This is a genomic window from Pseudomonas sp. NPDC098747 (assembly GCF_044760045.1).
Classification (GTDB): Bacteria; Pseudomonadota; Gammaproteobacteria; order Pseudomonadales; family Pseudomonadaceae; genus Aquipseudomonas.
This window is the reverse complement of record NZ_JBIWAL010000013.1, coordinates 1-56,895: the sequence shown is the minus strand read 5'-3', so window position 1 is coordinate 56,895 and position 56,895 is coordinate 1. Positions and strand designations below refer to the sequence as shown.

The window sequence follows — 56,895 nt, the reverse complement described above, 5'->3', positions numbered from 1 at the left end:
GAGGAACTGGTCAGCGCCGCGCGCAACTTCGAGAACACTGAAGAAGACGAAGACCTGACGCCACTGGCGGCATTCCTCGGCCACGCTTCGCTGGAGGCCGGCGACACTCAGGCCGACGAGCACGAAGACAGCATTCAGTTGATGACGCTGCACAGCGCCAAAGGCCTGGAATTCCCTTACGTGTTCCTCGTGGGCATGGAAGAAGGCCTGTTCCCACACAAGATGAGCCTGGAAGAACCGGGGCGTCTTGAAGAAGAACGTCGTCTGGCTTACGTCGGTATCACTCGTGCGATGCAGAATCTGGTGATGACCTACGCTGAAACCCGACGCCTGTACGGCAGCGAAACCTACAACAAGGTCTCGCGTTTCGTGCGGGAGGTGCCGAAAGGTCTGATTCAGGAAGTCCGTTTGTCGAACAGCGTCAGCCGTCCGTTCGGCGGTAACCAGTCGATGAGCGGCAGCAACCTGTTCAGCGGCAGCGAGATTCCCGAGACTGGCTTCAGCCTGGGTCAGACGGTGCGCCACTCGGTCTTTGGCGACGGCGTGATCCTCAACTTCGAAGGCGCGGGCGCACAGGCGCGGGTGCAGGTGAACTTCGGCGAAGGCAGCAAGTGGTTGATGCTGGGTTACGCGAAGCTGGAAGCGATCTAACGTTCAAGCGCAGAACACACGTGGGAGCGAGCTTGCTCGCGAAGAGGGAGTGTCAGCCGACCAATGAGTTGAATGACACACCGCTTTCGCGAGCAAGCTCGCTCCCACAAGGTTCGATTTCTTTCTGAACCTATCTCCTTTTCCTACAGCCGAAAGTACATGGCCTTATTGCCTGACCGAGCTGAACGTAACCTGTCAGGCAAAAGCCCGAAACACTCTCTCGCTAGCCAGTAACACTTCAGCTGTGCAACATGGCGCGCGTGTCTCCACAAACGGGAATTCCCTTTATGAAACGTTTTCTTAGCATCGCCATGGCGTTGTGCATCGGCCTGACGATGAGCCTCGACGCCAACGCCAAGCGCTTTGGTGGTGGCAAAAGCGCCGGCGCTGCGCCGACGCACCAGACCAGCCAAATGGCTCCTTCTTCCGCAGCTGGCGGCGCTGCGGCGACCGCTGGTGCTGCCGGTGCCGCAGGCGCTGCTGCCAAGGCCGGCGGTGCTTCGAAATGGCTCGGCCCTCTGGCCGGCATCGCCGCCGGTGGCCTGCTCGCTTCCATGTTCATGGGCGGCGGCTTCCAGGGCATGCAGATTTTCGACATCCTGATCATGGCCGTGATCGCGTTCGTGATCTTCCGCTTCATCGCCGCTCGTCGCCGCAAGCAGCAGGAGCAACTGGCTCCGGCTGGCGCGCCGATGCAGCGTGAAGTATTCGAGCAGAAGCCTGCTGGCATGGGTTCGATCTTCGGTGGTTCGGCTGCATCTGCTGCCGCCCGTCCGGTGATCAACGCACCGGCCTGGTTCAACGAGCAGAGCTTCCTTGAAGCTGCACGCAGCCACTTCCAGTCGCTGCAGCAGCACTGGGACGCTAACGAAATGGACAAGATCGCCGAGTTCGTGACCCCGCAAATGCTCGAGTTCCTCAAGCGTGAACGTGCGGATCTGGGCGACGCCTTCCAGTCGACCTACATCGACAACCTCCAGGTTCAACTGGACGGCGTAGATGACCGTGCCGAGAAGACCATCGCCACCCTGACTTTCAGCGGTGTGTCGAAGACCTCGCGTTTCGACCAAGGCGAAGTGTTCAGCGAAAGCTGGAACATGGAACGTCCGCAAGGCGAAAATCAGCCTTGGCTGGTGGCCGGTATCCGCCAGAACGGCTGATCCCTTCCGCGCTAGGCATGCAGTAACGAAAACCCCAGCCTCGGCTGGGGTTTTTCTATTTCGCGGTTGCATCTATAGCAAGCTACTGTATAAACCGGCCCATATAAACCGCGCCATACAAGCAAGAGGATCCCGGACGTGGAAGAAATCATCGAACAACTGCGTGAAGCCAACGAACCGGTACCGGTCCCCTTGGAGCTGCCAGACGAAGATCTGCTGGTCGAAATCGAAGAACAACTGTTCATCGACATCCCGTTTGTCTTCAGAGAGTTTTTGCTGACCGTCAGCGATGTGGTCTACGGCAGTCTGGAACCGGTGACCGTCACCGATCCGCAATCTCACACCTATCTGCCGGATGTTGCAGCCAACGCTTGGGACGCCGGTGTAGATCGCAGCATGATCCCGATTTGCCAGGTCGGCGACGATTACTACCTCGTCGAAGAAGACGGCACTGTGGTGTTGTGGCAAGCCGAAGAAGAGCTGATTGCCGAAGAAACCTGGGAATCGGTCTGGCATTGGGCGCGGGACGTCTGGCTGGAAAGCTGATAGGCCAAGCGCCCCGGGTGGTCAGTGCCCCGACGACTCCTTGTGGTTGTCGAGGGTTTCCAGCAAGGCCACCTGCATCCGCGTGTGCACGCGGATGAACCAGCGCCAGAGCAGCGCCGCCATGGCGGCCGCGACCACGGCGATCAGCACCAGCAACTTGTTGGTCGGCAGAATACTGGCCGACAAGGCTGCCAGCAGCAGGAAAATCACCAGCAGCGAGAGAATCGGGATCACCTCGGAGATCACCCGGCGCACTCGCTGCGTGTGCCTCCCGGCCATCTCTGGCTTCACGCCCATCTCGGCCAACAACATCGACAGCGCCTTGAGCTTGCGATAAGCGGCAATCAGAAACGGCAACGACACCAGCAAGGCCCCGCCCCAGATCAACGCTTTCTGCCAGCTCGGATCGCTGATCCAGTCTTGCAGATACGTCGAGATGCGCTCGGCGAAGAACGCCCCCGAAAAGAAGATCGCGATGACCAGCGCCAGATTGACCCCGACCTGTAAAAGAATTCGCCGGATGATCGACGCCAGCATCGCCCCCTCGCCCTGCGGCTGAATGCTGCGCAGCCATTCGCCGTACATCCCCAGCACCCGCCCCAAGCGCTGCGGCATGACGGCAGCCAGTTTGATCGACAGTGGATCAGCGGCGCGAATCAGGTACGGCGTCAGCAGAGTGGTGATTACCGATACGGCCACAGCCACCGGATAGAGGAAGTTGCTGGTGACCTGCAAGGTCATGCCCAACGCGGCGATGATGAAGGAAAATTCGCCAATCTGTGACAGCCCCATCCCCACTCGCAGTGAGGTGCGTCCGTCATTGCCGGCGATAAACGCACCGAGCCCGCAGGACAGTATCTTGCCGAGCACCACGGCTACCGTGATCACGGCAATCGGCCACGCGTATTGCAGCAGAATCATCGGATCGAGCATCAGGCCGATGGCGACGAAGAAGATTGCGCTGAACAGGTCGCGAACCGGCTCGATCAGACGCTCGATTTTCAGCAATTGCCGCGACTCGGCCATGATCGCGCCGATCAGGAATGCGCCGAGCACCATGCTGTATTCAAGTTTGACCACCAGCAGGCAAAATCCGAAACACAAGCCCAGCACGGTGATCAGCAGCATCTCGTTGCTTTCGAATTTGGCGACGTAAGCCAGCAAACGCGGCACCAGCAGAATGCCGATCACCAGCGCGACGATCATGAATAGCGACAACTTGCCGACTGTGGAAAACACTTCGCCGGAGCTCACCGTGCCGCTGACCGCGATGCTCGACAGCAAGGCAATGATGCCGATACCGAGAATGTCTTCGACGATCAGCACGCCGAAGATCAACTGTGCGAAGCGCTCATTCTTCATCTTCAGGTCATTGAGCGCCTTGACGATGATGGTGGTTGAGGAGATCGCCAGAATCGCGCCGAGGAACAGCGAGTCCATGGTGCTCCAGTCGAACCAGCGGCCGATTTCGAAGCCGATCCAGATCATCAATACGATTTCGAGGAACGCTGCGATGAACGCCGTGGCACCCACCTTGAACAGCTTGCGCAGACTGAATTCCAGCCCGAGGCAGAACATCAGGAAAATCACCCCCAACTCGGCGAGCGTCTTGATGGTTTCTTCATCGTGGATAAGGCTGAACGGTGGGGTGTGCGGGCCAATGATGAAGCCGGCGACGATGTAACCGAGCACCACTGGCTGCTTGAAACGATGGAACAACACGGTCACCACGCCCGCGACCAACATGATCACTGCCAGGTCCTGAATAAAACTGATGGCATGCATGGTGTGGGCTCCTTGAATGACGACGCTCGCAGTCAGGCATCAGAAAGGTCTGAGCGAGCCGGGGTAAAAATCCGCTTTTCGTGTGGGAATTGCCCTTGGGAGGGGCTTTTGCAGGTTAACACCGCGACTTCGCAGTGGAAGGCGGCGCAATATAAGGAAACAGATCGATCCCGGCGTGACGGCAGCCAGTCGTCCGGCGTCCCGATAACGGTGCTTTAGAAAAGTGACCAGGCGCCCGCAGAGGTGCTTCCAGCAAACCAGCCTTGATCCGTGAGAACGTTATGGAACCCGGAAACGCCCAGCTGTCGATGACGGTACTGATGACCCCCGACATGGCCAACTTCTCTGGCAATGTCCACGGCGGCACCCTGCTCAAATACCTCGACGAAGTGGCTTACGCCTGCGCGAGCCGCTACGCCGGCCGCTACGTGGTGACCCTGTCTGTGGATCAGGTGATTTTCCGCGAGCCGATCCATGTCGGCGAACTGGTGACCTTCCTCGCGTCGGTCAACTACACCGGCAACACCTCGATGGAAGTCGGCATCAAAGTCGTCACCGAAAACATCCGCGAGCGCTCGGTGCGCCACACCAACAGCTGCTTCTTCACCATGGTTGCGGTGGATGACCAGCGCAAACCGGCCGCCGTGCCGCCGCTGCAACCGCAGAACAGCGAAGACAAGCGCCGCTACATGCAGGCGCAGCAACGCCGGCAGATTCGCCAGGAACTGGAAAAGCGCTATCAGGAGATCAAGGGCGACGCCTGACATTTGTAGCGATCTGACGACCGCTTTCGCGAGCAAGCTCGCTCCCACAGGGTTCACGCTGTACCTGTGGGAGCGAGCTTGCTCGCGAATGGGACGACGCGGTGTTACAGACTGATCGCAGTGGCCTCGAACTTCACCCGAGGATGCGCAATGCGATCCTGCGCACGCACCAACTGCAGCTCGTAACTGGCGCACGCCTGGGTTTCCAGCAACACCTCATGCACCGCAGCCGCCGTGAACTCGAACGCCGCCACCAGACTGTCGCCCAACAGCACGCGCGCCAGAAACAGGCCGGACGTCAGATCGCCCACGCCCACCGGCTGACGCGGAAACGCCAGCAGCGGACGACGCAGGTGCCAACTGCCCTCGGCGGTCACCAACAGCATCTCGAAACCCTCCGCCGGTTTACCCGGGTAGTCCAGATGCTTGACCAGTACGGCTTTCGGCCCACGCGCCAGTAGCGCTCGTGCCATCGCCAGGCAATCGAACAACGACTGCGGTTTGCGCCCGGAGAAGCTGTCCAGCTCCAACTGGTTCGGACACATGATGTCCGCGACGGCAGCCGCCTCTTCCAGCAGGAAATCGCTGACCTCGGTCGGTACGCTGCAACCCTTCTCAGGGTGGCCCATCACCGGATCACACAGATACAGCGCCTTCGGATTGACCGACTTGATGCGCGCAACGCCGCTAAGAATCGCCCGGCCCTGCGCTGCGTTGCCGAGATAACCGGACAGCACCGCATCGCAGTTGCCCAATTCACCAATGGCGGCGATGCCTTCGACCAGTTCGGGAATCTGTTGCGGTGAGAGCACTTCGCCAGTCCACTGGCCGTACTGGGTGTGATTGGAAAACTGCACCGTGTTGAGCGGCCAGACATTCACCCCGACCCGCTGCATCGGAAATACTGCGGCGCTGTTGCCGGCGTGGCCGAACACCACATGGGACTGAATGGCGAGCAGATGAGGCGTACGTTTCATTCGGGTTTTTCCGTAAAACGATTGAAATTCAAGCCGCGCAGTATGCGACGAAACGCAGCCTGTACGACAGACCGGCGACGCAGTTAAGCTGACGCTAACTTTTGGAGTTCCTTGTTGATGCTGACCCTCGAAAACATCTTCGTGCTGATCCTGTTCGCCGCTGCCGGTGCGTGGCTATGGCACAACCACGGCTTGCGCGAGCGGGCGCTGGAGCGGGTCAAGCAACATTGCATCAACGTCGGCGTCGAGCTGCTGGACGGCAACGTCGCGTTGAAGAAGATTGGATTCATCAAGGATGCCAGCGGTCGCCGGCGGCTGGCGCGGGTGTACAACTTCGAGTTCACCGTGACTGGCGAAAGCCGCCACAACGGCACCATCACCCAGTTCGGCGCGCACAGTGCGCAGATCGAATTGGCGCCCTACCCGGCACCGTTCGACGACACGCCGCCAGTTGTCGAGGTGCACAAGCCACGGGCGGAAGTGATCGAGCTGAGTCAGTGGCGGCAGGAACACACGAAGTGGAAGCCGTAAAAAATCAAAAGATCTTTAACCCACTCGACAACCCGCTAACGCCTTCTGCAACGCACCAATATCCTGCGCCTCACTGAAAATCAGCTCGATCCGCGAATCGCGCCGCCATTCACTGGGCTGCCAATGCAGATCAGCGTTATCCAGCGCATTCGCCGAAACCCAGCCATTCGTGCTGTGGATAACCAGTTTTGCCCTTCTCCAATCAAGGCTTTCTAGCCAGGTTGCGACTCTTTGCGGGTCAAACATCTGGCTCGGATGCCAACGCCAACCAATGCTCCAACCACCCTCCTGCGCCTGGCTCAGGCAAATTGGCACCGCCGGATCGCTCCAGATGGCTGGCATCTGCGCCAATCCTTTGGGCACGATCAGGTTATCCACACCCGCCACTGCTTGCGCGGCTCGCCCTGGCAACTCGCTCAAAAGCAATTGCGCTTGCTGCGTCCAGACGAGCCTGACTGGCGGCAGCTGACTGGCAATCTTCTGCCTGGCAGTTTCATCAAGATTTTCAGCCTTGTTCAACACCAGTAAACCAGCACTGGTCAACGCTTCCTGCTGCGCTGCCGGCAATGCTTTCCCGGCGTTGAGTGCCTGGGCATCCAGAACCAGAACACACGGCTGAACCGCCAGCACACCCAGCCATGGCGCTTCACTCAACTGCTTGAGCAACTGCGCGGGATGGCCCAGTCCGGACGGTTCGATAAACAGCCGATCCGGTTGCGCCTTGCGCAGTAAACGTCCAAGGCCAATCTGAAACGGCGCCCCATTGACGCAACACAAACAGCCCCCGGCCACTTCACCCAGTGCGATACCATCGCCGTCGCGGGTCAGCAGCGCGGCATCTAGGCCGATCTGGCCGAACTCGTTGATCAGCACCGCCCAGCGCTCGCCTTCAGGGCGTTGCGCCATGAGCTGGCGGATCAGGCTGGTCTTGCCGGCGCCGAGCGGGCCTGCGATGACGTGGACAGGAATGTTCTGCAACATGGTCGGGGATTTTCTAAGGAAAGGTTCTGAGGAGATTGAAAGATGCGTTGGATGGGATGGTCGTTGCTGTTGCTGCTGGTGTCCAGCAAGGTGTTGGCCCAAGCCTGCGTGGTGCACAGTCAGGGCGAGCGGGTGGACGTGAAAGTCTGCCAACAGAACCGCAACATCCCGGCAAAACTGTTCAGCGACGGCTTCTGTCAGCCTGCGCTGGCCGGGCAGAACGTTGAGGTGCAGTATGTCGATCAATGCCCCACCGGCGCTTTCGGTGTGTGCAGCAACGCGCAAGTCGCCAATATGCCCTATCGCCAGGACATCCACTATTACGGTGTCGCCACTGACGCTGCCTATCTAAAGCCTTACTGCGAAGGCCAGAGCCAAGGCACATGGCTCAAGCCCTGAGGTGTTAGCCGAGCCAGTCGAGGGTCAGGATCAAACGGCGCTCGCCCGGAGCCGGTTGCGGCGAGCGGTGGATCAGGCCGAAACCTTCATTGCCGTGCCATTTTTCGCCTTTCAGCAGCGCCACTTCGCCGCTCTTGAGTTGCTGAATCGGTGTTGCGTCCTGCGGCTCGGCGTTGGCCTGGCCCAGTTGGCGTCGATCCATTACGCCCTCCTCCAGCCACTCACTGCCAATTCCCGCGTAGGTAGTGATCAAGCGCACCGGCACGTGATCGACGTGGAACCGCGGGCACATGGCTTTATCCAGCACCCGCAGGCGCAAACCAATACGCCGCGCACCGAGCAGGCAAGCGAAGGCACTGACCAGCCATTTCAGATCGGCGATAAAACCTTCGTAACCTTCCACATCGCGGAAGCTTGAGGCCAGTCCGCTGAGATCAGGCTCGGCGTCTTCGTCCGCCAATTCCAGACATAACGATTCCGCCAAGGGCTCGTTGAGTGACAGTAATAACCTTGCGAATTCGGCGATGTGCAGCGGCAGGTGTCGCTGCCAGACGGCGAGGTTGATTTCGTCATCCAGAATTCGGCTCATTGCTTCTGGGGCCGGGCCCTGATGCTGTGAGCGCGTTCGGTCTTGCAGCCGTTTCATCGCGAGCATCAGGCAGCCTCCTCGTGCCAAGGACCGAATGGATCCGGCAGCAATCGCCAGCCTTCTGCACCCAGTGCCATTTCATCGTCGGTCAACAGACACGCATCGAGCTCGGCAGATAGCTGTACGAAATTGATGTTCTGGCCGATAAACACCAGCTCCTGACGGCAATCTCCGACACTCGGCGTCCAGTTTTCCATGATCGCGACAGTACTTTCCTGATCCTGCGGCCATTGGTTTTTTGGCACGAAACGCCACCAGCGCCCGGCAAAACCATGGCGCATCAAGCCACCGGCCTGCGACCAGCTGCCGGCATCGTTGGGCTTGCTCGCCAGCCAGAAGAACCCTTTGGAACGCAGCAGCTTGCCGTTCAGCCACGGACGATCGATGAAGCTGAAAAAGCGTTGCGGATGAAAGGGCCGACGCGCCCGGTAGGCGGTGGAGGCGATTCCGTACTCCTCGGTTTCAGCGACGTGCTCACCGCGCAACTCCTTTAACCAGCCAGGTGCTTGCGCGGCTTTCTCGAAATCGAAGCGGCCGGTGTTGAGAATCTTCTCTAACGGTACTTCGCCCATCACCATCGGGATGATTTCGGCTTGCGCGTTGAGCCGCTTGAGGATGGCAGTCAACTCCTCGCGCTCGTGCTGGCTGATCAGGTCGATTTTGCTGATCAGCAGCACGTCGGCAAACTCGATTTGCTCGATCAGCAAATCGGTGATGGAGCGCTCGTCTTCTTCGCCGAGGGTTTCACCACGAGAAGCAAGGCTTTCGGCGGCTTGGTAGTCGAGCAGGAAATTTACGCCGTCGACTACAGTGACCATGGTGTCCAGGCGGGCGATGTCGGCGAGGCTTTGGCCTTGCTCATCGCGGAAGGTGAAGGTCTCTGCGACGGGCAATGGCTCGGAGATACCAGTGGATTCGATCAGCAAATAATCGAACCGCCCTTCTCGCGCTAGCTTGCTGACTTCTTCGAGCAAGTCCTCGCGTAACGTACAGCAGATACAGCCGTTGCTCATTTCCACGAGTTTTTCTTCGGCGCGGTTTAGGCTGACATCACGCTGAACTTCGCTGCCATCGATGTTGATCTCGCTCATATCATTGACGATGACCGCCACACGCAAACCCTTGCGATTACGTAGTACGTAATTCAAAAGTGTACTTTTTCCAGCGCCAAGAAATCCGGAAAGAACGGTCACGGGGAGTGCGGCTGACATTGGGTAATCCTCTTCAGATAGCAGCCGATCAGCGCTTTTGCGTAGCGCGTGACGTTCTGGGCTTCATACGGAGCTTCGCAGAAGGTAAACGTTTGAAATCGGCCGACTCAGGCTCAGTTCAAATTGATGTTATAGTATAACAATAGAGATTGGCCAGCCCTGCCCTTGCCCTTATCAACAAACAGTCGGAAGCTGCCTTTAAGTTCAGGCTCGGAAAATGTGATGAAAAATGCGCTGAAATGCTCGGTTTTGAGCGTCTTGCTGTTAACTGCAGCCACCGCTTGGGGACAAATCCCCGCGCTGGCCTCCTGCACGCGCAGCGCCACTCTTCTGGCCTGCGTGGATGCCGATGGCAATGCCTACAGCGTCAACACGATCGGCAATACGCTTTATCTGCGCGGTTTTGAGAAGAACGGCAAGCGGTATTGGGCGCAGACCAACAGTCGGTTTGGGCAAATGACGTTCTTCACTGGCATCGCTTCCGACGGTGAAGCCTGGGTCGGCTACACCCGCCGGGTGGGATGGACCACCATCAATCGCTTCTCCAGCTCAGGCGGCAGCAGCACGAAATTCACTTGCAGCCGAATGACCGGCTGCTAGACCCGCGCATTTTGCTGCTCCTGCTGCCATGCGATGTAGCTGTCGATCGGCGGATTCTTTTGAAAGTAGCGCTGTAAACCGTCGAATAAACCGTCAGCAACGGCTTGCTGGTGCCTTGCCGTGACCAGCCTTTGACTGTCGCGAGCATTGGAAATGAAGCCCGTTTCCACCAGGATCGATGGCACATCGGGTGACTTCAGCACGGCGAATCCTGCCTGCTCCACGCGTTTCTGATGCAGGGTGGTGATACCGGCCAGGCTGCCAAGAATCGAACTGCCGAGCTGCAAACTCGCGGCAATGGTGGCGTTCATCGACATGTCGAGAATCACCCCGGCAAGCATCGGATCTTTGTCTTTGAGATTCAAAAGACTGGTAGCGCCTAGCAGATCTGCGCCGTTTTCGCGTTGCGCCATAAACCGTGCTGTTGCCGAAGTCGCTCCGCCCTCAGACAGACAGTAAACCGACGCCCCAGAAGCCGTCAGTCGCGGCGCTGCATCGGCATGCACGGAGATAAACATATCGGCCTTATGCTGACGGGCGATCTCAACACGCTTGCGCAACGGGACAAAAAAGTCGTCGTTACGGACCAACTTCACATCGAATCCTTTTTCTTTTTTTAGGCGTTTTCCGAGGAGTTGGGCGATGGAAAGCACCACATCTTTTTCCCGCTCTCCTTTCGCGCCGACCGCACCGGGATCCTTCCCACCGTGTCCCGGATCAACCACCACGATGATATCTCGCTTGGGATGGGTCGGTTTTGAGAGTGTTTCACGTGGAACCATTGGAGAAACTTGCGGCTGATTTGGGCCGTCCAGATCCAATACCAAGCGGTATCCCTGCCCATCCTGAGGGGCCAAAAGGAAGCTGTTCAACAGCACAGGACTACTCAGATCGAGCACTATCCGCGCATCACTTTGGCCAAAACGGCCGGATCGGATTGATCGAATAACAGTGTTATTTAGCGCCAACTGACTGAAATCGCCACTCACACCGACCTCGCTCAAATCAATAATCAGCCGATCCGGGGCACTGAGCGAGAAGGTTGTATAGCGAACCGGCCCACTTAAATCGAACACCAGTCGCAGCTTGTCATCCGAGCGCCAAAGCCTCGCGTTGCGGATCTGCGTGGCGGAGGCATTGAAAGGCAAAGCCAAGGCCGCACTGGCCAGGATCAGATTGAGCAAATGGCGTCTGTGCATATGAAAACCTGTTCATGAAAAAGGCATCGTGATTCGTATTGTTATAATGTAACATCTAATTCAATCAACACGACGGCCCCGAACATGAATTCGCTGACACTTCCGGATATCGCCGCGCAGGCCACTCGCCAAGCCTTGCCACTCGAATGGGTGGGCATGCATGGCATTGCGTTGCCTGTTTTTTTGGAAGGCCAACGCCTGAGTGCAAGAGCTGACGCAGGTGTGAGTCTTGATGATGGTGAGGCGCGCGGAATCCACATGTCGCGCTTGTATCTGGCACTGGAGGCCCTCGAACAACGCAACATTAGCCCAGCGGTACTGCGCCAGATTCTTGAGCATTTTCTCGAAAGCCACGAAGGTCTTTCCAGCAACGCCTACGTGAAAATCCACACCGATTTGATGCTCAGACGACCTGCGTTGGTCAGCCCTTTGGCCGGATGGAAATCCTATCCAGCAACCATTTCGGCCAGCCTAAAAAACAGAATGTTCCACGTGGAACTCGAAATCGAAGTGCCGTACTCCTCAACTTGCCCGTGTTCGGCAGCGTTGGCGAGACAGCTCATTCAGCAACAATTCATCGACGACTTCGCCAACAAACCCCTGCAGCACACCGATGTTTTGGCTTGGCTTGGCTCGCCCCAAGGCATCGTCGCAACACCACACAGCCAACGCAGCACCGCGCAACTACACGTTCATCTCGACGAATTCATCGATGAGCTGCCACTGAGCGCGATCATCAATGATGCCGAAGCCGCCCTCGGCACCGCGGTACAAACCGCAGTCAAACGAGCGGACGAACAAGCCTTCGCCCTCGCCAATGGCCAGAACCTGATGTTCTGTGAGGACGCCGCACGCCGCCTGAATCTTGCGCTACGTCGCTCACCTGGAGTCAGTGCATTCCACCTGCGAGTAACCCACGCCGAAAGCCTGCATGCCCACGATGCCGTCGCCGAAAGTCATTGGGACCGGGAGCAGGCATGATCCGTTGCCAAGCCCTGAGCTGGGGCGCACCCGGCCAACCGCTGACCTCGCCCCTGAGCCTTGAATTCGAAAGCGGCAGTCTGACGGCAATCATCGGTGCCAATGGCTGTGGTAAAAGCAGCCTGCTGAAAGTCATCGCAGGCCTGCAAAGACCTTTGGCAGGAAAGGTTTCGTTGAGTGTTCCACGGCAAAGCGGAATCTCCTTCCTCCCGCAACAACAGCACCTGGATCGCCAGTTCCCGATCAGCCTCGAAGAGTTGGTGGCCGCCGGTTTCTGGGGCCGCAGATTGTCCACGCAACTGCGCGCACAGCGCCTCGTCGCTGCACTGGAAAACTGGCACCTGAATGGACTCAATCAACGCCCCTTGATGGCCTTGTCCGGCGGTGAATTACAACGCGCTTTGCTCGCTCGATTGAGTCTGACCGACGCACCCGTTTTGCTACTCGACGAACCACATGCTGCGCTCGATGAACTGGGCCAACAGTTGCTGTGGCAACACATCCACGCCTGGCACGCCGAAGGTCGAACACTGATCGTGGTGTGCCACGACCTCGCCGCCGTTCGCCAACACATTCCGAAAACGCTGCTGATCAAAAACAGAGCCTGCGTATTCGGCGCGAGCGAGGAACTCATTCTGCAAACACCTCATACGCAGGTGGCCTGATGCTCACCACCGTCGCGCACCTCTGGCAACCGTTCAACGAGTTCGTCTTCATGCGCCGCGCCCTGCTCGGAGGTCTGGTGTTGGCCTGCAGCACCGCTCCTCTCGGGGTGTTTTTGATTTTGCGACGCATGAGCCTGATCGGTGACGCCGTTGCACACGGCATCCTGCCCGGTGCCGCGTTGGGCTTCTGGTTCGCCGGCCTGAGTCTGCCTGCACTCACCATCGGGGGCCTCGGCGCAGGTCTGAGCATGGCCGGACTCGCCGCATGGATCACTCGCAAAACAGGTCTGCGAGAGGACGCCAGCCTCGCCGCCATCTATCCAATATCGCTGGCCAGCGGTGTGCTGATTCTTGGCATCGCCGGCAAACGCCTCGACCTTTTACACCTGCTCTTCGGGTCGGCATTGGCGGTCGACGGACCGACCCTCAACGGCATGCTGTGGGTATCGACCTTCAGCCTGATCGCCATGGCACTCATTTATAAAGCGTTGCTGCTCGACACCCTCGACCCATTGTTCCTGAGAACCGTCAGCCGACTTGGCCCACTCGCCCATGGCGTGTTCCTGACATTGGTCGTGCTGAATCTGGTCATCGGCTTCCAGGCGATCGGCGCGCTGATGGTCGTCGGACTGATGATGCTGCCCGCAGCCAGCTCGCGATTCTGGAGTCGTCGTCTGCCGATCCTGATTGCAGTCGCCGCCCTCCTCGGCTGCCTCTCGGTGTGGCTCGGTTTGCTGCTGTCGTTCTACTTCTCGCTACCCAGCGGGCCAGCCATCGTGTTGGTCGCCGGGGCCGGGTATCTGCTCTCCGTGGTGTTCGGACCGGTTCACGGTCTATTGCGCCGCCCACCCTTGCTTACATCCCAATGAGGTGTTTCCCGATGCGCGTTCTATTAGTGCTGTTCAGCCTGATGCTGTCGATGTCATTGTCGGCGGCGGAGAAGTTGCCGGTGGTGACCAGCTTCAGCATCCTCGCCGACATGGTTCATCAGGTCGGTGGCGAGCATATCCAGATCACCAATATGGTGGGCCCGGACGCAGATGCACACACCTATGAGCCGACCCCGGACGATGCCAAAGCCCTGCTCAAAGCCAAGCTGATCATCAAGAATGGCTTGGGCTTCGAGCCGTGGCTCGATCGCCTGGTGACCAGCACCGAAACCAAAGCCACTGTGGTCAGCGCCAGTCACGGGGTGATCCCGCGTTCGCTGGATGAGGACGGTGAAACCGTTCCCGATCCGCACGCCTGGCACAATCTGGCCAACGCCGAGTTGTACGTCGCCAACATCACCAAAGCGCTGGTCGCCGCCGACCCTGCAAACAAGGCCGACTACGAACGCAACAGCCAAACCTATCTGAAACAGATCTACGCCCTCCTCGCAGAAGCCAAGGCCAAACTCGGTTCGCTGCCACCGGGCAATCGAAAAATCGTCACCAGCCACGATGCCTTCGGTTACCTCGGTCAGGCGTACCGCATCGACTTCATGGCGCCACAAGGATTGTCCACCGAGCGCGAACCCTCGGCCGCTGAAGTCGCGGCGCTGATTACCCAGATCCGCCAAGCGAAGGTCAAAGCGGTGTTCATGGAAAACATCAAGGACGCACGACTGCTCAAGCAGATTGCTGATGAAAGCGGCGCGCACATCGGCGGCACGCTCTACTCGGATGCGCTCGCCGCCAGCGGCCCGGCCAGCACGTTTACCGGGCTGTTCGAATACAACCTCAACACCCTTTACAACGCGCTGAGCCAACCATGATCCGCAAGAATCCTTCAGGCGATCTGCCGCAAATCGCCGAGTCGGCCTACGTCGATAAAACCGCGATCATCTGCGGCAAAGTAGTGATTGGCGAAAATGTGTTTGTCGGCCCCTACGCCGTCATTCGCGCCGACGAAGTGGATGCCTCCGGCGAGATGGAGCCGATCACCATCGGCGCCAATTCGAACATCCAGGACGGAGTGGTGATCCACTCCAAATCCGGCGCGGCGGTGACCATCGGCGAGTTCACCTCCATCGCCCATCGTTCGATCGTGCATGGCCCGTGCGTGGTCGGCGACCGTGTGTTCATCGGCTTCAACAGCGTGCTGTTCAATTGTGTGGTCGGCGACGGCTGCGTGGTGCGGCACAACTCGGTGGTCGACGGGCGCGATTTGCCAGACGCGTTCTACGTGCCCTCCACCACCCGAATCGGCCCGAACACTGACCTCTCGCAATTCCCGCCGGTGAGTGTCAGCGCCTCGGAGTTTTCCGAAGACGTGGCGCGTACCAACGTCGATTTGGTGCGCGGCTACAAAGCCTTGCAGAACGAGTTTTAGACCATGAGCAGCGTGCTGATTCGCAACGCCAGAATGATCAACGAAGGACGTGAGTTCGATGGGGATCTGCTGACCAGCAACGGTCGTATCGTCAAGATTGCGCGCAGCATCGAAGGTGAAAACGCGACTGTCGAAATCGACGCGGGCGGTCAGTGGTTGTTGCCGGGGATGATCGATGACCAGGTGCATTTCCGCGAACCCGGTGCGCCGGCCAAGGGTAGCATCCACACCGAATCTCGCGCGGCAGTCGCGGGAGGCATTACCAGTTTCATGGACATGCCCAACACCAACCCCGCCACCCTCAACCTCGAAGCGCTGGCTGACAAGAAGCGCCGGGCGGCGATCAGCTCAGTGGCCAATTACGGTTTTCACTTCGGTGTCAGCCAGGACAATCTCGACACCGTCGCCGCGCTCAATCCCAGCGAAGTGGCCGGCGTCAAAGTGTTCATGGGCGCCTCCACCGGCAACATGCTGGTGGATGATCCGAAGATTCTTGAGCGGTTGTTTGCTGACGTGCCGACGATCTTGCTGGCTCACTGCGAACACACGCCAAGCATCAACGCGAACGCGGCCAACCTGGGTGATCTGTTCGGTGATCATCTGCCGCCCGCCGCTCATGCGCTGATTCGTAATGCCGAGACTTGCTATCGCTCATCTTCGTTGGCCGTGGACCTGGCCAAGCGTTACGGCACACGACTGCACGTTTTACACCTCACCACCGCCCGAGAACTGGAGCTGTTCGAAGACAAACCACTGGCACAAAAACGCATCACGGCTGAAGTCTGCCTGCATCATCTGCTGTTTGATGATCGCGACTATTCAACGCTCGGCAACCTGATCAAGTGCAATCCGGCGATCAAGACTCAGGCCGATCGTGATGCTTTGCGCGCAGCGTTGAACTCCAATCGACTGGACGTCATCGGCAGCGATCATGCGCCACATACCTGGGCTGAAAAACAAAGACCTTACGCCGAGGCACCTTCAGGTTTACCGCTGGTGCAGCATGCATTGCCGGCGTTGCTGGAACTGGTCGCGGACGGCGTTCTATCGATCAGCACCCTGGTGGCGAAGACCAGCCATCGCGTGGCGGATCTGTTTGCGATTCCGGATCGAGGCTATTTGCGTGAGGGGTATTGGGCGGATCTGGTGTTGGTTGAGCCGCAGACTTTCGAGGTGTCTCGACAACCGATTCTGTCGCAGTGCGGATGGACGCCATTTGCCGGGAGAAGCTTTCGGCATCGGGTCAGTACGACGCTGGTGTCAGGGCAGATAGCCTGGCAGGACGGTCAGGTGAATGAAGGTTGTCGCGGTTTGCCGTTGCGGTTTATGCGCTGATGTTGATGACGCCATCGCCAGCAGGCTGGCTCCCACATGTAGAACGTATTCCACTGTGGGAGCCAGCCTGCTGGCGATGCTTTTAGGCGCGGGGTTTGACCGCGCCGCAGTCTTGGCCCAGCCACACTGCACGTGTCTCAAGACTGCCCTTCTGGTTGATACCGATGGCGTTGAACGTGCCGTTGGCGACCGTGTTGAATTCCCGATCACTGAGGAATGTCGCAACACCCGTGCCCTGCGCTTTCGGGCAGCTGAAACGGAATTTCCACTGGTTGCCGTTGCGCTCGGTGATCTGCTGTTTGCAGCCCGATTGCGGGTCGGCCAGCGGAATATCATTGGTCGCCACTTGCTCAGGCGTCAGGCACGCGCGAATGCCCTTGCCACCGATATTGATGCCGTTTTTCTCCAGCGCCGCCCGCTGTTGCGGGGTCATCTGGCCTTGTAGCTGGCCGAGGATCGATTGCACGTCCATCGGCTGATCATCGACTTTGACGTTGCTCGACGTCATTTCCCACAGCCCCGGCTGCAGCATCTGCGCCTGAGCAACCACCGGCAATGCCAAACCCAGACCCAGCGCCAAACCCAGCAGACGAACGTTCATCGATAAACTCCTGATCAGTAGTGGCCGTTAGACGTCGGCCGATTGCTTCGGTTCATGCACCAATTAAATAGCGACATTCGCGGCGGAACATGGTCTGTTAAGCATTGAAATCTTGCGGAGCAAGGCTGCCCCATGGATTATTTTGGACCACACATTTTCGGTTATCTGATCGCCCTGATACACACCCTCGGCTTGATCGCCGCCGTTCACGCGGTGCTTACCGTGCGCACGGCTCAAGGCTCGATCGCCTGGGCATTGTCGCTGATCTTCATTCCCTACCTCACGCTTATTCCGTATCTGGTGTTCGGCCGCAGCACCTTCGATGGCTACATCAAGGCCCGGCGTCAGGCTAACGAACAGATGCGCCAGGCCATCTCCGAACTGAATTGGCGTCCGTGGGTAGAAGAAGCCCTGACGGCCCGTGCCTCAAGCGCCTACGCGTCATTGCGCGCCATGCCGAAACTGGGGCGCATGCCGTGTCTGGCGAATAACGAAGTGCAGTTGCTGGTGAATGGCCAAGCGACGTTCGAGGCGATTTTTCAAGCCATCGATCAGGCGAAGGAAGCCGTGCTGATCCAGTTCTTCATCATCCACGATGATCGGCTCGGTCAACGCCTGCGTGATCTGCTGCTGAAGAAAGCCAGTGAAGGCGTGTCGATTCATCTGCTCTACGACCGCATCGGCAGTCACGCTCTGCCCCACAACTATGTCCAGGCATTGCGCGATGGCGGCGTCGAGGTCAAAGCGTTCGCCAACCGCAGCGGCTGGCTCAATCGCTTTCAGGTCAACTTCCGGAATCATCGAAAAATTGTTGTGGTCGACGGCGTGGTCGGATTTGTCGGCGGGCACAACGTCGGTGATGAGTACATGGGAGAAAAACCGCCGCTGGCACCGTGGCGTGACACCCATGTAAAGGTGCGTGGTCCGGTGGTAGCGTGCATGCAGGAATCCTTCGCCGAAGACTGGTTCTGGGTTGCGCGCACGCTACCGCCGCTGATCCTGCCGGACGCCTACCCGGAGGACGGCGTGCTCTGCCAGTTGCTTGCCAGTGGCCCGGCAGATGCCTACGAAACCTGTTCGCTGTTTTTCGTCGAAGCTATCCACGCGGCGACGGAACGGGTGTGGATCACCAGCCCTTACTTCATTCCCGATGAGGCCGTGTTCGCGGCATTGCGTCTGGCGGTGTTGCGCGGTGTCGACGTGCGTTTACTGCTACCTTCGCGTCCCGATCACCGCATCGTCTACGCTGCGTCGAGCCTTTACGCCTTCGAAGCGGTGCGCGCCGGCGTGCGGGTGTTCCGTTACGAACCCGGTTTCCTGCATCAGAAAGTGGTGTTGATCGACAGCGAGATCAGCGCTATTGGCAGCGCCAATCTGGATAACCGTTCGTTCCGCTTGAATTTCGAAGTGATGCTGCTGACCGTCGACAGTGACTTCGCCGCCAACGTGGAACAGATGCTGATCGAGGATTTTGAGCAGTCTTACGAGATCGCCAAAGAAGAAAGCCGGGAAGTCCACCGCCTGCAACAGGTCGGCATGCGGATCGCCCGGCTTATTTCACCGATTCTCTGAGATTCCCAAACCCTCTGCGCAGGGAAAGGGAGACGGGAATCAAGGGTGGTAGATGTCGTCGCGAGTCCATGGCAGTTCATGGCTGCCATCGGCGTGCGCTTTCACCGCGAGGATCTGATGCAGATTGATCCAGCCGCGCGCGAACGCGTAAGCACAGCCGGCCAGGTACAGCCGCCAGATGCGCAGGGCCTGATCCGGCACCAACTTAGCTGCCGCTTCAAGGTTGTCCTCCAACCGCTCGCTCCAGTGATCCAGCGTACGTGCGTAGTGCAGACGCAGACTTTCGACGTCGACAATTTCCAGCCCGGCTTCACTAATCTCGGCCGAGATCATCGACAGATGCGGCAACTCGCCATTGGGGAATACGTATTTCTCGATGAACTCGCCGGCTCCGCGCCCTACCGGGCGGCCGTCAGTGTGCTTGGCGGTGATGCCGTGGTTCATCACCAAGCCGCCCTCCTTCACCGCGCCGAACAGAGTTTTGCAGTACTCGGCCAGGTTGGCGTGGCCGACGTGTTCGAACATGCCGACGCTGACCACTTTGTCGAAGCGACCGTCCTGGGGCAGATCACGGTAGTCCAGCAGTTGCAGTTCGATCTGGCTTTCCAGACCTTCGTCTTTGACACGTTCGCGGGCCAGTTCCAACTGCTCCTTGCTCAGGGTAATGCCGAACACTTTGGCGCCGAATTCCCTCGCGGCGTAACGCGCCAACCCGCCCCAGCCACAGCCGACATCCAGCAGATAATCGCCCGGCTGCAAACGCAGCTTGCGGCACAGATGACGGAATTTGGCTTGTTGCGCCTGCTCCAGCGTTTCGCTGCCGGTTTCGAAATACGCGCAGGAATACGCCATGTCGCTGTCCAGCCACAGCTGGTAGAACGCGTTGGACAGGTCGTAATGGTAGGAAATGGCTTTGGCGTCGGTTTCCTTGTCGTGCGCCGAACGCACGGGATGACTGTCGTCATCTGTACCGAGCAAGGCATTGCTCAATTCATCGCAGAGCCGGATGACCTCGCTGATCGAGCCCTCCAGGTCTAGCTTGCCTTCGACGAACGCCGCCCCCAGCGTGTCCAGACTTGGATGGGTGAACTGGGTAACCATCTGTGGGTCCTTGACCACGATGGTGACGCTGGGCGTAGGGCCCAGATTGAATTCATGGCCGTCCCAGAGTCGCAGGCGAAGCGGTAGCTGCAGATTCTGTAAGGCCGGTGGAAGTTGCGCGAGCATGGAAAATCCCCCTTGTTTCAGACGTCTGATCTGAGGGTAGACCATCCTTGAAAAATAGCAGGCTATCGATTTGATTGGCCGAATCTAACGTTCCAGACGCTCCAACAAGCCATCCTGCACCCACTGTTTCAGCCAGGTGACCGCTTGAAGTGCAGCGCCCTCACCATAGATGACTGCCAACGCCGCGCACAGTTCGGAGAAACTCCAGCCTCTGTTGAGCACCCCGTTCAGGGCCGAGGCTTCGGGAGCTTCCAGACTGCGGTAATTACAGATCAAATCATTACGCCAGATCAGGCAGACCTGAGGGGCCGCAAGCGCAATGCTTTCAGGGAAATCGCACGCTTCCTTCACCGCGCGCCACAGCGAGAGACTATTGAACTGGCACTCCAGCCTTTGCAACGACGGTGTGGGTTTGAACTGCAACCCGGGCCATTCGTCCGGAGCCAGCGACGCCATCGTTTCGAGGGTTAACGGCGAACCTGCTGGCGCATCAAAGGCCAGCGTGAACGCCCATTCCAGCGCAGCCAATTCGGCCAGTGGTGCGCTCTGCTCCGGCACCAGATGCTCACGGATAAAGCCGGCGAACCCCTTGCCCAGCCATCGCAGGCTGTAGTGCGCCGACGGGTATTGGCGGATGTACGCGGTAGCCAGCAGGTCGAATTCTTCGTCGCCCATCCAGTGCCAGATCGTCGGGTAATCCGTGCGCAACACTTCCAGCAAACGCGCCTTGTAGGCGTTGTGATAAATCGCCAGACCGGTGTCGATATCCAGCGTCGGGCCGCCGATCAGGCTCTTTCCCAATGCCAGGTTGGCCGTCGCGGCGTCATCCAGCAGAAACGATTCGAAGGCCAGCTGCCATTCTCTCAGGCGCATTGCTGCCTCCCGGCCAAGACATTGCTACCCAGCTCGCGAGCCTTTTGCAGTTCATCGAGCAACTCTTCAAAGGGCGGAAAATGATCGTCGCGTTCCAGTAATGTCGCCACCGGGCCGAAGTGTTCCAGTGTGCGCTGATACAGCGCCCAGACCGGATCACTCACCGGATGGTCGTGGGTGTCGATCACGTAGTCGCCGTAATCGCTGTGCCCTGCCAAGTGCAACTGGCGCACTTTGTCCTTGGGCAGGCTTTCAATAAAGGTCCACGGATCGAAGCCGTGATTACGCGAACTGACGTAGACATTGTTAACGTCCAGCAGCAACTCGCAGCCGCTCACCCGGCTCAGTGCGGCGAGAAATTCCCACTCGGTGAAATCATCCGAGGCGGCGCGAACATAACTGGAGACGTTCTCCAGCACCAATGGACGCTGCAGCACATCTTGAACCTGGGCCACTCGGCCAGCGATGTATTCGAGGCTCTCTTCGGTGTACGGCAGCGGCAGCAGATCATGCAACTGACGAGCGTTGCCGCGGCTCCAGCACAGATGGTCGGAGATCCACGCCGGTTTGACCCGCGCTGCCAATTGCTTGAGTTGATTGAGATAGTCCGGGTCGAGGGCATGCGGCCCGCCGATGGACAGGGAGACACCATGCATCACCAGCGGATAGCGCTCGGCGATGGCGTCCAGGTAGTACAGAGCCTTGCCGCCCTGCACCAGGAAATTTTCCGAGACCACTTCAAACCAGTCCACGGCGGGCGACTGTTCAAGGATCTGCTGGTAGTAAGCGCTGCGCAATCCCAGGCCGTAGCCGAGGAAAGGAAGAGAAGCAGACATGTGTGGGCTCCTGATAAAAGTGGCCGCAGTGGCGTGAACCACTGCGGCGGCACTTACCGGTCAGTTATTCGCCGACCTTGCCACCTGCTTTTTCGCAAGCCGCCTGAGTCATTGCTTTGAAGCCTTGGCCTTTGCAAGCGCCCATGCCTTTGCAAGCGTGGTCTTTGGTTTTGCAGTCGTTCTGGCCTTTGCAGGAAGTCACGCCGTAACAGTGCACGTTGGCATCGGCGGCGACCACATTGGTGGTTACACCGGCAAACAGGGTAGCGGCGGCCAAAGCGAGAGCGGCACCAGCAGCAGCGGTCTTGATAGTCATTTTTCTTATCCTCGGTAAGCATCAGGGGTGTCGGTTGAAAGGTTGTTCAGTCCCGACATAGCACTAGAGAACGCTGCCCTGATGGCGTTACATCGGGGCGAAAAATAATTTCAAATTTCTTCCTTGAGCTGGAGCAGCGGCTCTTGAAAGCGTAGCAAACGCCCGGCATTGCCCAACACCAGCAATGTGCTGAGGTTGTGCAATAACGCAGCAATCATTGCCCCGGCAGCGCCGAGCCAGCCGAAAGCGGCGAACACGACGATGGCCAGCGTCCAGCCCAGGCCGATGATCACGTTGACCTGCAAGGTTCGCCGGCACTGACGGCTCAGCCGCACGCAGGTACCGAGCCGACGCAGATCGCTGCCGATCAACACGATATCGGCCGAAGCCAAGGCAATGTCTGCCCCGCCCGCGCCCATCGCCACACCGACCACGCCAGCCTTGAGCGCCAGCGAGTCGTTGATGCCGTCGCCCACCACCATCGGCCGGAAACCGTTGTTGATTTCTTTTAGCACACGATTGAGTTTGTCCTCGGGCAATGCCTGAGCTTCGACTTCTTTCAAGCCGACTTCACGGGCCAGTGTGTCGGCCACACTTTGTCGATCGCCGGTCAGCAACAGTTGCCGCCCAAGGCCTAACTCACGCAATTCACTGAGGGCAAATCGGGCTTCCGGTTTGACGCTGTCAGCCAACAGCAGCCAGGCGAGAAACTCACCGTTCAAGGCCAGGCCGGCAATCGGTCCATCGTGTTCAGGGACAGTCGTAGTAGTGATGCCCAGTTGTGCGAACAACTCCGGACGACCCAGCGCTGCTTCGCCCTGCCCGGTCATGGCGACTACACCGAGGCCCTGCCGTTCGTGGATATCGGTGAGTGGCAAACAGTCGTCCTGATTGACCAACCCCGCCAGCGCACGACTGACCGGATGACTGCTCGCCGCGCCCAGACTGGCGGCGAGCGCCATGAGCGTCGACTGATCCGCGTGCGAGCTGTTGATCGACTGCAAGCGCAAGGTGCCGTAAGTCAGGGTGCCGGTCTTGTCGACGACCAGCGAGGTGAGATCGGCCAGCTCTTCAAGGAAGGCCGAGCTGCGGATCAGAATCCCGTGCCGCGCCGCCACCGCCACGCCGGCAATCGCCGTTGCCGGTGCCGACAACACCAACGCGCACGGACACGCGGCGACCAACACCGCGAGCATCGCTTGCGCATCATTTGTGATGAACCAGGTGACTGCCGCCAACAGCAACACCAGCACCATGTAACTGCCGGCATAGCGTTCCAGCAATCGGGTGATCGGCGGCTTCGAACGCTCGGCGTTTTGCATCAGCGCGATAACTTTGCCCAACGTCGACTCGTCGCCGGTGCGGGTCACTTCGATGCGCAGCAAACCGTCGAGGTTGATCGCGCCGCCAAACACCGTCATGCCGACGCTCGCTTCCACCGGTACGGATTCACCGGTAATCGACGCGGTGTCGAGGCTGGCCTGGCCGGACAAAACGCGCCCGTCCGCCGGCACCCGATCACCCGCACGGACCTCGACGGTGTCACCGGACTTGAGCGTGCCGTTGTCGACTTCAATGATCGAGCCGTCAGCTTGAATCTTGCGGGCATGACTGCGGGTCAATTGACCGAGTGCGTGAATCGCTTCCTGCGAGCCAATGACGCTACGCTCCTCCAGCACATGGCCGAAGATCATGATGATCGGCAGTAACGCGGCGGTCAGCAGATCGCCCGTCGCCCATGCCCCAAGCATCGCCAGGGCAATCAGTTGGTCGGTAATGCCGTGCAGGCTCGGATACCGCAGGCTGTACCACGCTGAACGCATCACCGGAACGGCGACTAATAAAGAAGCAACACCCAGCAGCAACTGACTGACACCGGTTTGTTCCGGCACCAGCCAACGCCAAATCAGACCGAGGCCGAGCAGACCGAGCGCGAGCATGGCCAACGTCAGTTGGCGCGCGGCGCGGCGTTGTTCAGCCGAGGACAGCAGGCTCGGTGCAGCGGTGGTCGCAGTCATTTACTGGCTCCCTGAATGATCAGGCGGGAATCGTCTTTCGGATCGACCGTGGTCACTGATCCTGCCTGACCAAGGATTTTCGGCATGCGCTCGCGGTACAGGCGCAGGAGCATTTGCGGGTCGGCTCCCTGAAGTTGGGTCTTGGCCAGACTCAACACCGTGGCAGTGTCGGCAGACGCTTTGGCCAAGCGCTCACCCGCCTGAGCGTGAGCGACTTGCAGCGTGCGATCGGCTTGTTCGTTGGCGGTCTGAGTAAGTTTCTCAGCCTCGGTGCGGGCGTTGGCCACGGCTTTGTCGGCTTGCTGGCTGGCGGTCAGCACCGCGTTGAACGCGCTGACGGCGGGACCGGGCAGACTCGATTGCACATCAACCCGCGCCACCTCGACGCCGATGCCCTGCCCGCTTGCTTTCAGATCAGCCAAGCGTTGGTTGATGCCTTGCACCAGATCACCGCGCAAGCGTTCGCGACGTTCGGCGGCCTGATTATCGGCACCGATCAACTCCGGTCGAGCAACCAGAATGGTGTCCAGATCCCGCGCAGCGGTTAGTGCCACGGCGCTGCGAGTGACCAGCCGATCAAACGCTGGCAGCACATGATCGCCCTGCAGCACGAAGTCATAGGGATCGGTCACTTTGTAAAACACTCGCACATCCAATTGCACGACGCCGGCGTCACCGGTCAATAAATAACCAGATCCGGCCAATGCATCGCTGAGCGGCGTGGCGAACGTGGCAACCCGATCAGCCTTCAACGCCTCATCGTTGCGCAGCAGGTTTTCCACTCGACGCTCGATCACTCGATCTGCCGCTGGCAGCAAAACCACCTGCTCGAATGGCTGCGGCCACGCCAACAGCAAACCGGCATTCTGGATGCGATCGAGCGCACCAAAGTGCAAAACCACGGCGCGATTCTGCGGATCAATCTGCCGGACATTCGAGAATGCCCAAGCCACCGCGGCCAGCACGGTCACGCCGTACAGGGCAAAAAACGCCAAACGCCCGGCCTGAATCCACGGACTGTTCAGCGAATATGTTCCACGTGGAACTTCTTCACTCATGGCTGCGATCCGGATTTGCTGCCGAGATTCGGCGGGCCGTCGACCAGAACACGGAAAGGCGCGGCATCGGTGCGCAGTATCAGCTTGGTGTCTGGCGTGACGATGGTGCCGAGGGTGTCCAGCGAACGCAGCAAGTTATACAACTGCGGCGAACTGGCGTAAGCGCGGCCGTAGATCTGCGCGGCTTCAACGCGAGATTGCGCTTCGATATCAGCGGCTTTCACCGTGGCATCCGCCTGAACAATCCGCGCATCACGCTCGGCCGCGGAACGGATTTGCGCAGCTTCACGCTTGCCGATAGCCGTGCGTTCGGTGGCAATTGTTTCACGCTCGGCGCGCATCCGATCGACCGTGGCGGTGAGCGTCACCGACGGCAAGGTCAGCCGTTCGATACCGACTTGCACCACGCGCACGCCGTAAGTCGAGAGAAGTTGCTGATCTATTTGCCGACGCAACTGCGCCTCGAATTCGGCGATGTGCACTTGATTGGCATCGGTGTTCACCAGATTCGCCAGATCAAAGCTGCTGGCCGTGGTTTCCAGAGCGGAGCCAACAAACGTCCGAATTTGCCGTGCGGCCTCGTCCGGTTGGTTCTGCACGGCGCGCATGAAGCGCTGCACATTGTCCGGATCACCCTGCACCTGCCACGCAACATAAGCCTGGACGATGATGCGTAAACCATCCCGAGTGCCGACATCCTGCAAACCACTGGAGGTTGTACGCAGGCGCAGATCCACCGGGATCGCCGCTTCGAATGGCGCGGGCCAGCGCCAGCTCAAACCCGGATCGAGCAATACCCGCGACGGATTACCGAAACGGGTAATGACTGTGGCTTCACCGGAGCGCACTTGCACCAGGCTCGCCGCGGCGATGGCGAACGCCACCAGCAACGCCGCCCAACCCATGCGTCGCCATGGAAAAGGCCCCGCCTCCTCCGACGCACCGTGGTGATGATGCCCATGATGATGGTGATGTCCGCCGTGGCCGTGATCGTGGCCACCGTGGTCATGATGATCGTGAGTGTGCGACTGGCTCAATGGGCGGCTCCTGGTTGAGCGATAGAACGTGCGGGCGTCGGATCAGCCGGCAGCGTGAACGTACGCAGATCGATAGTCGGCGGATTGCTGCTGCCGCCCAGTCGATGGTCGAGTACCAGCAATTTGGCTTTGCTCAGGCCTTGGCTGAGCTGACTGAGGTATTGCTCAAGAACGAACGCCTGACCCGCGCTGGCGTAGGCTTTTTGTTCGGCACTGAACTTCAGATCTGCTGCCTGCGCGGCGGCGCTGATTTCACGCGCGTTGGCGCTGGCCTGATCGCGAGCAAGGCTTGCTTGCATTTGCGCCTGATTACTCGCTTCAGCTGCGGCGCCGCGTTCACGGGAGATCAACGCCTGGGCACCGATTTGCGCCGCTTGCACGCCGTGATAGGCATTGGCGGCACCGGCGGGTGGGTGAATGGCCTCGACGACCGTGGCGAGAATTTCCACGCCGCTGTCGAGTTGTTGCAGATCGCTTTGCACCGCGAGGCCGATTTCTTCAGCGAGCCCTACCCTGTCCGCACCGAGCAAACCGTCGAGGGTGCGCGAGGCAAAATCGTGGACCAGAATCCGGCTGGCGGTGCTGCGGATAAGCATCGGCACATCGGCGCTGTTGTAAGTAGCCGCCAGCGCTGCTTGATCGGTGAGGCCGATGCGATAGACGAAACGCACATCCATATTGACGATTTGAAAGCTCTGCTGCTCGCCACGGCTGCTGGCGATCACTTGAGATTTATCATTCACATGGCTGGCGTCCCACAAGCGGTTGGCCGTCGTCGGCGCCGGGCCTTCAGCAGGTACGGGTTGAACCGGCGCCGGATTTTCGCCAACGCTGGTCGCCAGCTCATGCACCACGCCGTTTTCCACGCTCAACACCCGGCCCAGTGGCCACGGCAATCCTGCGTGCAAACCAGGGCCGAACACTTGCACCGGCTTGCCGAAACGCTCGTAGATGCCTCGACCTTGCAATGGGATTTCATGGAGACCGGTCAGCAACCAGCCGACCGCTACAACCAACGCCAACACCGGCAGAAACGCTCGACGCATGTAGCTGAACGCCCATATCTGGCGTAGATCGATGCCGAAGCGATTGTGCAATTCGTGCTGTAGCGCCAGCAGTGGTTGTGGCGGCCAGCGCAGCATGTCGGCGACGAAACTGCGCGCCAGCAGCGTCGGTTCAAGCTGTTCGCGTTGAGGGCTGAACAGCGATAGAACGGCGCGCAATAGCAGCTCGATTGCCACCAATCCCGGCAAGATTCCGATCAGCACCGAGAGGCGTACCGGCCAAACGGCGGTTTCGCTGGCGAACAACAGACACAAAGCGCCGAGCACCAGACTGATGATCGCGACACGCGTCAGTTGGGCTAGCGAACTCGCTTCAGGCCATTGCGCCGGGTTTTCCTGAGCCAGTTGCCGCTCTAGCACCAATAAACCGAACGCCAATAACAACGCCAACGCCGCACCGACTGTGGCAGACACGCCAACAATTGCGGGCGGCAATGTCAGGTCCCACACCTGCTCGATGCTGAGCACCACCAACAACGCCCAACCACCCAGCCACAACGTCGCAGCACCAATCAGGCGCAACAGATGCACGCTACGCTGGCTCAGACGATCGAGCAGGCGTTCATACCAGCCATCCGGCGCCGGCTGCTCATCGACGGCCAATGGCGTGGATGCCAGTGGATTCATCACCCGTGCACGCCACTGCGCGAGCCACCCAGCTGATTGCAGCCCGGCAACCACCACCAGCAACGCCGCGCTCTGGTTGACCAGCAGCGGCAGCCACAACGACTGAGGCGCAAACAGCCCGACAAAAAACGCCAGCACCCACCCCGCCCCGGCCAAACTGCCGAGGCCGATCGCCAAACGGCGTAACCGTCGGCCCTGTGTGGCCGCCTGCTGAAAGCGCGGCAGTCCGGCCACTTGCGTACCTTCAACCTCCAGATCGACTTGCATATCACCCCAAAGCCATCGGCTCACTGCTCATATCGTTACGATATAACGAAAGTCGTGAAATATTCGTGCACAAATTGCGCTATCTAAGACGATCAACCCGGAAGATGCCCCAAAGGCAACGCTCCCGGGGTCTTCACCGTATGAATCGCAAAGTTGCTGCGGATATCACTCACCCCCGGCAGTTTCAGCAGACAACCGCTGAGAAAGCGGTCGTACGCACGCAAGTCCGGCACCACCACTTGCAGCAAGAAATCCGACTCCCCCGACACCAGAAACGCTGAAATCACTTCCGGCAACGCAGTGACCGCTTTGTAAAAAGCTTCAGCCTGTTCATCGTTGTGCCGCTCGACCTTGACCCCGACAAACACCGTCAGCCCCAGCCCCACTTCATCGCGATCCAGATTGGCTTGATAACCGCGAATCACCCCGGCCTCCTCCAGCATCCGTACGCGCCGCAAGCACGGCGAAGCCGACAGGCCGATCTCATCCGCCAGCTCGACATTGCTCAGGCGTCCGTCCCGTTGCAGCGCGGCGAGAATCTTGCGATCAAAGGCGTCGAGTTTCATGGTTGGCAGATCCCGATTGTATAAGCAGAAAAAAGAAGCAGGTTATGCCAATCACGATGGATTTTGAAGCGGACTACGCACGCACCTGCCCCGCCCTTCGGCCCTAGACTTACCTCACCAAATCGACAACGAAAGGGGTGTGGCATGGCGAGTCTCTGGCTGTTTTTCCTGGCATTGGCGGTGGTTTTTCTGTTGCCTGGGCCGGACATGATCCTGTTGCTGCAAACCGGCGCCCGTCAGGGTCGCGGCGCGGCGCTGGCCACCGCCATCGGTCTTGGGATTGCTCGGGGTTGTCATGTGGCGTTGGCGGCGCTGGGGCTGGCGGCATTGTTCAAGGCTGCGCCGTGGACGTTCGAAGTAGTGAGGCTGGCCGGGGCGGCGTATCTGCTGTGGATCGGCATTCAATGCCTGCGCAGCACGCTACTGCCGAACCTCAATACCGGGGAGGTCGCCCAGACTCATGGGCAATGGCGTGAAGCAGTGCGGCGCGGCTTGCTGACTAATCTGCTCAATCCCAAGGCGCTGCTGTTCTGCTCGGTGCTGTTACCGCAATTCATCGTCGCCGATGGTGCGCCCGTGCTGAACCAGTTCGCCATGCTCGGCATGCTGCTGGTCGGCGTCGGCTTGCTGTTCGACAGCGCCTACGCCTTGACCGGCGCCGCCCTGGGTCGTTGGCTGCAACACAGTCCAACGGCCCAACGTGTTCAACAATGGCTGTTCGGCAGCCTGTTGATCGGCTTTGCGCTGCGCCTGACGTTCATCCAGCAGGCTTAGCTTTTGCGCACCTTGCGTCGGCGGCTGAACACCAGCAACGCGGCGGCGCTGAGCAGCACAACAGCGCCGATCACCGGCCACTTGTACGGCCGCAGGCTTGTGCGAACAGCATCAGTGACTTGAGTGACGTAGCGCTTGTCAGCGTTTGCGAAGTCCGGTTTCTCGCACTGACGGCCGAAATTCTCCGCCCAAGGCACGTACGGACCTTCCTTGACGTAGCGCTGATACAGCGCTTTTTGCTCTTCCACGCTGCTATTGAAACCGGCGGCCTTGCACAGCACGGCGGCAAACGCCTGACTGGTGTGCGGCAGGTTGTCGGCAGCACGATTAGCCAACTCGGTTGCGACGGAACGGTAGTGGAAACGCTGCTTCGTCAGCGCTTCGCTGGCCGTCTGGCGTTGCACTTCGTCTTCGCTGACCAGCGGCCAGACTTGCAACTCCTTATTGCCGATGTAGTAGAAGCCACCAAACGAGACATAGTCCGGCGCCATCTCATAACCGAGAATCTGGAAGCCGGTTTCACGCGCTGCCACAGCGGCATTGAACAGCGCCGTGGCGCGTTTCGTTGGCCACCATGCGTTGTCTGCCGCCAGACGCTGTTCGCCGTAGTACTTCGCCTGGTCTTTCATAGTGCTGCTATCGAAATAGTCGACCGCCTGAGCGTAATGCCCTTCGCGCAGCAAACGTCGGGCGAGTAGATAGCGCAGGTTCTCGGCCATTTGCAGTTGTTCGTTACGCTCTTGCCCCTCCTGCTCTGCCGGAGCAGGGACGTTGTCATCGACATACTGCTTGAGCTCTTCGACCGTCAGCACCCGCTCAGCGACTGTCGCCGCATCGAACCAATAGATGCTGTTGCTGCGATACAACTGCACAAAGGCTTGCAGGTATTCACCCCGTTGCAACGCCAGAATCGCGCTTTCGCCCTCGACCCGGCATTTCGGTTTTACCGTTTCAAATGCCGAATCCGTGGTGAGCTGATATCCCCAGTCTTCGCTCTGCGGGAAGGCCTGCGCAGCTTTGGCGTACGCTGCGGCGGCGGCAGTTTTATCACCATCGCGCACCGCCAGTTTCGCCCGCAACCACCAGGCCAGTCCGCCATCGCCGGCGTTTTCGAGAAAAGCCTTGGCGCTGGCGTAATCACCTTGTTGATAATTCATCGCCGCCAGTCGATCGGCGTTTTCGAGACTGCCGCGCGTGCTGTTCTGCAGCAGTCTGGTGAGTTTTTTCTCATTCGGCGGCTCTTCGCCATACGACCAGCCGAGACGGCTGACCAACGACGCGGTGACCAGTTGCTGCACCGTTTTGTGTTGCAGCAGTTTCGCCAGATCAACCTCGGGCATCTCGGCCAGTGCGTTCATCAGTTGCTTCAACGACGTATAACCCACGGCCGAACCGTGCAGGTTTTGCGCCTCATAGAGTTCGATGGCGCCACCCCAGTCGCCGACGGTGCGCAACACCCGCGCCTCTTCACCGAGACTCGCAACGCCCAGTTCCAGTGGATCACTGAAGCCATCGATGCTCATTTGGCGAGTCTGGCGGAAGGCATCGCGCGATTGCTCCAGCGCCTCGATGGCGTCGGTCTCGCGGCTCACGGCAAACCAGGTGCGCCCCAGGGAATAGGCGGCCCAAGTGCTGCGCAACGGACGCTGGTCGGCCGGCAGCGCCAGCAACTTATTGAAATACTCGACCGCCAGTTGATGTTCGCCCGTGGCAAACGCTACTGCGCCCGCCACGTACAGACGGATCTCAGCCGGCAGACTGGCGCCCTGCTCTTCAACCTGACGCGCATCGGTCAGGCCACGCAGTTGCATGACCAGTGCTGCCTGCTCGCTGCTTAAACCGGCCTGTTCGGCTTGCTCGCGCACCTTGGCCGATGCGTTTTCCTCGCCGTACATATCGTCGGGATCGTGCGTGGCAGCGGTGACGTTCTTCAGCCCGGCGATGGTCTTGCCGAGACGACTGATCTCGAATTTAAAGTTGCCCGCAGGCAAGTCGGCCAAGGTCTGCCCACGATCGTCGAGTAGACGGTTGGGGAAGTCCGGCCCACAGGCCAGCGCCGAACCCAGCGGCAGGCTGAGGCTCAGGCAGAGCAGATGGCGGGGCCAGTTACGGGTCAACATGCGAACCTCCTTGATCAATATGTGCGCAACGCGCCCAACCAATGGCGCGCTGCCCGTTCGCCGGCAATCGGCCGTCGCGAAGGCGGGTGAAGGTAAGCAGATCCGGGCTTTGTTGCAACGAGTAACCGGCGAGCGCGTCAGCGCCTTCGCAATCACGGGCCTTCAAGGTGATCTCCGCGGGCCAGGCGCTGTCGAGGTTGCCGTTGTTGTTGAGCTTGATGTCGTAGAGTCCGTTCTGCTCGCTGAACGTCACACCGAGTTGGCTGTGCAACGCCTCGCCCCGCGCAACGGCACGCAGCGTGGTCAAACTCCAGGCGCGACGGTCGTTGGCCAGCGGCAGGCGAAACCAGATCAGCCCGGCCAGATGTTTTGGCGGATCGTCACGCAGCGCTTTTCCGAGCAGGCTCAGTTGCTGCGGATCGGCCATCAATTCGCGGCGCTCACCGCCACGTTCAAGCTGTACTTCGCTTTCCACAACAGGTGCGCCGCCGACATCCGGCAACAGCGCCACGCCATAAGCGGGTAGCGCCAGATAGAACGGTTTGTCGCTGACGTTCCCCCAGGCCTCGGCCCAGCGCCGTGCCTGCTCGGCATCGAACAGACCTCGCCTAGGGTCGCTGACCGCATGCACTTGCAGCACGCTGCTGTCGACCGCGCCCAGCAGCGCAGGCAGCTGCGAACTGTCGAGCCACGCTGGCAGCGCAGTGATGCTCAGCGACAACGTCGTCGGCAACGCGTAGTGCAGATGAGTGAGGAATTGTGCGTAGGCCGGCAGCCGCGCATTGCCGGCGTCGTGGTCGATCTCCACGCCGCTCAGGGTCAGCCCCTGCGCCTGCCAATCTGCAATGACCTGAAGAATCTGCGCCGTGACCTGTTGCTGATCCAGTGCCTTGAGTTGGCCGTCGAGACGGATCACCGCAATCAACGGCCGGCCATCACTTTTCAGCAGTGACGCATCAATGCGCGCCCGACTCCATCCTTCATGGGGAGAGGCCTGCAATGCCAACACACGCAGGGTTGAGAACTCACTTCGGCTGTCGCGCAACGCCGCCTCATGGGCTGGCGTCCATTGGCGTTGCCAAACGTAGAGTTGCTGATCCAGTGGCGGTGCGGTCTGCTGCTCGCAAGCAGACAGCATGATCAAAGCCAACAGACCCAGAAGAAACCGCATACCTTCCAATCCCTGAAAACCACAAGGCTGCAAGGTTACACAAAACCTGTAGGAGTGAGCCTGCTCGCGATAGCGCAGGGTCAATCAGTTAAAGGCTTTATGGCTTGCGGGCGATGATCACCTGACTTTTTGCAACCACCGTTTCCAGCGCATCTTTGATCTGTGCACCACGGGGTGACGAGAGCAAGGCTTGCCAGGTATTGGCCCAGTGGTTGAGCAACGGATGATCGGGGTTGCTCAGGTCGACCTTCGCCTCCCAGAACAGCAGCATCCACATCGACCAGTAAAAGCCGTACTGGCTGTGGCTGATCACTTCAAGGCCGGCGTCACTGACCATGGTCTTGAACTGTTCTTCGCTGATGACGCGGATGTGATTGGGTTTCTCGTAATACGCCGGCGCAGCAATGTCTTTTTGCAGGTCTTCGGAGCTCGGATGCGGCACGCTCAACAGATACAGCGCTCCCGACTGGCCGACGCGCACCAGTTCGGCGAGGAACTGCGCCGGATCGTCGACATGTTCGAGGACTTCGGTGGAGACCACGCGGGTGGCGGTGGCATCGGCAATCGGCAGTGGATTGCCGTCGGTGACATGGCACTCGACACTGCGCGCCGGAGTCTCGCTCAAACGCTGGCGGGCCTGTTCGATCTTGTCGCCGTCAATGTCTGCGACAATGAGCCGGGCCCCACGCCGGCCGCAAAACTGCATGTTGCCGCCGTCACCACAGCCGACATCGATCACGATGTCATCCGCCGACACCGGGAAACCCTTATAGAGCTCGCCCGTCTCTTCGTTGAACCAGCCGCTGAGCTGGGCATCGTGCAGACCGAGCATGAACGGATCGACCTTCTCGGCGACTGGCGTGACCGCAGCGACTGGCGCATCAATCGGTGCGGGGGTCGTCGCTGTGAGTTTCTTCAAAAAGCTCAGCATGAGGTGGCTCCAAAATTGATATTCATGATCCGTTCGTCGCTCATGGCGTCTCTCCCGCGTCCAGCGGTTTGCGGGCGATGATCACCTGGCTTTTGGGCATGAAACGGTCGAGCGTTTGCTTGATGGCGAGCCCTTCGGGTTGATCGAGCAAGTCCTGCCAGGTTCTGGCCCAGCTCTCCATCAACGGCATGAACGGCTCCTGGATTCGATCGCGTACCGCACCGGCGGGGTCCCGACCGGCCGCACGTTCGCCGGCCCAGAAAAAGATCATGCCCATCACCCAGAAAAAGCCGTTGGCCTGACGATGCTCGATCACCAGACCTGCGTCCTCGACCAACGCGGCGAAGCGCTCCGGGGTATAAATCTGCACATGATTGGGTGACTGGTAGTAACTGGCCGGAGCAATGCCTTTTTGCAGGTGTTCGCCAATCGGCGCCGGCACGCTGAGCAGGTATTGCGCGCCGGGACGGCCCATGCGCACCAGTTCGGCCATGAACGGCTCAGGCTGGTCGATATGCTCCAGCACTTCCATGCACACCACTTTGCTGGCGCAACCATCGGCCAGCGGCAACGGCAAACTGTTGCTGACCAGTCCGAGATTCGACTGGCGGCTTTGCGCTTCGACCTGACGGGCGAGGTCGCGCACCTTGTCCAGCTCACTGTCGGTGAAGATTACCGAGGCGCCTTGGCGAACCGCAAACAGTGTCGCTACACCTTCGCCGCAACCGACATCGAGCAACGTATCGTCAGCCGTGATTGCAAAGCCTTTGAGCAGCTCACCGCTGTCACCCAGGAACCAACCGTCGAGGACGGCGTCACGCAAACCGACGTCGCGCGGCGACACCGTATCGCGCGGCGCAGGCGTCGGCTCCGGTAAGGAGGCCGGTACAGGCGCCGGGCGAAAGCAGGCGAGCAAACGACGGATCATGTGCCCGATGCTTCCACGGATACGGCCTCGGCGGTGGCTGAGTGCTGGGCAAAAAACGCCCGCAAACGCTGTTCGGCGGTGGCCTGGCTACAAAACCGTTGCAGGCTGCGCACGGCTTCGGCCGACATCGCGGCGTAACGCGGCTGATCGGTTTTCGCCACGTCATAACTGGCGCGATAGGCCGCACACAGCGAATCCCAATTGGTCATGTAACGCATCGTGCGGTAGGCGGCGCGTGGATCATGCGGCCAGGCCGTCAGTTCTTCGGTGAAGTCGACGATGAACGCGTTGTCGCTGTTCACATAGTCGGCCATCGCCGTGTTCAACGGCGCAATGGCCGGTTTGCCGCATGACATGAATTCCATCAGCGGCAGGCACTGGCCTTCACCATATGAACTGTTGACCACGTAGCTGGTGGCTTGCACCAGCCGCTCGTAATCACCGTCCGCCAGATAGCCGTGAATCAGGACGATCCGGCATTGGTAGGACTGGTTTTTGTACAAGTGGTGGAGCATGTCGGTGAGCGCATTGGCGATATCGTGGTGCGTGAGTTTCAGTACCAACGTCACATCGGGGGTGTCGCGGAATGTCGTGCAGAACGCGCTGATCATGTCCTGCCAGTTCTTGCGCCCGTCGTAAGGATTGAACACCGAGGTGTAGACCACGCCGTCGAGCTGCAACGGACAATCCTGCGCCGGCGCGGCAAAGGATATTGGCGTGCCTTCGCAGCGTCCGGGTGGCCCGTAAGGCCGCAAGTCGACAGTGCGACTGTCGATCAGCAGCCCACGCAGGTTCAGCGTGACCGGCTCGACCACAGGGCGTCGCTCCAGATGCTCACCGCGTGCGGCGAAGCGATCCCACACCGGCGCAGGGATCGCGCACACCGGATAGTCTTCGCCCATCACATCGCGCACGGTGTTGACCGTGAAGGTCGAATGGGTAATCGCCCGGCCACACGCCTCAAGCACCACACGCCAGTCGTGGCGCGGTTCGCCCTGCCAGCTCTCGGTGGGGATGGTGCTGAACTCCCAGGCAAACACCGGGATGGTTGGGCAGGCGTAATGAATCGGCGTGCGGTGCGGCGGCGAAAACGACAGGTAGACGCACTCCTCACCCCGGCTCAGACAGTCGAAATACAGCCGGTCCACCAGTTCGTCGGGGTTGCTGACTTCGATGACCTGACCGATGCGCTCCAGCACCGGGCGGAATTCCTTGAGCACAAAGTAATAGCTGTACTCGGGCCGTCCAAGGTTCTGCTGGATGTTGCTCTTGTTGGTTTCCGAATGAATGATGATCAACATGAGGCAGTCCTCGACTCGACCGTCAGCGGCGTGGTTTCGCCCTGCGCCTTGAGCTCGAAAAACTGCATCACGCGCTGCTGAACCGGGGCGAAGCCGCAGTAATCGCGCATGCGTTCATTGGCTGCCGCGGCCATCGCCTGATACGCCTCCGGATGGTTTTTGGCCATGGCGTAACTGTCCTCATAGGCGGCTTTCAACGAGCCCCAGTCCGGGCGATGGCGCAGGGTGCGATAGAGGATGCGCACATCCTCCGGCCAGATCGTTGGCTCATGACTGGACTTGACGACGAATCCGACCTGCTCATCGATATAGTCGTGCATCGCCGTGTGGTTCGGGGCAATCACCGGTTTGGCGCAGGCCATGAATTCCATCAACGGCAGGCACAAACCTTCGCAGCGAGAGGCGTTGACGTAGAAACTCGCGGCACCGTAAAGCCTGGCGAACTCCTCGTCGTCCAGATAGCCGTGCATGACCACCACCCGACAGGCAAACGGCGAGAGTTGCGAGAGCAAGGTGATCAAGTGAACGTAGTAGCTCGACAAGTCGTTCTGGGTGATTTTCAGCACCAGCGTGGCGTCTTCGTTGTCACGCATCGCCCAGCAGAACGCGGTAATCAGGTGATGCCAGTTCTTGCGACCGTCCGCGGGATTGAACACGCTGACGTAGACCACACCACTGACATCTATCTGCACCTGCTCGTTGGTATCGGGCAACGCCGCTGGCGGATGCGCGTCAGGTTTCATCGCCTCGCTCACAGTGGTGGGCACCGGCAAGGACGGCGGCGGTGGGGGCGGCGTGCGCAATTTCGTCAGTTGCTGGCGGATGGCGTCCGGCACCAGATCGCACACGGCTTCGCGATACCACAGGAGCAGGTTGTGCTTGAGTAAAAACAGCGGCGGGTGTTCGGCAGGCGCCGTCAGCGCCCGGTAGCTTTCGCGCAAGTAGTGTTTGGAAATGAATACACGTCGGCGCAGGGTCAGCGGCACAGGTGCTTCGGGTTCCGGCTCCGGTTCGGCCTCGGGTTCCGCCAGGCCGCGAGTTTCCAGCTCCTGCTCACTGAATATCGGCGCAATCAAGCCATCGGCGGACAGCCCCAGCGCGCGACTGTCGATGATGCAGCCCTTGATCTGCAGCGTGGTGCCCTGGTTTACCGGGACACTTGGATAGTCTCGCCGCACGTGCGCAAAGCGTTCCCACAACGGCGTGGGCAGCACCAGCACGGGGAAGTCTTCACCCAGTGTCCGGCGGATCGCCTGCGCGGTGTGGGTGGACAAGGTAATCACCCGGCCATGACGTGCCAGGGTCTGGCTCCAGTCCTGGCGAGGATCGTCGTCGCAGCACTCGGACGGGATCGAGTCATACTCCCAGGCAATCACGCAGACCATCGGGCACTGCAGATCGATTGGGGTTTTGTGCGGTGGCGAAAACGAAAGGAACAGGCATTCCTGACCGGCTTCACTTAACTGCCGGTACAGCGGATCGACCTCGTCGACCGACGCCACCACATGCACGCGGCCAAGGCTTTCAAGCACCGGCCGATAAGCCTTGAGCACGAAGTAGTAACTGTATTCGGGACGCCCGAGACTCTGGCTGATGGAGCTGTCGTTGACGTCCGAGTAAAGAATGAAATTCATGGCATCCCACGATGAAGCAGCCATCCCGACCGCTTCATGCTATGACGGCCCGACGTCGGATCAAGTCGGCATCGCCGGGGCTTGACCTTCATCTACAGGCACGTCTTCGTTCTTGTTTTAGTGGTTGGTTTCACCCTGTTGCGCAACGCCCACGGTGAACTTTGGGGAATCGCGACGAAGGGCATTCTAAACACATCCGTCGAGGATTCGTGAACCGCACGACGAGAAAAATCTGACTACGCTAACGAGAACTGACCAGTCACAGTTTGCCTGTTGAAATTGCCGCGCAATTGGCACAGATTGGCACCAAACAACTACAACAACTGACTTCGCCCGTCGTCCCGCCGGTTTTTTCTATCGGTCTGACAGACTTCTCCTTAAAGCCTGTGGGAAAGTGGCGCAAGTTCAAGACCAAGGGGTCGCGGTTTGAAAAAGCGTCTGTTCATCACGGGGCTCAGTGGCTTCGTGGGACAACATATTCAGTCACGATTGGCGCTACCCGATTCGTCGTGGGAGCTTCTGTCTGCCGCAACGCCCTACGACCTTACGGACGCGGGCAGTCTCGTAGATCTCTGGCCTCAACTGCCCGACGCGGTCATCCATCTGGCCGGGCAGACGTTCGTCCCCGAGGCCTTTCGCGATCCAGCGCGCACACTCGACATCAATCTCTTCGGCACCCTCAACCTGTTGCAGGCCCTCAAGGCGCGCGGCTTTGCTGGCACCTTCCTGTACGTCAGCTCCGGCGACGTCTACGGCCAGGTCGGCGAAAGCGCTCTGCCGATCACCGAACTGCAACCGCCCTGCCCGCGCAACCCCTATGCGGTGAGCAAACTCTCGGCGGAGTTCCTCAGTCTGCAATGGGGCATGAGCGAACAGTGGCCGGTGCTGGTCGCGCGGCCGTTCAATCACATCGGCACCGGGCAGAAGGACAGCTTCGTCATCGCCAGTGCCGCCCGCCAGATCAATCGCATCAAACAAGGCCTGCAAGCGCCACAACTGGAAGTCGGCGACATCGACGTGACCCGCGACTTCCTTGATGTCGGCGACGTGATTTCGGCCTACTTCGCGCTGCTTGAAAAAGGCCAACCGGGGCAGGTCTACAACATCTGCTCGGGGCGCGAGCAGAGCATCCGCAGCCTGATCGAACAACTGGCCGATCTGGCCGAAGTCGAGATGCAACTGGTTCAGGATCCGGCACGCATGCGTCGCGCTGATCAGCGCCGCGTTTGCGGCAGCCACGCAAAACTGGCCACAGCCACCGGATGGTCGCCAGCCAACACCACACAACAATCCCTGCGGGCGATCCTGTCCGACTGGGAGAAGCGAGTACGACAAGAATGACAAAAAGTGCATTGATCACAGGGATCACCGGCCAGGACGGCGCGTATCTGGCCAAACTGTTGCTCGACAAGGGCTACAAGGTTTACGGCTTCGTGGCACGGCGCAGCAGCGATTCGCGCTGGCGCCTGCGCGAAATGGGCGTCGAAGCCGACATCGTCTATCTGGACGGTGACATGGCCGACGCCTGCTCGGTACAGCGCGCCGTGATCAAGTCGGCGCCGGACGAGGTGTACAACCTCGCAGCGCAAAGTTTTGTCGCCGCCTCCTGGGACCAACCGGTGACCACCGGCATCGTCGATGGCCTGGGCGTCACTCACTTGCTCGAAGCGATCCGCCAGTTCAGCCCGCACACCCGGTTCTATCAGGCATCGACCAGTGAAATGTTCGGTCTGATCCAGGCCGAACAACAGGATGAAAACACACCGTTCTACCCGCGCAGCCCGTACGGCGTGGCCAAGTTGTACGGTCACTGGATCACCGTCAACTACCGCGAAAGCTTCAACCTGCACGCCAGCAGCGGCATTCTGTTCAACCATGAATCGCCGCTGCGCGGGATCGAGTTCGTTACTCGCAAGGTCACCGATGCCGCCGCCCGCATCAAGCAAGGCAAACAGCACGAACTGAGCTTGGGCAACATTGACGCCAAGCGTGACTGGGGTTTCGCCGGTGATTACGTCGAAGCCATGTGGCTGATGCTGCAACAGGACAAGCCCGACGATTTTGTGGTCGCCACCGGCATAACCACCACGGTGCGCGAAATGTGCCGCATCGCCTTCGATCACGTTGGCCTCAACTACCGCGACTACGTGAAGATCGACCCGGCGTTTTTCCGCCCGGCTGAAGTCGAAGTGCTGCTCGGCAATCCGGCCAAGGCTCAGCGTGTACTGGGCTGGAAGCCGAAAACCGACCTGGATACCTTGATCCGCATGATGATGGATGCGGACATGAAACGCGTCGCCAAGGAGTAGGCCATGCTGATCCCCGTGATTCTGTCCGGCGGTGCCGGCACCCGTTTGTGGCCGGTGTCCCGCGAGGGCCATCCCAAGCCGTTCATGACCCTGCCCGACGGCGAGTCGCTGCTGGGCAAGACTTACCAGCGTGCGGCAGCGTTGCTCGACGGTTGGGGCGACATTGTCACGGTGACCAACCGCGAGTATTACTTCCAGAGCAAGGATCACTACTGCGCCACCCAGCTGTCGCGTCATCGCGGGCACTTCCTGCTGGAGCCGACCGGACGCAACACGGCTCCGGCGATCGCGGCAGCAGCCCTGTCTCTGCAAGCCTTGCATGGCGATGACGCGATCATGGTGGTGATGCCGGCCGACCACTTGATCGTCAATCAGGACGCACTGAAAAGTGCAGTCGAGCACGCGGTGAATCTGGCCAAAGACGGTTATCTGGTGACCTTCGGCGTGATCCCGACAGCTCCGGAAACCGGCTTCGGCTACATCGAAACCGGTGCGCCACTGGACGCCAAAGGTGCGGCCAAGGTGCAGCGCTTCGTGGAAAAACCCGACCTGCAAACCGCCACGCATTATCTGGAGAGCGGTAACTTCCTGTGGAACTCGGGCATGTTCTGCTTCACCACCGCGACGGTGATTGCCGAACTGCAACTGCACGCTCCCGAGCTGCTGGCGCAGACACGTGCCTGCATGGCTGCCAGTGCCCCGGTGGAAACCGTTGGCTGCCTGCAACAGGAATTGTCGCCGGAGCTATTCGCTGAAATTACCGACATCTCCATCGACTACGCGCTGATGGAGTGCTCGGACAAAGTCGTGGTGGTGCCCGCCGGTTTTGACTGGAGTGATATCGGTTCGTGGAACGCCGTGGCTGCACTGGTGCCGGCCGATGCCGACAACAACCGCGCCAGCGGCGAAGCGATTTTCATCGACAGCCACAACAACTTCGTCCAGAGCGAAGGTCGGCTGGTGGCCACTGTGGGTGTGGATAACCTGATCGTGGTCGACACCGCCGACGCCGTGCTGATAGCCCACGCTGACCGCACGCAGGATGTACGGCGTGTCGCCAAACAGCTCAAGGACAAATCCCACGAAGCCTATCGCCTGCATCGTACGGTCAGCCGACCGTGGGGCACCTACACCGTGCTCGAGGAAGGCCCGCGCTTCAAGATCAAACGCATCGTGGTCAAACCCGGCGCCAAGCTGTCCCTGCAAATGCACCATCACCGCAACGAACACTGGGTGGTGGTCGAAGGCATGGCCAAGGTCACCAACAACGGCGACGGCACGCATCTTGTGGCCAAGAATGAATCGACGTTCATTGCCGCAGGCCACAAACATCGTCTGGAAAACCCCGGCGTGATCGACCTGGTGATCATCGAAGTGCAAAGCGGCGAATACCTGGGAGAGGACGACATCGTCCGCTTCGAAGACCAATACGGCAGGACGGTTTGAATGCTGCTTTCCCTGTACCGCTCGCTGCGCAGCTATCGTGGATTCATCCTCGGTAGCGTCAAGCGAGAGTTTCAAGCGCGGTATCGCAACTCGCTGTTTGGTGCGCTGTGGACCGTACTCAATCCGCTGTCGATGATCATCGTCTACACGGTAATCTTTTCCCAGATCATGCGCGCCCGCCTGCCGGGGGTGGACGATGGCCTGGCCTACAGCGTCTACCTGTGCGCCGGCCTGCTGACCTGGGGGCTGTTCGCCGAAATCACTACGCGCAGCCAGAGCATGTTTCTGGAAAACGCCAACCTGCTGAAGAAAATCAGCTTCCCGCGCATTTGCCTGCCCGTGATTGCGCTACTCAATGCCGGCATTAACTTCGCGATTATTCTGGGGCTGTTTTTCGGCTTTCTGCTGATCAGCGGACGCCTGCCCGGCATGGCCTTGCTGGCGCTGATACCGCTGTTGATTCTGCAAGTGGTCTTCGCCGCCGGACTCGGCATGCTGCTGGGCATTCTCAATGTGTTCTTTCGCGATGTCGGACAAATGTTCGGTATCTGCCTGCAATTCTGGTTCTGGCTGACACCGATCGTGTATCCGCTGTCGATCCTGCCTCCGGGCATCCAGCACGTGATCAGCCTCAACCCGATGACTGCGTTGATGACCAGTTACCAGAATGTATTCCTCTATAACCAATGGCCGGACTGGTCATCCCTGACGCCGATGCTGATCATCGGACTCGTGCTTTGCGCCATGGCGTTGCACCTGTTCCGTCAACGGGTTGGTGAAATGGTGGATGAACTCTGATGGGACACATACGCGTCAGTGGCCTGGCCAAGGCTTACAAACAGTACCCCAATCGCTGGAGCCGGTTGCTTGAATGGCTGGTGCCGTTTTCCCGGCCTCGGCATCACTTGCACTGGGTCTTGCAGGACGTTGATTTCGAGATTCAGCCCGGCGAAGCCGTGGGCATTGTTGGCGTCAACGGCGCGGGCAAAAGCACCCTGCTGAAGATGATCACCGGCACCACCCAACCGACGTGCGGACAGATCCAGTTGCAAGGTCGGGTCGCCGCGCTGCTGGAACTGGGTATGGGTTTCCACCCCGACTTTACCGGTCGTCAGAACGCTTTCATGGCCGGTCAGTTGCTGGGGATGCAGGTTGAAGAGATCAACGCATTGATGCCACAGATCGAAAGTTTTGCCGAAATCGGCGAGGCCATCGATCAGCCGGTGCGCACCTACTCCAGCGGCATGCAGATGCGCCTGGCGTTCAGTGTCGCCACTGCGCGGCGCCCGGATATCTTGATCGTCGACGAAGCGCTGTCGGTCGGCGATGCCTATTTCCAGCACAAAAGCTTCGAGCGCATCCGCAGCTTCCGCAAGGCCGGCACCACGCTGCTGATTGTTTCCCATGACCGCTCGGCCATCCAGTCGATCTGCGATACCGCGATCCTTCTGGAAAACGGGCGTCTGGCCATGCGCGGCAAGCCAGAAGAGGTCATGGACTACTACAACGCCATGCTCGCCCAGCGCGAAGGCCAGATCGTCCGTCAGGAGATGCTCGCCAACGGCCAGGTACAAACCATTTCCGGTACCGGCGAAGCGGGGATCGTCAGCGTGCGCCTGCTCGATGCGCAGGGGCGTAGCCTCGAAGTGGCGGAAGTCGGCCAGCCCGTGGTGCTGGAAGTTCAGACAGAAGTCCGCGAGGACATCGAACGGCTGATTCTCGGTTTCATGATCAAGGATCGCCTGGGCCAGGCGATTTACGGGATCAATACGCATCGCCTCGACAAACCGGTCGTCGAGCTGAGTGCAGGTGATCGCGTAACGTTCCGCTTCGCCTTTGACATGCGCCTGGGCAAGGGCAGTTATTCAGTGGCGTTGAGCCTGTCGCGGCTGGATTCGCACCTGGACCGCAACTTCGAGTGGCGCGACTACGGCTTGATCTTCCATGTGATCAACAACCGTCAGGAAGACTTCGTCGGCTGCGCCTGGCTGCAAGCGCACACCGAAATCACTCGCTCCAGTGGCAACCTCACGCCAACGCCTGATAAGGAGATCTCGCGATGACGCGATTGTTGGTGGAATGCACTTACGTCTTCGAGCACCCAAGCGCCAACTCGGGTATTCAGCGCGTGGTCCGCAACGTCATCCAGCAATTGCCGGCCGCCGACGAGAACGTTGAATGCATTCCGGTCGTGATGATCGACGGTGGTCTGTATCAAGTTAAGAGCCTGGCGCCGCTGAAATCGGCAAAGCTGGATCTGATCGGCCTGCGGGTGAAACTCGAGCAATGGGCCAATGCGTTCTGGTTGCGCCACCGTGCATTGGAGCGCCGCCGTCCGTTCAGCCAGTCGCATTTCGCTCGCCGCGTGTTGTACGTCGGTTGCCGGCTGAGCGCTTTCGCCTGTTTCAGCCTGCCGATGCGCCTGCTGGAGCGAGCCCTCAAGGGCAAGCAAATTCCTGAGCGCTGCGTGCCGCTTCAGCATCGGGCCGGCGATCAACTGGTACTGCTCGACTCGTCCTGGCACGCCAATTTTTTCCCTCTGGCCGAGCAACTCAAGCGTGACGGGGTCGGTATCGTTTCGGTGATCTATGATCTGATCCCGCTGACCCATCCGCAGTTCTGCGATGCCGGGCTGGTCAAAGTGTTCAACGACTGGTTCGACTGGATCGCCCGCACAGCGGACGGCTACGTGGCAATTTCGACGACCATCCGCGATCAGGTACGCGAGGAAATGCTGCGGCGCATCGGTTCGCAACAGGTCGCACAGCGCTGGTTCGATTATTTCCACCTCGGCTCTGAACTGGACTTGAGCGACGCCGATGCCAAGGTCGATCAGGGCTTGTTGCAGATGTTCAAAACGGCGGAGCCGGTGTTCCTCATGGTCAGCACCATCGAGCCGCGCAAGAACCACGCCTACCTGCTCGATGCATTCGAGCACGCCTGGGCCACGGGTTCCAAAGCGCGGTTATGCATCGTCGGCAAGATCGGCTGGAAATGCGAAGCGTTGATCGAACGCATCCGCCAGCATCCCGAGTTGAACCGCCGTTTGTTCATGTACAACACGCTCTCGGACAAAAGCCTCGAACACGCCTACTCCCATGCGACGGCGCTGGTGTTCCCGTCCTACGTCGAAGGGTTTGGTCTACCACTGGTGGAAGCGATGCAACGCGGGTTACCGGCGATGGCCAGTGATATCCCGGTGTTCCGCGAGATCGGCGGCGATTACATGGCGTATTTCGACTTGGCCAACCCGCAGAGCCTGACCCACCTGATCACCGACATGGAGCGCAGCCAGGTCTTCCCCGCACCGCTGAGCCTGGAACAGTGGCGCTGGCTGAGCTGGCGCGAAGCGAGTGCGCAACTGGTTGAACGCATCGAGCGCAATTTGCATCCTTCGCCGGCAACCCCGGAGAGCCAGCATGCGCATTGCTCTTAACGCTCGGATTCTGCAGGCACCGCGCACCGGCATCGGCCACTACGTCGCCGAACTGGTCAACGCCTTGCGCAGCGAACCCGACGTCGAAGTGACGCTGTTTCATGGCTGGGGCTGGAGTTCGGCGCTACCGGAAGCAGCAATGCCCGGCTATTCGCGTTTGACGCCACTGCTGCGACAGATTCCCGGGGCCTATCAGGCACGGCGCTGGCTGGAGCAAAAGCGCTTCGATCAGGGTCGCGCACAAGACATTGACCTGTATCACGAGCCAAGCCTGTGGCCGCTGGCTTTCGACGGGCCGACGGTCATCACCCTGCACGATCTGACCCACCTGCATTTCCCCGAGACTCAGCCGTCGGCACGGCTCAAGGAAATCGAACGACGGTTGGCCATCGGCGTACAGCAAGCGCAGCTGATTCTGACTGACTCACAGGCAATTGCCGACGAGGCGCAAGACTATTTCGGACTGCCCGCCGAGCGTTTTGTGGTGGCTCCACTGGGGGTCGCCGAGCGGTTTCATCCACGCGAAGCCAACGCGATCAGCGCGGTACTCAAGGCTCATGCCGTGCAGGCACGCGAGTATTTTCTGTGTGTCGGCACGCTGGAGCCACGCAAGAACCTGAGCCTGGCGTTGCGTGCCCATGCCCTGCTGCCGGAAGCAGTCCGCGAACGCTTTCCGCTGTTGATCGTCGGCATGGCCGGTTGGCAGCGTGAGCAGTTCAGTGACGAGCTGCGCCAGGCGTTGGCCAGTGGGCATGTTTGCCTGCTCGGCTACCTGCCTGATGAACAAGTGGCACAACTGTTGGCCGGCGCCCGGGCGCTGATTTTTCCTTCGCTGTATGAAGGCTTCGGCCTGCCGGTGCTGGAGGCGATGGCCAGCGGCACGCCGGTGGTGATTACTCGCTCTTCGGCAATGCCGGAAGTGGCGGGTGCTGCCGGCAACTATATCGACGCCGACGATGCAAACGGCTTGCGCGATGCAATGAGCCGACTGATCGACGATCAAACACATTGGCAGGCATGCCGAGAAGCCGGCTTGCAGCAGGCACGGCTTTTTTCCTGGCAGCGTTGCGCACAGGCCACGGCCGGTGCCTACCGCCAGGCCATGGGAGGTTGAATGCGCGTTCTTCATTTCTTCAAGACGTACCTGCCTGATTCGGTCGGCGGCATCGAACAAGTGATCTTCCAACTGTGCGAAAGCGGCGCCCAGCATGGCATTGATGGGCATGTGCTGACCCTCAGTGCTGACCCAAGTCCGCCCGTGGTTAAGCTGGGTCAACACGAAGTGCACCGGGCCAAACTCGATATTCAGTTCGCCTCCACGGGATTTTCCTGGAGCGTGTTCAAACAGTTTCGCGAGATGGCGGCCGAGGCCGACGTGGTCAACTACCACTTTCCGTGGCCCTTCATGGACCTGGTGCATTTTGCCAGCGCGATGAAAAAACCGAGCGTGGTCACCTACCACTCGGACATCATCCGGCAGAAACACCTGCTCAAACTCTATCGGCCGCTGATGAACCGCTTTCTTGCCAGCGCCGACCGGATTGTCGCGGCCTCGCCGAATTACCTGCACACCAGTGATGTGTTGCAGCAATTTCAGGACAAGACCCGGGTGATTCCCTATGGCTTGAACAAGGCAGGTTATCCACAGGCTGATAGCGAGCGTATGAACCGTTGGCGCCAGCAGCTTGGGGATAAGTTTTTCCTCTTCGTCGGGGTCATGCGCTATTACAAAGGCCTGCACATCCTGCTCGACGCCATGAAGGACGTGGATTATCCGGTGGTCATCGTCGGCGCCGGTCCGCTGGAGCAAGCGTTGCACGCCCAAGCCGCCGCGTTGGGCCTGCGCAACATTCACTTCCTTGGGCGCTTGGGGGATGAAGACAAAGTCGCATTGCTGCAATTGAGCTACGCCATTGTTTTCCCATCGCACCTGCGCTCGGAAGCGTTCGGCATCTCGCTGCTTGAGGGCGCGATGTACGGCAAACCAATGATCTCCAGCGAGATCGGTACCGGCACCAGCTACATCAATATCCACAACGAGACAGGGCTGGTGGTACCGCCGAGTAATCCACAGGCGTTTCGTGAGGCAATGCGCAACTTGTGGGAAAACCCCGATCGCGCAGCAGCCATGGGCGTCAAGGCCGAAGCCCGTTATCGACAGTTATTCACAGCCGATGAGATGGGCCGTAAATGGACCGAGTTGTACCAAGAGCTGCTGGAAGAAAAATCCCTGTCCTACGCCTGAACAGGCACAGCGCAATTCTCCTGTGGGAGCGAGCTTGCTCGCGAAGAGGCCGGGTCAGTCGACATCACTGCCGAATGACCAACCGCCTTCGCGAGCAAGCTCGCTCCCACAGCAATGGCAATACTTTGAAGATTTCGATTACAAATCCAACACCAGCGGCTGTTCGCTTTGCGCCGGCACCGCACAACAAATCAGCACATGCCCAGCCTCCGGTACTTCGGCCGGTGGCTGTGGATAATTCACTGCACCACTGACCAGCCGCGTCTTGCAGGTGCCGCACGACCCACCGCGACAACTGAACTCGGGGCGCAATCCGCGACTTTCCGCCAGCTCCAGCAAACTGCTGCCATCCGGCTGCCAACGAGCTTCCTTGGCCGAACGTTCGAACACCACCGGCACGGATGTGGTGGCTGCGGGCGGTTGTTCAATCACAATCGCATCCGGATCGGCGCGGCGCTTGAGCGTTGAAGGGCCGAATGTTTCGGCGTGAATCTGCGCATCGCGCACATCCAGTTCACGCAAGCCGTCGTACAGCCCTTGGGTAAACCCGCCGGGCCCACAGACCACAAAATCGATTTGATCGTAATCCTCGACCTCCAGCAGATCCCTCAACACCGCGCCGTCGATGCGCCCGCGCAAGTCGAAATCCTCGCCCTCGCGCGCATCTGCTTCCGGCTGGCTGAGCAAGCGCAGGACCCGCACCGCATCGCCAGCGCTTTCCAACAAACGATCCAGTTCCTTACGAAAGGGTTGATCGGCCAGGCTGCGTGAACTTTGCAGCAACCACGTCGAACGAATCCGGCGCGTGCGCAGGCCTTGGTAAACCACCTCGCGCAGCATCGACAGCAGCGGCGTGATGCCGACCCCGGCGGCCAACAACACCAATGGCCGTCGTTCCAGTGGCGCCACGGTGAAATGCCCCTGCGGCGCCCGCGCCTCCAGTACGTCACCCACCTGGATCTGCTCGTGCAGATGAGTCGACACGCGTCCCTCACGCTTCACACTGATCCGGTAGAAACCATCCGATGGCGCACTCGACAGGCTGTACGTGCGGATGTGCATCTCGCCGTCGAGGGTAAATCTCACAGGCAAATGCTGGCCAGCGAGAAACACCGGCAAACCGGCGCCATCGTCTGGCTCCAGATAAATCGAGCGGATGCTGTGGCTCTCCATTTCGATCTTCGCCACGCGCAGCGGCCGCCACTGGTTACCCAGCGCTTGCGCCTGCAAACGCGCATCGGCTTCCGCCCAGTTTCCGGTCAACAGACTGGTGGGCGACATACCGTCGAAGCGCCAGCGCAAGGCCAGCGCCGCCGGACGGCGAACCAGTTTCTCCACCTCGAATGTCCACAGCCGTTCGGCGCCTTGAAACGCCTCGATCTGCGGCCCCTCCAGGATGATTTCGGTACGCCCGCTGAGTTGCAGCAGATCGCCTGTGGAAAAGTCGATGAACAGCAAGCCGGCCTTGGGGTTGAGCAGCAGATTGCCGAGGGTGTTGAAGTGCAGGTTGCCGGCAAAATCCGGGATGGTCAGACGATTGCCTTCCACCCGGACGAACCCGGGCTGACCGCCGCGATGGGAAGCGTCCACCGAGCGTTCGCCGTCGGTATCGACATAACTGGCGACAAAGAACGTATCAGCACCTTCGATCAGGGCTGTGGCTGCGTCATCAAGGGTGTCGAGATGCTGAGGTGGGCGTGTCTGCGGATCACTCAACGGCACGCGCTGAAACTGGCGCAGTTGAATGTATTGCGGACAGTTGCCGAAGGCTTGATCGACGCTCACATCGAAACCGTTAATGCCGAGAGCACCTACATGACCGTTGAGGCGATTGCGCCGCCGCGTATGCAGCTCAATCCCGAGCAAACCGATGGGCTCGCCAGTGCGTAACTGTGCCGGGTCATCACTGGCGGGCAACGTTGTAAAACGCAGATGTTCAGGATCGGACGATTGGGCAAACCCCGGCGCGCCTTCCAGCACGCTGGCCCAAGGGCGCCCGTCGGCATCGACCGCGCCGTACAGCATGAAGGGAAGTTGCTGATAGAACTCACGGTGCTGGTCCGGCATCCAGGTGCGAATCACCTTACGCCCGAATGCCTCCATGCGTTCGGCAACGCCTACATGGGCCTGTAACTGTTGCTCGCCAGCGTGCCACGGTGAACGTTCCATCACGACCTCTCCCCTGCGCCCTCGGCACAGCGTGGATTGCGGGAATCAGACTGCGGTTTGCAGACCGGCGACGGTGCGCGGCATGCCGACGAAACCGGGCAAGGCTTCGACCCGCGCCAACCAGGCACGCACGTTGGCGTAGTCGTCCAGCGAGACGTTGCCTTCGGGTGCATGGGCGATATAGCTGTAGGCCGAAATGTCGGCGATGGTCGGTTCATCACCTGCCAGATACGCGGTTTTCCCCAGCTCAACGTCCATCACCGTGAGCAGATTGTGGGCGCGAGTGATCAGTTCTTCAGCGTTCAGTTTGGCGCCGAATACCGTGATCAACCGAGCGGCCGCCGGGCCAAATGCAATCGGCCCCGCTGCGACCGACAACCAGCGCTGAACCCGCGCGGCGCCGACCGGATCGCTTGGCAACCAACGACCGTTGCCGTACTTCTGCGCCAGATACACCAGAATCGCATTGGAATCAGCCAGTACCACGCCGTTGTCATCAATGGCCGGGACCTGACCGAAACTGTTGATTGCCAGATACGCAGGCTGCTTGTGCTCGCCCTTCGCCAGATCGACCAGGATGGTCTCGGTCGGCAATTGCAGCAGCGACAGCATCAGTTCCACCCGATGGGCGTGGCCGGAACGCGGGAAGTTATAAAACTTGATCGGTTGCATGGTCGACTCCACTGAATTATCGCGCCACCCGGGGGTTGGCAGCGCTGATGGGAGTCATATTCCACCTATCTGCAAAGCAACAGAATCACCAGTATTCGCAATCGATTATTTCATCTCATGCAATAACGCTGCGTTCTTCAGCGATGGATGCTCACGCAGAGCGTTCACCGTGAAATCAACAAAGCTGCGCACCCGCGTCGGGGCCTTGCGTCCACCTTGATACACCACATGAATGGGCAGCGGCGGCAGCTCGAAGTCGGCAAGGACGATTTCCAGTTCACCTGCGGCCACTTTGCTCGCCACCTGATAGGAAAGTACCCGCGTCAGTCCCAGGCCGAGACACGCGGCACTGATCGCCGCCTGATTGGCGGTGACCACCAACCGCGGCTCCGGGCGCACGATCAGCGGTTCGCCGTCGTCAAGGAACGGCCAGTTGCGCATCTGGCCGGTGGCCGCAGTGGCGACTACGGACAATCCAACCAAGGCTTGAGGATGCTGCGGCCGACCGTGTTCAGCCAGATATTGCGGCGAACCACAGACCACGCGTCTGACCTCACCCACCCGAATCGCATGTTGATTACTGTCCGGCAACTCGCCGATGCGCACCGCCACATCGACACCCTCCTCGACCATGCTCACCACACGATCTACCAGCAAAGCGTTGATCGAAACGTCTGGATACTGCGTGAGATACCCGGTCATCACCGGCGTTACAAACAACTCGCCGAACAACACCGGCGCCGTTACCGTCAGTTGCCCACGAGGCTCGGCGTGACTGCCCGCAGCGGAATCCTCGGCTTCCTGCACCTCGGCAAGAATTCTCCGACAGTCCTCAAGATATCGCTGACCTGCCTCGCTAAGGTGAACGCTGCGCGTGGTACGGATCAGTAGCTGCGTGCCGATTCGCTGCTCCAATGCAGCAACGGCGCGGGTGACGCTGGCCGCCGACAAACCGAGGCGCCGCGCGGCGGCGGAGAAGCCTTGGTCTTGTGCGACAGCGGCGAAGACTTGCATTTCCTGGAAGCGATCCATGACTCAACTCCTATACCGCTGCAGTCATCCGCTGATGCAAATCCGGGAACAAGAGCTGGGCAAACCAGATCGGTAACCCGGGATACAGATCGCGCGCCTTTGGTGTTGCACTCTCGACCAACCCGAGCTGTACCAGACTTTTCAACTGGTCAGTTGCCACCCGATCGGACAGTCCGGTGAAAATCTTGAAGTCCGCGCGGCTCAGTGTCCCCTGAGTCAGCAGAACATGCAGTGCACGGGCAACTTGCGGCTTAATCCCCGCTTTCTTGATCCGCTCTTCCCAGACGAAAATGGTATGCAGCCTTTCGCGCATGTTCGAAGTGTTCAGTGCGCGCTCGGTGTATTTCATCTGGTCCAGACAGGTTTCCAGCATGAATCCAACAAACTCGAACAAACCTGCCTGAGTCAGTTGCCCACGGCCATCCAGATCCCCTCGTCGCGGTTTGTCAGCATTGGCCAATCGTGCGTAATAGGTCTCCTGCTCGCGAGCCAGTCCACGAGATAAAGACCATAGCGGCGAAACCAACCCCAGCTTTTGCATCTGCAGGTGCGTGAGCAGCCTGACGGTGCGTCCGTTTCCATCGACGAAAGGATGCACCCATGCCAAGCGGTGATGATAAGCCATGACGGAAAGTAACCGGCTCCGCGCATCCGGTAGTCGACCGTAAACCTGCTGCATCCGAGTCAACATGGGGCCGACAGACTGGTTGGGAGGCGCTGCATGATTACCGACCAGAACCTCTCGACCCGCAATATCACGCAATTGCCCTGGCACCAATCGAGTACCGTCGCTCAGGCCCAACTGTTCATCACTGGCACAGTGGAAAAGACGTCTGTGCAGGCGCGCAACAAATGCAGGGCTGAACATCGTTTCCCAGGTTAGATCCTTATACACAGCCAACAGTCTTTCGAAGGCCTGCTGCGTACCGATGTGGGTCATTGCAAGCTCTGTCAGCTCCTTGCGATGGCGTTTGGGGGCAGTCGGAGCGAGTGTCACCGGCTCGGTGAATTGGCCTTCGATCAAGTTGCTGTAGAAGCTGCTGGTCACGCGCAGCAAACCGCCTACCCGTTGCAACATTGGTGGAGTGACCATTGCACTGAGCTTTCCTGCCTGGAACGGCACCTGCTCAGCCAACTGCAATATTTCACTTGGAAATACCGGCATCAGCGGCTCAAGCCAGTGGGTCCCTATAGTCGACTCAGTGCTCATTGCATCTCCAGAATCGCGGATTTTATTGCGGATTCAAGAGTACGCCCAAAGCCACTGATTACATAGCCTAGCGTTGAGTAGGAAGGTTCTGAAATTGGGATATAACGCGGATTTTATTGCGGATTTTTTGCAGGAAAAATATGCATTACTGGGGATAGGGATCCAGCCTCCTACACAAGAGTGCGAAAGCTCGCACTCTTGTGTAAAAACTATTATTCCACCGTCACCGACTTCGCCAGATTCCGTGGCTGGTCAACGTCGGTGCCCTTAAGTACAGCGACGTAGTACGACAGCAACTGCAGCGGAATGGTGTAGAGGATCGGCGAGAGAATGTCGTGGATGTGCGGCATCTGTACCACGTGGGTGCCTTCGCCGTTGGTCATCCCCGCTTTTTCGTCGGCGAACACGATCAGTTCGCCGCCGCGCGCGCGGACTTCCTGCAAGTTGGACTTGAGCTTTTCCAGCAGTTCGTTGTTCGGCGCTACGGTGACCACTGGCATGTCGTTATCCACAAGCGCTAGCGGGCCGTGTTTCAGTTCGCCGGCCGGGTACGCTTCAGCGTGGATGTAGGAGATTTCCTTGAGCTTCAAGGCACCTTCCATCGCTACCGGGAATTGCGCGCCGCGCCCGAGGAACAAAGTGTGGTTTTTCTCGGCGAACAGTTCGGCGACTTTTTCCACGGTGCTGTCCATCGCCAGCGCTTCGCCCAAGCGAGCCGGCAGGCGACGCAATTCTTCCACCAGCGTGGCTTCAACACCCGGCGCCAGACTGCCGCGCACTTGGCCCAGGGACAGGGTCAGCAGCAACAGGCCAACTAGTTGCGTGGTGAATGCTTTGGTCGACGCTACGCCGATTTCGCGACCGGCCTGGGTCAGCAGGGTCAGGTCTGATTCACGCACCAGCGAGCTGATACCGACGTTGCAGATCGCCAGGCTGGCGAGGTAGCCCCCTTCTTTTGTAGAGAGCAATTTGGCGTTGCGCAACGCGGCCAAGGTGTCGGCGGTTTCGCCGGACTGCGAGATGGTGACGAACAACGTGTTCGGCTGCACCACCACTTTGCGGTAGCGGAATTCGCTGGCAACTTCGACCTGGCACGGGATCCCGGCCAGTTCTTCGAGCCAGTAACGGGCAACCATACCGGCGTGATAGCTGGTGCCGCAGGCAACAATTTGTACGTTACGCACTTTAGCGAACAGCTCGGCCGCTTGTGGGCCGAAGGCTTGCACCAGCACTTGATTGTTGCTCAGGCGACCTTCCAGCGTGCGCTGCACAACGGTCGGTTGCTCGTGGATTTCCTTGAGCATGTAGTGGCGGAACTCGCCCTTGTCGGCGGCTTCGGCACCGTCGGTGTACTGCACGGTCTGGCGCTCGACAGCAGTGCCGTTCACATCCCAGATCTTCACCGTATCGCGCTGAATTTCGGCGATATCGCCTTCTTCCAAATACATGAACCGGTCAGTGACCTGACGCAGAGCCAGTTGATCGGAAGCGAGGAAGTTCTCGCCCAGACCTAAACCGATCACCAATGGGCTGCCACTGCGCGCGGCAACCAGACGATCCGGTTGTTTGGCATTGATCACGGCCAGACCGTAAGCACCGTGCAGTTCTTTGACCGTAGCTTTAAGGGCGGCGCTCAGATCAGGCTGATCCTTGAGTTTGTGATTCAGCAGGTGAGCAATGACTTCGGTGTCGGTTTCCGAAGTAAACACGTAGCCCAACACTTTCAGTTGTTCACGCAGGGCTTCATGGTTTTCGATGATGCCGTTGTGCACCACCGCGATGTCACCGGAGAAATGCGGGTGAGCATTACGCTCACACGGGGCGCCGTGGGTGGCCCAACGGGTGTGCGCAATCCCGAGACGGCCAACCAGCGGGTGTTCGGCCAGCGCGACTTCCAGTTCGCTGACTTTGCCCGGACGGCGCATGCGCTCGAGGGTCTGTTCATTGGTGTAGACCGCCACACCGGCGCTGTCATAGCCGCGGTATTCGAGGCGCTTGAGGCCTTCGAGCAGGATGGCGGTGATATTACGTTCAGCAACTGCGCCGACAATTCCACACATGCTTATTTCTCCTGACTGACAGCCGCGCAAATCAAGGTGATACCGCGGGCCTGAATCTGATCGCGTGCATCAACAGGCAGACGATCATCGGTAATGAGGGTATGGACGCTGCTCCAAGGCAGCTCCAGGTTGGGAATCTTGCGACCGATCTTGTCGGCCTCGACCATCACGATCACTTCACGCGTCACTTCAGCCATGACCCGGCTCAGGCCGAGCAGTTCGTTGAACGTGGTAGTACCGCGCGCCAAATCGATGCCATCGGCGCCGATAAATAATTGGTCAAAGTCGTAAGAGCGTAGTACTTGCTCGGCCACCTGGCCCTGAAAGGACTCCGAGTGCGGATCCCAGGTGCCGCCGGTCATCAACAACACCGGTTCATGCTCGAGTTCACTCAAAGCATTGGCGACGTGCAGGGAGTTGGTCATCACCACCAGACCCGGTTGCTGACCAAGTTCAGGGATCATCGCCGCCGTAGTGCTGCCACTATCGATGATGATGCGCGCATGCTCGCGGATGCGTTTCACCGCCGCGCGGGCGATTGCCTGTTTGTATTTGGAAACACTCTGCGCGGTTTCCGCGACGAGCTCCTGGGGCATGGTGATCGCTCCGCCGTATCGACGCAGCAACAAACCGTGGCTCTCCAGCGCAGCCAAGTCCTTACGAATCGTAACTTCGGAGGTTTCGAAGCGTTTGGCCAATTCGTCCACACTGACTTCACCCTGCTCATTGAGCAAGGCGAGAATGTTATGGCGGCGCTGGGGTGTGTTGCGTTTTGACATGGCGGCGGCTTAAGTTTCGATTCGAAAGATAACGGAACCAATCAAAACCTATCGGCTAACAATCGTCAACCCGGCAAACCAAAAAAAATCGCAGCCCTCTGTCGAAGGCTGCGATTTCTTGACCTAAAAACCGACTGTGGATAACTCAGTCCTTTTTGATCTTCTCCGGCCGCTTCCAGCCATCAATGTTCTTCTGCCGCGCTCGGCCTACTGCCAACTGCGCGTTTTCCACATTCTGCGTAATCGTAGAACCCGCCGCAGTGGTCGCACCGTTGGAGATATCCACAGGCGCCACCAACGAGTTGTTGGAGCCGATGAACACGTCCGCGCCCAACACGGTTTTCCACTTGTTGGCGCCGTCATAGTTGCAGGTGATGGTGCCAGCACCGATGTTGGTGCGTGCGCCAATCTCGGCATCGCCCAGATAAGTCAAATGACCTGCCTTGGCGCCCTCGCCCATGTGGGCGTTTTTCAATTCGACAAAGTTACCCACATGTGCCCGCGCTTCGAGCACTGTGCCCGGTCGCAGACGGGCGAACGGGCCAGCATCGCTGCCTTCACCCAGGATCGCGCCTTCGATGTGGCTGTTGGCCTTGATTACCACGCCTTTGCGCAGGGTACTGTCTTTGATCACACAGTTCGGACCGATGACCACGTCGTCTTCGATAACAACGTTGCCCTCAAGGATCACGTTGATGTCGATTAGCACATCGCGACCGACCGTGACTTCTCCGCGTACGTCGAACCGGGCCGGATCACGCAGAGTCACGCCCTGAGCCATCAGACGACGACCGGCGCGCAGTTGGTAATGACGCTCCAGTTCGGCGAGTTGCTTGCGATCGTTGGCACCCTGCACTTCCATCGGGTCGTGCGGCTGTTCGGTGGCGACAACCAGACCATCGCTGACGGCCATTTCGATCACGTCGGTCAGGTAATACTCGCCCTGTGAGTTGTTGTTCGACAGCCGGCTCATCCAGTCAGCCAGCCGATTGGCCGGCACTGCGAGAATGCCAGTGTTGCCTTCGGTGATCGCGCGTTGCGCTTCGCTGGCATCTTTGTGCTCGACGATGACGGAAACTTTGCCGTCAGCGTTGCGAACAATGCGGCCGTAGCCCGTTGGGTCGTCGAGCTCGACGGTCAGCAAACCCATCTGCCCGGGAACGACATGCTTGAGCAGGCGTTGCAGGGTTTCGACTTCGATCAGCGGCACGTCACCGTAAAGAATCAGCACAGTGTCGGCATTAATGAATGGCACAGCTTGGGCAGTCGCGTGACCGGTACCCAGCTGCTTGTCCTGCAACACGAAGTTCAGATCGTCGGCCGCCAGACGCTCGCGCACCACGTCGGCACCGTGGCCGATCACCACGTGGATGCGCTGCGGGTCGAGTTGCCTGGCGCTGTGGATAACATGGCCCAACATGGAATTGCCGGCAATCGGGTGCAGCACTTTCGGCAGCGCCGAACGCATACGAGTGCCTTGACCGGCCGCGAGGATGACGATTTCGAGAGACATGACTGGCTACCAATCCTGGGTGGTCAGCAACTGCGACCGGGGTTCTGGAATTCGGAAAAGAAAAAAGGGTAGCCGAGGCTACCCTTTTTAATCAATCGCACACTAAGCGGATGACGGATTAACCGCCAAACTTCTTGCGGATCTGCTGAACGGTGCGCAGCTGAGCTGCAGCCTCGGCCAGACGTACGGACGCAGCGCCGTAATCGAACTCTGCGCCACGCTCATGCAAGGCAGCCTCGGCAGCCTTGAGAGCTGCTTGAGCCTGAGCTTCATCCAGGTCGGCGGCACGTTGCACGGTATCGGCAAGCACCTTGACCATGTTCGGCTGAACCTCGAGGAAACCACCGGAGATGTAG

The 56,895-nt window shown here is 59.5% G+C and carries 53 protein-coding genes (1 of these 53 only partly in view); 23 read left to right on the top strand and 30 right to left on the bottom strand.

The window, feature by feature from the left end; translation table 11 throughout:
- From uvrD to ACIQVE_RS11090, 3 genes are all read left to right on the top strand, one after another.
- Positions 1-651: the 3' portion of a DNA helicase II gene (gene uvrD / locus ACIQVE_RS11100; RefSeq protein WP_402807849.1), read on the top strand. Its footprint begins 1,533 nt before the window's first position; the window shows 651 of its 2,184 coding nt (coding positions 1,534-2,184); the start codon falls outside the window, past its left edge; its stop codon occupies positions 649-651.
- Between the two features lie 287 nt (positions 652-938).
- Positions 939-1,811 (top strand): Tim44 domain-containing protein, encoded by an 873-nt coding sequence (locus tag ACIQVE_RS11095; protein WP_402807847.1) that lies wholly within the window; start codon positions 939-941, stop codon positions 1,809-1,811.
- Positions 1,812-1,949: 138 nt separating this feature from the next.
- Positions 1,950-2,357 carry an SMI1/KNR4 family protein gene (locus tag ACIQVE_RS11090; protein ID WP_057396553.1) on the top strand — a complete coding sequence of 136 codons (408 nt, stop codon included), beginning with the start codon at positions 1,950-1,952 and terminating at the stop codon, positions 2,355-2,357.
- Between the two features lie 21 nt (positions 2,358-2,378).
- Here the strand turns inward: ACIQVE_RS11090 and ACIQVE_RS11085 are convergent, their stop codons facing one another.
- Positions 2,379-4,142, bottom strand: a complete 1,764-nt coding sequence (locus ACIQVE_RS11085; RefSeq protein ID WP_402807844.1) for a cation:proton antiporter — start codon at positions 4,140-4,142, stop codon at positions 2,379-2,381.
- A 281-nt stretch (positions 4,143-4,423) separates the two neighbouring features.
- Between ACIQVE_RS11085 and ACIQVE_RS11080 the strand changes: the two genes are divergently transcribed.
- Entirely contained in the window at positions 4,424-4,906 is a 483-nt protein-coding gene (locus ACIQVE_RS11080; RefSeq protein WP_003229693.1) for an acyl-CoA thioesterase, read from the top strand.
- A 104-nt stretch (positions 4,907-5,010) separates the two neighbouring features.
- Here ACIQVE_RS11080 and pdxY read toward each other — a convergent pair whose 3' ends face one another.
- Positions 5,011-5,883, bottom strand: a complete 873-nt coding sequence (pdxY, locus tag ACIQVE_RS11075) for a pyridoxal kinase PdxY (protein WP_402807841.1) — start codon at positions 5,881-5,883, stop codon at positions 5,011-5,013.
- 117 nt (positions 5,884-6,000) lie between these two features.
- Here pdxY and ACIQVE_RS11070 point away from each other — a divergent pair, with 117 nt between their 5' ends.
- Positions 6,001-6,414: a DUF3301 domain-containing protein gene (locus ACIQVE_RS11070; RefSeq protein ID WP_042561850.1), complete on the top strand. Its 414-nt coding sequence runs from the start codon at positions 6,001-6,003 to the stop codon at positions 6,412-6,414.
- A 15-nt stretch (positions 6,415-6,429) separates the two neighbouring features.
- Here ACIQVE_RS11070 and ACIQVE_RS11065 read toward each other — a convergent pair whose 3' ends face one another.
- The gene (locus ACIQVE_RS11065) at positions 6,430-7,395 is read right to left on the bottom strand and encodes a CobW family GTP-binding protein (RefSeq protein ID WP_402807838.1); all 966 of its coding nucleotides are present in this window, start codon (positions 7,393-7,395) and stop codon (positions 6,430-6,432) included.
- A 42-nt stretch (positions 7,396-7,437) separates the two neighbouring features.
- Between ACIQVE_RS11065 and ACIQVE_RS11060 the strand changes: the two genes are divergently transcribed.
- Positions 7,438-7,794, top strand: coding sequence for an NADH:ubiquinone oxidoreductase (locus ACIQVE_RS11060; protein ID WP_402807835.1), 357 nt, complete (start codon positions 7,438-7,440; stop codon positions 7,792-7,794).
- A gap of 4 nt (positions 7,795-7,798) precedes the next feature.
- On the opposite strand, the gene ACIQVE_RS11055 is transcribed toward ACIQVE_RS11060, so the two are convergent.
- A complete protein-coding gene (locus ACIQVE_RS11055) occupies positions 7,799-8,449 on the bottom strand; it encodes a DUF1826 domain-containing protein (RefSeq protein ID WP_402807833.1) in 651 nt (216 codons plus the stop codon).
- On the bottom strand, positions 8,449-9,654 hold the full coding sequence (gene zigA / locus ACIQVE_RS11050) for a zinc metallochaperone GTPase ZigA (protein ID WP_402807830.1): 1,206 nt from the start codon (positions 9,652-9,654) through the stop codon (positions 8,449-8,451). The genes ACIQVE_RS11055 and zigA overlap by 1 nt, the downstream gene beginning before the upstream one ends.
- 222 nt (positions 9,655-9,876) lie before the next feature.
- Between zigA and ACIQVE_RS11045 the strand changes: the two genes are divergently transcribed.
- Positions 9,877-10,254 carry a glutamine synthetase gene (locus tag ACIQVE_RS11045; protein ID WP_402807827.1) on the top strand — a complete coding sequence of 126 codons (378 nt, stop codon included), beginning with the start codon at positions 9,877-9,879 and terminating at the stop codon, positions 10,252-10,254.
- Here ACIQVE_RS11045 and ACIQVE_RS11040 read toward each other — a convergent pair.
- A complete protein-coding gene (locus ACIQVE_RS11040; RefSeq protein WP_402807824.1) occupies positions 10,251-11,453 on the bottom strand; it encodes an N-acetylmuramoyl-L-alanine amidase in 1,203 nt (400 codons plus the stop codon). The two genes, ACIQVE_RS11045 and ACIQVE_RS11040, sit on opposite strands and share 4 nt — an antisense overlap.
- 84 nt (positions 11,454-11,537) lie before the next feature.
- On the opposite strand from ACIQVE_RS11040, the gene folE2 reads away from it, so the two are divergent.
- The 6 genes from folE2 to ACIQVE_RS11010 are packed head-to-tail and all read left to right on the top strand — an operon-like array spanning position 11,538 to position 16,747.
- Positions 11,538-12,434 (top strand): GTP cyclohydrolase FolE2, encoded by an 897-nt coding sequence (gene folE2 / locus ACIQVE_RS11035; protein WP_402807823.1) that lies wholly within the window; start codon positions 11,538-11,540, stop codon positions 12,432-12,434.
- Positions 12,431-13,099: a metal ABC transporter ATP-binding protein gene (locus ACIQVE_RS11030; RefSeq protein WP_402807820.1), complete on the top strand. Its 669-nt coding sequence runs from the start codon at positions 12,431-12,433 to the stop codon at positions 13,097-13,099. The genes folE2 and ACIQVE_RS11030 overlap by 4 nt, the downstream gene beginning before the upstream one ends.
- Positions 13,099-13,968, top strand: a complete 870-nt coding sequence (locus ACIQVE_RS11025; RefSeq protein ID WP_402807818.1) for a metal ABC transporter permease — start codon at positions 13,099-13,101, stop codon at positions 13,966-13,968. Before ACIQVE_RS11030 ends, ACIQVE_RS11025 begins: the two co-directional genes overlap by 1 nt.
- Positions 13,969-13,979: 11 nt before the next feature.
- Complete coding sequence (locus tag ACIQVE_RS11020; RefSeq protein WP_402807816.1) at positions 13,980-14,855, top strand: metal ABC transporter substrate-binding protein; 876 nt, start codon at positions 13,980-13,982, stop codon at positions 14,853-14,855.
- Entirely contained in the window at positions 14,852-15,412 is a 561-nt protein-coding gene (locus ACIQVE_RS11015; RefSeq protein ID WP_150616936.1) for a DapH/DapD/GlmU-related protein, read from the top strand. The genes ACIQVE_RS11020 and ACIQVE_RS11015 overlap by 4 nt, the downstream gene beginning before the upstream one ends.
- Positions 15,413-15,415: 3 nt before the next feature.
- Complete coding sequence (locus ACIQVE_RS11010; protein ID WP_402807813.1) at positions 15,416-16,747, top strand: dihydroorotase; 1,332 nt, start codon at positions 15,416-15,418, stop codon at positions 16,745-16,747.
- A gap of 82 nt (positions 16,748-16,829) precedes the next feature.
- Here the strand turns inward: ACIQVE_RS11010 and ACIQVE_RS11005 are convergent, their stop codons facing one another.
- A complete protein-coding gene (locus ACIQVE_RS11005; RefSeq protein ID WP_402807810.1) occupies positions 16,830-17,348 on the bottom strand; it encodes a DUF3617 domain-containing protein in 519 nt (172 codons plus the stop codon).
- Between the two features lie 132 nt (positions 17,349-17,480).
- Between ACIQVE_RS11005 and cls the strand changes: the two genes are divergently transcribed.
- Positions 17,481-18,920: a cardiolipin synthase gene (gene cls, locus ACIQVE_RS11000; RefSeq protein WP_402807807.1), complete on the top strand. Its 1,440-nt coding sequence runs from the start codon at positions 17,481-17,483 to the stop codon at positions 18,918-18,920.
- 39 nt (positions 18,921-18,959) lie between these two features.
- On the opposite strand, the gene cfaB is transcribed toward cls, so the two are convergent.
- The 9 genes from cfaB to ACIQVE_RS10955 form a co-directional block, all read right to left on the bottom strand.
- A complete protein-coding gene (gene cfaB / locus ACIQVE_RS10995) occupies positions 18,960-20,147 on the bottom strand; it encodes a C17 cyclopropane fatty acid synthase CfaB (RefSeq protein ID WP_402807805.1) in 1,188 nt (395 codons plus the stop codon).
- A gap of 84 nt (positions 20,148-20,231) precedes the next feature.
- Entirely contained in the window at positions 20,232-21,020 is a 789-nt protein-coding gene (locus tag ACIQVE_RS10990) for a putative DNA-binding domain-containing protein (RefSeq protein WP_402807804.1), read from the bottom strand.
- Complete coding sequence (locus ACIQVE_RS10985; RefSeq protein WP_402807802.1) at positions 21,011-21,856, bottom strand: DUF692 domain-containing protein; 846 nt, start codon at positions 21,854-21,856, stop codon at positions 21,011-21,013. Before ACIQVE_RS10985 ends, ACIQVE_RS10990 begins: the two co-directional genes overlap by 10 nt.
- 64 nt (positions 21,857-21,920) lie before the next feature.
- A complete protein-coding gene (locus tag ACIQVE_RS10980; protein WP_402807800.1) occupies positions 21,921-22,172 on the bottom strand; it encodes a hypothetical protein in 252 nt (83 codons plus the stop codon).
- 110 nt (positions 22,173-22,282) lie between these two features.
- Positions 22,283-24,190: a heavy metal translocating P-type ATPase gene (locus ACIQVE_RS10975; protein WP_402807799.1), complete on the bottom strand. Its 1,908-nt coding sequence runs from the start codon at positions 24,188-24,190 to the stop codon at positions 22,283-22,285.
- Positions 24,187-25,248, bottom strand: a complete 1,062-nt coding sequence (gene hflK, locus ACIQVE_RS10970) for a protease modulator HflK (protein WP_402807797.1) — start codon at positions 25,246-25,248, stop codon at positions 24,187-24,189. Before hflK (ACIQVE_RS10970) ends, ACIQVE_RS10975 begins: the two co-directional genes overlap by 4 nt.
- Positions 25,245-26,285, bottom strand: a complete 1,041-nt coding sequence (gene hflC, locus ACIQVE_RS10965; RefSeq protein WP_402807795.1) for a protease modulator HflC — start codon at positions 26,283-26,285, stop codon at positions 25,245-25,247. Before hflC ends, hflK (ACIQVE_RS10970) begins: the two co-directional genes overlap by 4 nt.
- Positions 26,282-28,243, bottom strand: a complete 1,962-nt coding sequence (gene hflK, locus ACIQVE_RS10960; RefSeq protein ID WP_402807960.1) for a protease modulator HflK — start codon at positions 28,241-28,243, stop codon at positions 26,282-26,284. The genes hflC and hflK (ACIQVE_RS10960) overlap by 4 nt, the downstream gene beginning before the upstream one ends.
- Positions 28,244-28,335: 92 nt before the next feature.
- Entirely contained in the window at positions 28,336-28,809 is a 474-nt protein-coding gene (locus ACIQVE_RS10955) for an Lrp/AsnC family transcriptional regulator (protein WP_402807793.1), read from the bottom strand.
- A 144-nt stretch (positions 28,810-28,953) separates the two neighbouring features.
- Between ACIQVE_RS10955 and ACIQVE_RS10950 the strand changes: the two genes are divergently transcribed.
- Positions 28,954-29,583 (top strand): LysE family translocator, encoded by a 630-nt coding sequence (locus ACIQVE_RS10950; protein WP_402807791.1) that lies wholly within the window; start codon positions 28,954-28,956, stop codon positions 29,581-29,583.
- On the opposite strand, the gene ACIQVE_RS10945 is transcribed toward ACIQVE_RS10950, so the two are convergent.
- From ACIQVE_RS10945 to ACIQVE_RS10920, 6 genes are all read right to left on the bottom strand, one after another.
- On the bottom strand, positions 29,580-31,703 hold the full coding sequence (locus ACIQVE_RS10945; RefSeq protein WP_402807789.1) for a hypothetical protein: 2,124 nt from the start codon (positions 31,701-31,703) through the stop codon (positions 29,580-29,582). The two genes, ACIQVE_RS10950 and ACIQVE_RS10945, sit on opposite strands and share 4 nt — an antisense overlap.
- Entirely contained in the window at positions 31,690-32,874 is a 1,185-nt protein-coding gene (locus ACIQVE_RS10940; RefSeq protein WP_402807787.1) for a DUF3142 domain-containing protein, read from the bottom strand. The genes ACIQVE_RS10945 and ACIQVE_RS10940 overlap by 14 nt, the downstream gene beginning before the upstream one ends.
- Before the next feature lie 97 nt (positions 32,875-32,971).
- Complete coding sequence (locus tag ACIQVE_RS10935; protein WP_402807785.1) at positions 32,972-33,805, bottom strand: class I SAM-dependent methyltransferase; 834 nt, start codon at positions 33,803-33,805, stop codon at positions 32,972-32,974.
- A 40-nt stretch (positions 33,806-33,845) separates the two neighbouring features.
- The gene (locus tag ACIQVE_RS10930; RefSeq protein ID WP_402807783.1) at positions 33,846-34,733 is read right to left on the bottom strand and encodes a class I SAM-dependent methyltransferase; all 888 of its coding nucleotides are present in this window, start codon (positions 34,731-34,733) and stop codon (positions 33,846-33,848) included.
- The gene (locus ACIQVE_RS10925) at positions 34,730-36,034 is read right to left on the bottom strand and encodes a glycosyltransferase (protein ID WP_402807781.1); all 1,305 of its coding nucleotides are present in this window, start codon (positions 36,032-36,034) and stop codon (positions 34,730-34,732) included. The genes ACIQVE_RS10930 and ACIQVE_RS10925 overlap by 4 nt, the downstream gene beginning before the upstream one ends.
- Complete coding sequence (locus tag ACIQVE_RS10920; RefSeq protein WP_402807780.1) at positions 36,028-37,668, bottom strand: glycosyltransferase; 1,641 nt, start codon at positions 37,666-37,668, stop codon at positions 36,028-36,030. Before ACIQVE_RS10920 ends, ACIQVE_RS10925 begins: the two co-directional genes overlap by 7 nt.
- 426 nt (positions 37,669-38,094) lie before the next feature.
- On the opposite strand from ACIQVE_RS10920, the gene ACIQVE_RS10915 reads away from it, so the two are divergent.
- From ACIQVE_RS10915 to ACIQVE_RS10880, 8 genes are read left to right on the top strand one after another with little or no spacing between them, the layout of a single operon-like run.
- Positions 38,095-39,009, top strand: a complete 915-nt coding sequence (locus ACIQVE_RS10915) for a GDP-mannose 4,6-dehydratase (RefSeq protein WP_402807777.1) — start codon at positions 38,095-38,097, stop codon at positions 39,007-39,009.
- Positions 39,006-39,977 (top strand): GDP-mannose 4,6-dehydratase, encoded by a 972-nt coding sequence (gene gmd, locus ACIQVE_RS10910; RefSeq protein ID WP_402807776.1) that lies wholly within the window; start codon positions 39,006-39,008, stop codon positions 39,975-39,977. Before ACIQVE_RS10915 ends, gmd begins: the two co-directional genes overlap by 4 nt.
- A gap of 3 nt (positions 39,978-39,980) precedes the next feature.
- A complete protein-coding gene (locus ACIQVE_RS10905; protein WP_402807773.1) occupies positions 39,981-41,423 on the top strand; it encodes a mannose-1-phosphate guanylyltransferase/mannose-6-phosphate isomerase in 1,443 nt (480 codons plus the stop codon).
- Positions 41,424-42,221 carry an ABC transporter permease gene (locus tag ACIQVE_RS10900; RefSeq protein WP_402807770.1) on the top strand — a complete coding sequence of 266 codons (798 nt, stop codon included), beginning with the start codon at positions 41,424-41,426 and terminating at the stop codon, positions 42,219-42,221.
- Positions 42,221-43,486, top strand: a complete 1,266-nt coding sequence (locus tag ACIQVE_RS10895) for an ABC transporter ATP-binding protein (RefSeq protein ID WP_402807768.1) — start codon at positions 42,221-42,223, stop codon at positions 43,484-43,486. The genes ACIQVE_RS10900 and ACIQVE_RS10895 overlap by 1 nt, the downstream gene beginning before the upstream one ends.
- Positions 43,483-44,859: a glycosyltransferase family 4 protein gene (locus ACIQVE_RS10890; RefSeq protein WP_402807765.1), complete on the top strand. Its 1,377-nt coding sequence runs from the start codon at positions 43,483-43,485 to the stop codon at positions 44,857-44,859. The genes ACIQVE_RS10895 and ACIQVE_RS10890 overlap by 4 nt, the downstream gene beginning before the upstream one ends.
- Entirely contained in the window at positions 44,843-45,973 is a 1,131-nt protein-coding gene (locus ACIQVE_RS10885) for a glycosyltransferase family 4 protein (protein ID WP_402807762.1), read from the top strand. Before ACIQVE_RS10890 ends, ACIQVE_RS10885 begins: the two co-directional genes overlap by 17 nt.
- On the top strand, positions 45,974-47,104 hold the full coding sequence (locus ACIQVE_RS10880) for a glycosyltransferase family 4 protein (RefSeq protein ID WP_402807759.1): 1,131 nt from the start codon (positions 45,974-45,976) through the stop codon (positions 47,102-47,104).
- A gap of 138 nt (positions 47,105-47,242) precedes the next feature.
- Here the strand turns inward: ACIQVE_RS10880 and ACIQVE_RS10875 are convergent, their stop codons facing one another.
- The 8 genes from ACIQVE_RS10875 to ACIQVE_RS10840 all read right to left on the bottom strand — a co-directional run.
- Positions 47,243-49,273 (bottom strand): pyridoxamine 5'-phosphate oxidase family protein, encoded by a 2,031-nt coding sequence (locus ACIQVE_RS10875; protein ID WP_402807757.1) that lies wholly within the window; start codon positions 49,271-49,273, stop codon positions 47,243-47,245.
- A gap of 45 nt (positions 49,274-49,318) precedes the next feature.
- Positions 49,319-49,945 carry a glutathione S-transferase family protein gene (locus ACIQVE_RS10870; RefSeq protein ID WP_402807754.1) on the bottom strand — a complete coding sequence of 209 codons (627 nt, stop codon included), beginning with the start codon at positions 49,943-49,945 and terminating at the stop codon, positions 49,319-49,321.
- 105 nt (positions 49,946-50,050) lie between these two features.
- Entirely contained in the window at positions 50,051-50,977 is a 927-nt protein-coding gene (locus tag ACIQVE_RS10865; RefSeq protein WP_402807752.1) for a LysR family transcriptional regulator, read from the bottom strand.
- Between the two features lie 10 nt (positions 50,978-50,987).
- Positions 50,988-52,187 carry a Fic family protein gene (locus ACIQVE_RS10860; protein WP_402807750.1) on the bottom strand — a complete coding sequence of 400 codons (1,200 nt, stop codon included), beginning with the start codon at positions 52,185-52,187 and terminating at the stop codon, positions 50,988-50,990.
- A 212-nt stretch (positions 52,188-52,399) separates the two neighbouring features.
- Complete coding sequence (glmS, locus tag ACIQVE_RS10855) at positions 52,400-54,247, bottom strand: glutamine--fructose-6-phosphate transaminase (isomerizing) (protein WP_402807747.1); 1,848 nt, start codon at positions 54,245-54,247, stop codon at positions 52,400-52,402.
- Between the two features lie 2 nt (positions 54,248-54,249).
- On the bottom strand, positions 54,250-55,026 hold the full coding sequence (locus ACIQVE_RS10850; protein ID WP_273877428.1) for a DeoR/GlpR family DNA-binding transcription regulator: 777 nt from the start codon (positions 55,024-55,026) through the stop codon (positions 54,250-54,252).
- A gap of 145 nt (positions 55,027-55,171) precedes the next feature.
- Positions 55,172-56,539 (bottom strand): bifunctional UDP-N-acetylglucosamine diphosphorylase/glucosamine-1-phosphate N-acetyltransferase GlmU, encoded by a 1,368-nt coding sequence (gene glmU / locus ACIQVE_RS10845; protein WP_402807744.1) that lies wholly within the window; start codon positions 56,537-56,539, stop codon positions 55,172-55,174.
- A gap of 118 nt (positions 56,540-56,657) precedes the next feature.
- Positions 56,658-56,895 (bottom strand): ATP synthase delta/epsilon chain alpha-helix domain-containing protein (locus ACIQVE_RS10840; protein ID WP_402807742.1); only part of this gene is annotated, 238 nt, incomplete at its 5' end.

What these genes read in the sequence shown, in the direction of transcription:
- ACIQVE_RS11095 (WP_402807847.1), top strand. Translation starts at nt 939, where the DNA reads ATGAAACGTTTTCTTAGCATCGCCATGGCGTTGTGCATCGGCCTGACG.
- ACIQVE_RS11085 (WP_402807844.1), bottom strand. Translation starts at nt 4,142, where the DNA reads ATGCATGCCATCAGTTTTATTCAGGACCTGGCAGTGATCATGTTGGTC.
- ACIQVE_RS11080 (WP_003229693.1), top strand. Translation starts at nt 4,424, where the DNA reads ATGGAACCCGGAAACGCCCAGCTGTCGATGACGGTACTGATGACCCCC.
- pdxY (WP_402807841.1), bottom strand. Translation starts at nt 5,883, where the DNA reads ATGAAACGTACGCCTCATCTGCTCGCCATTCAGTCCCATGTGGTGTTC.
- ACIQVE_RS11070 (WP_042561850.1), top strand. Translation starts at nt 6,001, where the DNA reads ATGCTGACCCTCGAAAACATCTTCGTGCTGATCCTGTTCGCCGCTGCC.
- ACIQVE_RS11065 (WP_402807838.1), bottom strand. Translation starts at nt 7,395, where the DNA reads ATGTTGCAGAACATTCCTGTCCACGTCATCGCAGGCCCGCTCGGCGCC.
- ACIQVE_RS11060 (WP_402807835.1), top strand. Translation starts at nt 7,438, where the DNA reads ATGCGTTGGATGGGATGGTCGTTGCTGTTGCTGCTGGTGTCCAGCAAG.
- ACIQVE_RS11055 (WP_402807833.1), bottom strand. Translation starts at nt 8,449, where the DNA reads ATGCTCGCGATGAAACGGCTGCAAGACCGAACGCGCTCACAGCATCAG.
- zigA (WP_402807830.1), bottom strand. Translation starts at nt 9,654, where the DNA reads ATGTCAGCCGCACTCCCCGTGACCGTTCTTTCCGGATTTCTTGGCGCT.
- ACIQVE_RS11045 (WP_402807827.1), top strand. Translation starts at nt 9,877, where the DNA reads ATGAAAAATGCGCTGAAATGCTCGGTTTTGAGCGTCTTGCTGTTAACT.
- ACIQVE_RS11040 (WP_402807824.1), bottom strand. Translation starts at nt 11,453, where the DNA reads ATGCACAGACGCCATTTGCTCAATCTGATCCTGGCCAGTGCGGCCTTG.
- folE2 (WP_402807823.1), top strand. Translation starts at nt 11,538, where the DNA reads ATGAATTCGCTGACACTTCCGGATATCGCCGCGCAGGCCACTCGCCAA.
- ACIQVE_RS11030 (WP_402807820.1), top strand. Translation starts at nt 12,431, where the DNA reads ATGATCCGTTGCCAAGCCCTGAGCTGGGGCGCACCCGGCCAACCGCTG.
- ACIQVE_RS11025 (WP_402807818.1), top strand. Translation starts at nt 13,099, where the DNA reads ATGCTCACCACCGTCGCGCACCTCTGGCAACCGTTCAACGAGTTCGTC.
- ACIQVE_RS11020 (WP_402807816.1), top strand. Translation starts at nt 13,980, where the DNA reads ATGCGCGTTCTATTAGTGCTGTTCAGCCTGATGCTGTCGATGTCATTG.
- ACIQVE_RS11015 (WP_150616936.1), top strand. Translation starts at nt 14,852, where the DNA reads ATGATCCGCAAGAATCCTTCAGGCGATCTGCCGCAAATCGCCGAGTCG.
- ACIQVE_RS11010 (WP_402807813.1), top strand. Translation starts at nt 15,416, where the DNA reads ATGAGCAGCGTGCTGATTCGCAACGCCAGAATGATCAACGAAGGACGT.
- ACIQVE_RS11005 (WP_402807810.1), bottom strand. Translation starts at nt 17,348, where the DNA reads ATGAACGTTCGTCTGCTGGGTTTGGCGCTGGGTCTGGGTTTGGCATTG.
- cls (WP_402807807.1), top strand. Translation starts at nt 17,481, where the DNA reads ATGGATTATTTTGGACCACACATTTTCGGTTATCTGATCGCCCTGATA.
- cfaB (WP_402807805.1), bottom strand. Translation starts at nt 20,147, where the DNA reads ATGCTCGCGCAACTTCCACCGGCCTTACAGAATCTGCAGCTACCGCTT.
- ACIQVE_RS10990 (WP_402807804.1), bottom strand. Translation starts at nt 21,020, where the DNA reads ATGCGCCTGAGAGAATGGCAGCTGGCCTTCGAATCGTTTCTGCTGGAT.
- ACIQVE_RS10985 (WP_402807802.1), bottom strand. Translation starts at nt 21,856, where the DNA reads ATGTCTGCTTCTCTTCCTTTCCTCGGCTACGGCCTGGGATTGCGCAGC.
- ACIQVE_RS10980 (WP_402807800.1), bottom strand. Translation starts at nt 22,172, where the DNA reads ATGACTATCAAGACCGCTGCTGCTGGTGCCGCTCTCGCTTTGGCCGCC.
- ACIQVE_RS10975 (WP_402807799.1), bottom strand. Translation starts at nt 24,190, where the DNA reads ATGACTGCGACCACCGCTGCACCGAGCCTGCTGTCCTCGGCTGAACAA.
- hflK (WP_402807797.1), bottom strand. Translation starts at nt 25,248, where the DNA reads ATGAGTGAAGAAGTTCCACGTGGAACATATTCGCTGAACAGTCCGTGG.
- hflK (WP_402807960.1), bottom strand. Translation starts at nt 28,243, where the DNA reads ATGCAAGTCGATCTGGAGGTTGAAGGTACGCAAGTGGCCGGACTGCCG.
- ACIQVE_RS10955 (WP_402807793.1), bottom strand. Translation starts at nt 28,809, where the DNA reads ATGAAACTCGACGCCTTTGATCGCAAGATTCTCGCCGCGCTGCAACGG.
- ACIQVE_RS10950 (WP_402807791.1), top strand. Translation starts at nt 28,954, where the DNA reads ATGGCGAGTCTCTGGCTGTTTTTCCTGGCATTGGCGGTGGTTTTTCTG.
- ACIQVE_RS10945 (WP_402807789.1), bottom strand. Translation starts at nt 31,703, where the DNA reads ATGTTGACCCGTAACTGGCCCCGCCATCTGCTCTGCCTGAGCCTCAGC.
- ACIQVE_RS10940 (WP_402807787.1), bottom strand. Translation starts at nt 32,874, where the DNA reads ATGCGGTTTCTTCTGGGTCTGTTGGCTTTGATCATGCTGTCTGCTTGC.
- ACIQVE_RS10935 (WP_402807785.1), bottom strand. Translation starts at nt 33,805, where the DNA reads ATGCTGAGCTTTTTGAAGAAACTCACAGCGACGACCCCCGCACCGATT.
- ACIQVE_RS10930 (WP_402807783.1), bottom strand. Translation starts at nt 34,733, where the DNA reads ATGATCCGTCGTTTGCTCGCCTGCTTTCGCCCGGCGCCTGTACCGGCC.
- ACIQVE_RS10925 (WP_402807781.1), bottom strand. Translation starts at nt 36,034, where the DNA reads ATGTTGATCATCATTCATTCGGAAACCAACAAGAGCAACATCCAGCAG.
- ACIQVE_RS10920 (WP_402807780.1), bottom strand. Translation starts at nt 37,668, where the DNA reads ATGAATTTCATTCTTTACTCGGACGTCAACGACAGCTCCATCAGCCAG.
- gmd (WP_402807776.1), top strand. Translation starts at nt 39,006, where the DNA reads ATGACAAAAAGTGCATTGATCACAGGGATCACCGGCCAGGACGGCGCG.
- ACIQVE_RS10905 (WP_402807773.1), top strand. Translation starts at nt 39,981, where the DNA reads ATGCTGATCCCCGTGATTCTGTCCGGCGGTGCCGGCACCCGTTTGTGG.
- ACIQVE_RS10900 (WP_402807770.1), top strand. Translation starts at nt 41,424, where the DNA reads ATGCTGCTTTCCCTGTACCGCTCGCTGCGCAGCTATCGTGGATTCATC.
- ACIQVE_RS10895 (WP_402807768.1), top strand. Translation starts at nt 42,221, where the DNA reads ATGGGACACATACGCGTCAGTGGCCTGGCCAAGGCTTACAAACAGTAC.
- ACIQVE_RS10890 (WP_402807765.1), top strand. Translation starts at nt 43,483, where the DNA reads ATGACGCGATTGTTGGTGGAATGCACTTACGTCTTCGAGCACCCAAGC.
- ACIQVE_RS10885 (WP_402807762.1), top strand. Translation starts at nt 44,843, where the DNA reads ATGCGCATTGCTCTTAACGCTCGGATTCTGCAGGCACCGCGCACCGGC.
- ACIQVE_RS10880 (WP_402807759.1), top strand. Translation starts at nt 45,974, where the DNA reads ATGCGCGTTCTTCATTTCTTCAAGACGTACCTGCCTGATTCGGTCGGC.
- ACIQVE_RS10875 (WP_402807757.1), bottom strand. Translation starts at nt 49,273, where the DNA reads ATGGAACGTTCACCGTGGCACGCTGGCGAGCAACAGTTACAGGCCCAT.
- ACIQVE_RS10870 (WP_402807754.1), bottom strand. Translation starts at nt 49,945, where the DNA reads ATGCAACCGATCAAGTTTTATAACTTCCCGCGTTCCGGCCACGCCCAT.
- ACIQVE_RS10865 (WP_402807752.1), bottom strand. Translation starts at nt 50,977, where the DNA reads ATGGATCGCTTCCAGGAAATGCAAGTCTTCGCCGCTGTCGCACAAGAC.
- ACIQVE_RS10860 (WP_402807750.1), bottom strand. Translation starts at nt 52,187, where the DNA reads ATGAGCACTGAGTCGACTATAGGGACCCACTGGCTTGAGCCGCTGATG.
- glmS (WP_402807747.1), bottom strand. Translation starts at nt 54,247, where the DNA reads ATGTGTGGAATTGTCGGCGCAGTTGCTGAACGTAATATCACCGCCATC.
- ACIQVE_RS10850 (WP_273877428.1), bottom strand. Translation starts at nt 55,026, where the DNA reads ATGTCAAAACGCAACACACCCCAGCGCCGCCATAACATTCTCGCCTTG.
- glmU (WP_402807744.1), bottom strand. Translation starts at nt 56,539, where the DNA reads ATGTCTCTCGAAATCGTCATCCTCGCGGCCGGTCAAGGCACTCGTATG.